The following is a 57,671-nucleotide window of genomic DNA, read 5'->3' on the forward strand; positions in this document are numbered from 1 at the left end:
ATTACTATGCGCAGGAACACCACGGCCACCGCGCGGCAGGCTGATCGCACCTGTAAAGGCATAGTTATACCGATTGACGCCCCGGCTTGACCGGGGCGTTTCGGTTTGAACGGCGCTGTGGTTGACGTGCAGGTGTCGGGGCCCCTAGCAAATGCCATCGCGTGCGGAACTGGCGGAGGAGCTGTTGTCTGTGCGGCTGGATCCGCTTCGAGGCCGAGGGAGACCCCGAAAGACCTCACACCTGCTCATGCGGCCTGTGCCGCCGGCACACCGGAGCGCTTACGGTTGCCTGGGTGGAATACCCGCGTGACCGCGTACGCTGGGTGGGGCCGGGCGGAGCGCCTTCCACCTTTCGTTCCTCGGATTATTCCAGCCGCGCGCTCTGCAGCCGGTGCGGCAGCTCGATTGGCGCGATCGACGACGAGCCCACCATTGCCCTCCTCATGGGCGGTTTCGACGCGATCGACGACAAGGCGCTCGCTCCTGAATACCATTCGTTTGAGGACGCGTTGCCGGAATGGTGGAGCGCTCATGGCGCCTGCCGAAACGCTGGGTCGAGCGCCGCGCCATCGCGTTAAGCGGTCTATCTTCAGACGCGGAGATCGGGATTTGGCGAAGCGCCCCTCGCCCCCCTCCCCGTCCACGGGGAGAAGGTAGCGGCAGCCGGATGAGGGGCAAGGCCCCGTCCTCAGCCGGCGGGACGTGTCACGCGAGCTTCGCGCACGCCTCAGCAATGTGCTTCAGCGCCTCTTTCAACTCCGCTTCCGAAGTCGCATAGGAGATGCGGAAGTACGGCGACAGGCCGAAGGCGGAACCGGGGACGACGGCGACGTGGGCTACTTCCAGAAGGTAGTCGGTGAAATCGGCGTCGGTTTCGATCGTCCTGCCTGCGGGCGTCTTCCTGCCGATCAGTCCGCCGCAACCGGCAAAAGTATAGAAGGCACCTTCGGGCGTACGGCAGTCGATGCCGGGGATTGCGTTCAGCGCTGCGACGACGAGATCGCGGCGGCGCTTGAAGCTTTCCTGGCGCTCCTTCAGGAAATCCTGCGGCCCATTGAGCGCTTCGACCGAGGCCGCCTGGCTGACGGATGAGGGGCACGACGTTGCCTGGCTCTGGATCACCGCCATCGCCTTGATCAGCGCCTTCGGACCGCCGGCATAGCCGATGCGCCAGCCGGTCATCGCGTAGGCCTTGGAGACGCCGTTGATGGTCAGGGCGCGGGCCTTCAGCTTCGGCTCAAGCGCCACCGGGGTGACGAAGCTGAAGCCGTCATAGACGATGTGCTCGTACATGTCGTCCACCATCAGCCAGACATGTGGGTAGCGCAGCAGCACATCGAGCAACGGGCGATAGTCCGCCTCGCCGTATGCGGCACCCGAAGGGTTAGACGGCGAGTTCAAAAGCACCCAGCGGGTCTTTTCCGTGATCGCCTGTTCGAGTTGTTCGGCCTTCAGGCGAAAACCGGCCGTGGCATCGCAGGGGATCAGCACCGGCACGCCGCCGCAGATCTCAACGATATCCGAATAGGAGGTCCAGTAGGGCGTCGGGATGATCACTTCGTCGCCGGGGTTGATGCTTGCCATGAAGGCGTTGAACAGGATCTGCTTGGCGCCTGTCCCGACCGTGACTTCGTCCAGCGCGTAGTCGACGCCGTTTTCGCGAAGAAACTTTGCCGCGATCGCCTTCTTCAGCTCCGGCGTGCCGTCAAGCGCGGTGTATTTCGTCTCGCCGCGATCGATCGCAGCCTTGGCCGCCTGCTTGACGTTGTCGGGCGTGTCGAAATCCGGCTCGCCCGCCCCGAGGATGATGACGGGCAGACCGTCACGCTTCATCGCCGCGGCGCGGGCGCCGATCTGCAGGATTTTGGAAACGCCGATCGAGGCGATCCGCGAGGCGGGCTTGAAGCCCGCCTCCTCAATCTTGGTCGCAATGGTCATAAGCTGCGCTTCCTCTATCCGTTCGCTTGCTCGATATCGCGCCTATTCGATATCGAAGGAGACGCCCTGTGCCAGCGGCAGGGCCTTCGAGTAGTTCACGGTGTTGGTCGCGCGGCGCATGTAGGCGCGCCACGCGTCCGAACCGGATTCGCGGCCACCGCCGGTCTCCTTCTCGCCGCCGAACGCGCCGCCGATCTCAGCACCCGAGGTGCCGATGTTGACATTGGCGATGCCGCAGTCGGAGCCGTCGGCAGACAGGAAGCGCTCGGCCTCCTGCATGTTGAGGGTGAAGATCGAGGACGACAGTCCGGCTGCGACGGCGTTGTGGTCTTCCAGGGCCTGGTCGAAGTCGGAATACTTCATGACATAGAGGATCGGCGCGAAGGTCTCTTCGAGAACCGGGCCGGCCTGGCTCGGCATTTCGACGATTGCCGGCTTGACGTAGTAGGCGGTGTCCTTTCCGGCTTCTGCCACGCGGTTGCCGCCGACGACCTTGCCACCCTCGGCCTTGGCAGCTTCCAGCGCCTTCTGCATGTTGTCGAATGCCTGCTTGTCGACCAGCGGGCCGACGAGGGCCGTGGTCTCGAGCGGGTTGCCGACGGAGACGCTCTCATACGCCTTCTTCAGGCGCGGCACGAGCTGGTCGTAGACGCTGTCATGGACGAAGAGGCGGCGCAGCGTGGTGCAGCGCTGGCCGGCGGTGCCCATGGCGCCGAAGGCGATGGCGCGGAGCGCCATGTCGAGATCTGCCGACGGGCAGACGATGCCAGCATTGTTGCCGCCGAGCTCGAGGATCGAGCGGGCGAAGCGCTTGGCAAGCCGCGGGCCGACTTCCTTGCCCATGCGGGTGGAGCCGGTGGCCGAGACAAGCGCCACCTTCGGGTTGTCGACGAGTGCCTCGCCGATGGCGCGGTCGCCGATCAGGACCTGGCTCAGGTTCTTCGGCGCATCGCCGAAGCGGGCGATGGCGCGCTCCAGGATGGCCTGGCTGGCAAGCGCGGTCAGCGGCGTCTTCTCCGACGGCTTCCAGACGACCGGATTGCCGCAGACGAGCGCGAGCGCCGCGTTCCACGACCAGACGGCCACGGGGAAGTTGAAGGCCGAGATGATGCCGACGACGCCGAGCGGATGCCAGGTTTCCATCATGCGGTGGCCGGGGCGTTCGGTTGCGATCGTCAGGCCGTAGAGCTGGCGGGAGAGACCGACGGCGAAATCGCAGATATCGATCATTTCCTGAACTTCGCCGAGGCCTTCGGAGGGAATCTTGCCGGCCTCGATCGAGACGAGGCGGCCGAGATCGGCCTTGGCGGCGCGCAGTTCCTCACCGAGAAGCCGGACGAGTTCGCCGCGCTTGGGAGATGGAACGAGGCGCCAGGCCTTGAAGGCTTCGTGGGCGGCCTCGATCGCCTTGTCGGCATCGGCGGCCGAATGGGTCTTCAGCTTGGCGATCTCATCGCCGGATACCGGGCTGAATGAGGCCATGTCGCCGCCCTGCCAGGCAGAGGCGGGTACGCCGAGCTTGTCGAGCAACTTGGCGGTTTCCTGTTTCACGTCGACCTTGGTCATCGTCCTGTTCTCCGTTGTAAGTGTAGTTTGCAGGCGGTCCGCAGACCGCCCGTGTTCCTAGAAGGTGACGCAGCCGAGGGGAGCCGGTGATGTGATCGCCTTCAGCCCCTTGGCCAGCCGCCGGATCTCGTCCGGCGTGTAGCGGTCGTAGAAAACCTGGTTCTTGCGGCCGATCGCATGTTCCGCGCTGTAGCTGCCGCCGAAGTCCTCTACGGCCACCTTGAAGACCCATTCCCGCAACGCGCTTTCAAAGCCTTCATCGGCAAGGCGCGGATCGTCAGCGGGGACGACGAGATTGAAGTGTACGCCGCCGTCGCCGATATGGCCGAAGTCGCAGATCGTCACATCGGCAAAATGCGCCGGCATCTCGGCCTTCATGTGGTCGAGGAAGCGCATGATGTCGCCGCGGCGGAATGAAAGATCGAAGGCGATCAATCGCCCGCTATGCTTCACGCCCTCCGACAGTGCATGACGCAGCGCCCACATCTCGTGGGGCGGACCGACAAACGCGTCGGCAAGCGGCGCGTCCTCGCGCTCCCAGATCGCGGCCAGCACCTCCTCCAGCACCGCGTCCAGCAGTTGCTCCCCCTCGCGCGGCGGCGAGGTGCGGGAGATTTCCGCCAGGATGACGAAATCCGGGACGATGCCGCCCTGAAAAGGATTTCGCAGCGAGGGGGCGTGGGCAAGCGCGGCTTCGACCGCATTTTTCGACATGCCTTCGAAGGCGGAGAGGTAGCTGCCGAGGGCGTCTTCCATCGCCACCAGCAAATCGGGAACGCGATCGGCCGCATCCGGCACGAGGAAGGCGGTGGCGGTCTGGCGCGGCAGGGGCTCAAGGTTCAGCACGCATTCGGTGACGATGCCGAAGGCGCCGGAGGTGCCGATGAACAGCTGTTTCCAGTCGACGCCGGTATTGTTCTTGCGCAGCCCGGAGCCGAGATCAAGCACCGTGCCGTCTTCGTCGGCGAGCACGACCGTAAGCCCCAGCGTGTTGCGGCGCACGTCGCCATAACGCAGGAAACGCGAGCCGCCAGTGTTCGTGGCGATCATCCCCCCCAGGCGCGGGTCCGCGCCGAGGTCGATCGGAAAGAACAGGCCGGCCTGTTCCAGGCGCTGGTTGACGTCCGAAAGGCGCAAGCCCGCGCCGGCGGCCAATGTCCTGTTCACCCGGTCCAGTGCGAAGGGGGCGGTGAGGCGGTCGAGGCTGAGGATGCCTTCCTGGCCCGAACTGTCGGGCGTGGAGCCGGAGACGAGGCCGGTATTGCCGGACTGCGGCACGAGCGCAATGCCGTTTTTCACGCAGTAGGACACGACGGCGGAGGTCTCCTGCGTCGAGGCGGGGCGCGCGACGAAGGCGGCGCGACCCTTGTCGTAGCGCGCCCCGGCCTCGTAGGCTGCCATGTCGGAAGGCTCGGTGAGAAGACCCTTCTCGCCGAGGAGCGCCCTGAGCGTCTCGATATGGTTTGCGTCGATCATCGGCCGACCGTTACTCCGCGGCGTCCGCCATGCCGGCAGCGCCAAGGCACACTTCAATAGAGGCCTTTTCAATGCCGGCATAGTGGGCGAACTCGTCAAGCACGCCGGCGCCGAGGTCGCGCTCGAACATCACCTGGTTGGGGCTTGCGACAAATTCCTGCGCCGCCTCGTCGCCGAGATTGGACTGGAAGATGCCGGCAGCGGAAACGGGCAGGAAGTCCTCGTAGACGATCGGGTCGAACTGCACGTGGCCGGCTGCGATCAGCGCCTCGATGTCGTCTCCGGCGATCCTGCCGGCGCGGCCCTTCTCGGTGAGCGAATAGGTGAAATAGCCAAGGCCCGCCTTGCGAATCTCGTTCCAGTCGTCCGGGAAGGCTTCAAAGACGCTCGCCAGCGCCGCTTCGTATTCTGCGGCATTGGATCCGTCGGCTGCGGGACGGGCGATGGCGCGCGTATCGTTCAGCAGCTTGTCGTAGAGCGCGCGACCCTTCGGCGTAAGCGCGATGCCGCGCTGCTCGATCTCACCGAAGCGCGCGGTGTGCGAGCCGGCCTTCCATTCGCCGCCCTCGCCGATGAACGACACCGGCTCTTCCAGCGCCTTGAACGACGTCTGGCGCAGCAGGATCGGACACTTGCGGGTCGGAGGGCCTTCGACGACCGCCTTGGGTGCAATTCCGGCGCCCGGCATCCGCGCCTGCACCTTGTCGATATCCAGCGTACGCGGGGTCAAATGGTTGATGTGCGGGCCCTTGAAGGATACGACGTCGGCGATCAGGCGATGAGCGTCGTGCAGGCGCTTGTACAGGTCGGCGCTGACGATTGCCCGGTCATGCCAGCGGAAAGTCTCCAGCACTTCGCCGACGAAGGCCTCCGCATCAACAGCGTCCAGCCCGCCGTCCTTTTCGGCCTTCTCGACCAGCTCGACGGCGCGGTCGGTAAAGATCCTCCGCCCCGCCAGGACTTCGGAGGCTTGCGCGCGCAGCGCTTCGTCGGCGATCAGGTCAAGCCGCAGCAGCGATGTGAAGACCCGGAAGGGATTTCGCTTCAGTGCCGCGTCGCCGACCGGGCGGAACGCGGTGGAGTGAACCGGAACGCCGGCGGTCGAGAGGTCATAGTAGCCGACCGGGTACATACCCATCACGTCAAAGACGCGACGCATCATCGAAAGCTCCGCCGGCGTGCCGAGGCGGATGGCCCCATGGCGTTCCTCGGAGATGCGCTCAAGCGAATCGGTCGCTTCAAGGCGGGCTTGCAGGTGCGGATCGGCCGCCAGCGTTTCCTCGTTGACGCGCGCGACCAGCGCCATCAGCGTGCCGTAGGCCGGGACTTCGTCGCGGTACATGGCCGACATGGAGGCGGAGAATGCCGAGCGGATGTCGTCGGCGGAGGTATGTATTCTTTCTTTCATGGCGGCCCGTCTCGTCTCGATATTACGCAGTTCCGGATGGAAAACAGCTTCACACTTTTCCTGGAATTGCTCTACAAGGGGCGAGGGCCCCGATCATTCTTAAAATGGATCATACCGGATCGGAACGCCGATTGATCGCGCATGTTTTGACTGGGTTGATGCGAGAGCCGAATGAAGTTGAGCCGCAGGCTGATCCCCGACGTGACCACGCTGCAGGCGTTCGAGTGTGCTGCGCGCCATGGCAGCTTCACGCAGGCGGCCAATGAGCTGAACCTCACCCAGAGCGCGGTCAGCCGGCAGATCAAGGACCTGGAAGAGCAGCTCGGCGTGCTTCTGTTCGAGCGCGTACGCCAGCGCGTCGTCCTTTCGGAAGACGGGCGCCGGTTCCTGCCCGAGGTGCGAAAGCTGCTGCACCAGACGGAAGAGACGATGCTGCGCGCCATGTCGGCGGCTCGCTCGGACCACAGCCTCACCATCGCCACGCTTCCGACCTTCGGCAGCCGCTGGCTGACCCCGCGCATCCCGGCGTTCCTTAAGAGATACCCGGGCACGGTGCTCAATGTCGCCTCGCGTTCGGCCCCCTTCGACTTCGACGAGGAGAGTTTCGACCTCGCCATCCATTATGGCCAGCCGGTCTGGGCGCGGGCCACCTGCTCCTATCTCTGCAGCGAGGTGATCCTGCCCGCGGCCAGCCCGGAGCTTCTGCAGCACTGGCGGCTGAGCGAGCCGAAGGATCTCGAGGCGGCGCCGCTGATGCATCTGGCCACGCGGCCGAAGCTTTGGGCCCAATGGTTCGAGATCAATGGCGGGGCGACCGAGACGGCCTACCGGGGCCATCGCTTCGACCAGTTCTCCATGGTGATCGAGGCGGCAGTGGCGGGCCTGGGCTTTGCGCTCCTGCCGCGCTACCTGATCGAGCAGGAACTGGCGACCGGCCGACTTGCCGTCGTCTTTGACCGGCCGATGCAGACCGACAACAGCTATTATCTCGTCGTGCCCGAAGGAAAGCTCGAAAACTCGCTGAGCCAGGCCTTTCGTGCCTGGATCGCGACCGAGGTCAATTGAGCGGCGCCAAGAGCCCCTGGATTCATTCGCAAGGTGAATGACCCGGTGCCGAAACAGCACTTTCCTCCTTGCCGGCAATGGGGGAATGTGCCGCCATCCCGAACTCGTCCATTGAAGAAGACAACCCATGCAGAACGATCCCCGCTCCCACGGCCTTTGGGAACTGACCGCGCCGCCCGCGCCGCCCACGCTGGCCCTCTCCGGTCCGGCCGAGGCGGATGTCGTGATCGTCGGCGGGGGGTTCACCGGCTTTTCGGCGGCGCTTCATCTCGCCGAGCGCGGGACAAAGGTGGTTCTGCTGGAGGGCAAGGAAATCGGCTTCGGCGGCTCGGGCCGCAATGTGGGGCTCGTCAATGCCGGCATGTGGACGATGCCCGACGATCTTCCCGGCGTCCTTGGCCAGCTCTACGGCGATCGCCTGCTCGATCTCCTCGGCAACGCCCCGAAGCTCGTGTTCGAGCTTGTGCAGAAGCATGCGATCGAATGCGAGATCAATCCCGTCGGAACGCTGCATTGTGCGATCGGCAAATCCGGCCTGGAAGAACTGCAGGCGCGGGCCGAGCAGTGGTCGCGCCGCGGCGCGCCGGTGACGCTGCTGGACGCGGCGGAGACGGCACGGCGGGTCGGCACCGACGCCTATACCGGAGCCCTCCTGGACAGGCGTGCGGGCACGATCCAGCCGCTCGCCTATGTCCGAGGGCTGGCGAAAGCTGCGATCGCGGCCGGCGCCCACGTTTATTCGTCAAGCCCCGTGACGGGAGCAGAGCGTTCCGGCAAGCGCTGGACGGTCAATACCGACAGGGGATCGGTGACCGCGGACTGGGTGATCGTAGCGACCAACGCCTATACGGTCGCGCCCTGGGCCGAGGTGCGTGCGGAGCTCGTCCATCTGCCTTACTTCAATTTCGCCACGAAACCGCTGTCGCCTGAATTGCAGAAGAAGATCCTGCCGGGACGGGAGGGTGCGTGGGATACGGCGGAGATCCTCTCCTCCTATCGCTACGACAAGCTCGGCCGACTCGTTTTCGGCAGCGTCGGCGCGCTGCGGGGCACCGGCATCGCGATCCACAAGGCCTGGGCGCGCCGGTCGCTGAAGAAGCTGTTTCCCGAGATCGGCGAGGTCGAGTTCGAGGCCGAATGGTACGGCAAGATAGGCATGACCGTCGACAACCTGCCGCGCTTCCATCGCCTTGCCCAGAATGTGATCGGGTTTTCCGGCTATAACGGCCGCGGCATCGCGCCAGGGACGGTGTTCGGCAAAGTGCTGGCCCGCCACATTGCCGGCGAGATCGTGGAGGGCGACCTGCCACTGCCGGTCACCGAGCCGATTGCACAATCCTTCCGCCCCATTCGTGAAGGCTATTACGAGGTCGGTGCGCAACTGGCGCATCTGGTCCAGGCGCGGGTCTGAGCGCACTGTAAGAAGGTTCGAAAGGAAGGCCCGCGCTTGGGAGGAAGCGCGGGCCTTCTTGTTTGCTTGCGGTGTGCTTGCTCAGCGCGTCGGCAGGCGCGGCAGGAAGATGGTCAGGATGCCGAGCAGCGGCATGTAGGAGCAGACGCGGTAGACGAAGTCGATGCCATGGGTGTCGGCGAAGACGCCAAGCGCTGCCGCGCCAAGGCCGCCCGCGCCGAAGGCGAAGCCGAAGAAGACGCCGGCGATCAGCCCGACCCGACCCGGCACCAGCTCCTGCGCGAAGACGACGATGGCCGAAAAGGCGGAGGAGAAGATCAGCCCGATCAGCACCGTCAGCACGCCCGTCCAGAAGAGGTTGGCATAGGGCATGATGAGCGCGAAGGGGATGACGCCGAGAATGGAGAACCAGATGACGAAGCGCGCACCGAAGCGGTCGCCGATCGGTCCGCCGAGGAAGACGCCGGCTGCGGATGCGCCGAGGAAGAGGAAGAGCATCAGCTGGGCTTCCTGCACCGTCAGACCGAAGCGTCCGATCGTGTAAAAAGTGAAATAGCTTCCGATCGAGGACAGGTAGACGTTCTTCGTCGTCGTCAGCAGGACGAGCACGGTGAGCGCCCAGGCGACGCGGCCCCTTGGCAGCGGAAGTTCACGGCTGACGGGCGGGCGGCTTGCCAAGCGCAGGCGCTCTTCGGCGTACCACCGGCCGACCCAGGTCAGAATGACCATGCCGAGCATGGCCGCGACGGAGAACCATGCAACGCTCGTCTGGCCGAAGGGCAGCACGATGAACGCCGCAAGCAGCGGGCCGAGCGCCGTTCCGGCGTTGCCGCCGACCTGGAACATGGATTGAGCAAGGCCGTGGCGGCCGCCGGAGGCGGAGCGGGCAATGCGCGAGGATTCCGGATGGAACACCGCCGAGCCGAAGCCGATCAGGCAGGCGCCGAGCACGAGCACGGGGAAGGAGTGCGCATAGGCGAGGAAGAACAGCCCGAAAAACGTGCTGCCCATGCCGAGCGGCAGCGAGAAGGGTATCGGCCAGCGATCCGTCACCATGCCCACCACCGGCTGCAGCAGCGACGCTGTCACCTGGAACGCCATGGTCAGCAGGCCGATCTGGACGAAGTCGAGCGAATAGTTGTCCTTCAGCAGCGGATAGAGGGACGTCAGCAGCGACTGCATGATGTCGTTCAGCATGTGGCAGATGCTGACGGCGACGATGATGGAGAAACTGGTTCGCGCGACATGAGCCTGCGCGACGGGTACGGCCGTCGACATGGAATCCTCGGTCCTCATTCAGATTTGGTTATTGTGTTTCCTCAAGCCTCCCATAGCGTGATTGCGCACGGCCTGCTTTTGTGCTCTGGTCCAATTCTTTCGAGAGTGGGCCAAAACATGCAGAAGCTCGACCCGAAATTGCTGTCGACCCTGAATGACGACCATTTGCGCAATCTTTCGTGGATGGAGCAGTCCAATGCCGACGTGCTCGTTCACAGCAACGAGATTCCGCATGGGTATGTTGTGCCGGTGCACAGCCACCGGCGCACGCAGTTCCTGTGCGTCTTTGCCGGTGTGGTGCTCGTCGCCACAGCGCGGGGGCGTTGGATGATCCCGCCGGGACACGCGCTGCTGATCCCGCGCGGTCTGGAGCATTCGGTGGAAATGTACAGCGATGTGAGCATGCGCTCGGTCTACATTCTCTCTTCACACGGCCGGGCAGAGGCCACGGTTCCTGTCGTGCTGGAGGTCAGCGCGCTTGCTCATCATCTTCTGGCCGACGCCATCAGGCTGAAGGATGAGGAGGGGGATGGCCGCCGCGAGGATCTGGTGATGGCGCTGCTTCTGGACGAGATCGAAAGGCTCACCGAGCAGCCTCTGGGCCTGCCCTTTCCCGCCAGCGGGCGGCTTGCGGCGCTTTGCCGGGATTTCATCGAGCGCCCGGTGCCGGGGGCGAAGATCGACGACTGGGCCAAGCGGCTCAACATGAGCCGGCGCTCGTTCACCCGGCTCTTCCGGGAGGAGACCGGCGTCAGCTTCGCCACCTGGCGACAGCAGGCCTGCATTTTCGCCTGCATGCCGCGCCTTGCGAACGGCGAAGCGGTGACGACGGTGGCGATCGACGCCGGCTATGAGAGCGTCCCAGCCTTCATCACCATGTTCAAGCGGATGCTCGGTGCATCCCCGCGGACCTATTTTACCGCCCGTCAGGCAGCTGTCTGAGCCCGTCGTCTCAAAAAGACAGGCCGACGACGCCCACAGGGCACTGTTCTTGGTCGACCTTTGAGATTAGGAAGAAGCTGCGGGACCCAGATCGGGCCGCAACCGGGAGCGCTGGCCGCACGGGGAGTGAGCGTGTCGAGAACAATTCTGATCATCGGGATAGGCGCAGGCAATCCCGAACACATGACCGTTCAAGCGATCAACGCGCTGAACCGCTCCGACGTGCTTCTCATCCCGACCAAGGGCGAGGAGAAGGCCTTCCTTGCCGACATGCGCCGCGATATCTGCGAACGCTACCTGACGAACGAAGCCACCCGCATCCATGAGTATGCCGTGCCGAAGCGCCGCACCGATGGCAGCTATGACGGCGGCGTCAACGACTGGCACCACGCTATCGCCAGGATCTACGAGGAGACGATCCTCGAGCGATCCGGGCCGGACGACACGATCGGGCTGCTTGTCTGGGGCGATCCGATGCTCTACGACAGCACGATCCGCATCGTCGAGCACGTCCGCGCCGCCGGGCGCGTCGCTTTCGAGCTGGAGGTCATCCCGGGCATCACCAGCATCCAGGCGCTCTGCGCCAGCCGCAAGATCGCGCTCAACCGCATCGGCCTGCCGGTGCAGATCACGACGGGGCGGCGGCTGTCCGAAGGCTGGCCGGAGGGGACGGGCGATGTCGTCGTCATGCTCGACGGCGTCGAGGCGTTCCGCACGGTGCAGGATCGCGACGCCGAAATCCATTGGGGCGCCTATCTCGGCACGCCGCTGGAGGTGACGATTTCAGGCCGTCTCGACGAGGTGGCCGAGACGATTTCAGAAACCCGCAGCCGTGCACGGCAGCAAAACGGCTGGATCATGGACGCCTATCTGATCCGCCGCCGCGACGGACCGGAGACGGAGGGCGAGACGTGAGCGCCGGCCTGCAGCGGACCGGAAACGCGCCGGCGGTACCTCAGGTCGCTGCGGCGTCCCCGCGGCGCGGCGCCTGCCCCTCGCTCGCAGCCCCCATGCAGACGGGCGATGGACTGCTGGTGCGGCTGCGGCCGAAGCGTCCCGGCCTGCCGCCGTCGGACTGGGTCCTGCTCGCACAACTTGCCGCAGAACATGGAAACGGCCTGTTGGAAGTTACTGCGCGCGGCAACCTTCAGATCCGCGGACTGCGAGGCGAGACTGTGCCGCGCCTTGCCGCAGCACTTGCAGAAGCGGGGATCGATTTCCATCGCGGCGTCGCGGTCGAGACCCCTGCGCTATCCGGCCTCGACCCGCAAGAGATCGCCGATGCGACGCCGCTTGCGGCTGCAATACGGGATGCGCTCGGCGGGCCGCTCTCCATGCTTCGGTTGGCGCCGAAGCTCTCGATCGTCATCGATGGCGGCGGGCGGTTAAACCTTGCCGACATGGTGGCGGACATCCGGCTGGATGCGCTGCGTGGCGGAGAGAGCCTGTTCTGGCGGATTTCCGTCGGCGGTGATGCCGACGCCGCACGCGCCGTTGCGACCGTCGCGGATGCAGATGCGCTTGCTGCACTCTCGATCATCCTGAAGGCGCTTGATGGAGCCGGTCCCGCTGCACGCGGGCGCAATCTTGACGTCGACGGGTTGAAGGAAGCGCTTGCCTCGATGGCAACCGAGGAAAGTTCGGGAACGCTGTCTGCATGTCCACTGTTGCCGATTGGTCGCCACGAAATCGGCATGCGCGGCGTGCTTGGCATCGGCCTTCCCTATGGCGCAGCCGACGCCGCCTCGCTTCAAGTCCTCATGCGGGGGCTTTCCGGCCTCGGGGCGACGGAGATCCGGCTATCGCCGCATCGGGCGCTGCTGGCGCTCGGCCTTTCCGCAGGCAAAGTGGAGGCAGCGACCGTACTGGCAGAGGAATTGGGGTTCTGGACCCGGGCCGACACGCCCGGAAATGCGATTGCCGTCTGTGCCGGTTCCGCCGGCTGCGCGTCGGGAAGCTTCGACACCAGGGCCGTCGCAGACCTGCTGACGGCGTCCGCGACGGACCTGCTGGACGGGTCGATGACCATCCACATTTCCGGTTGCCCGAAGGGGTGCGCGCATCCCCGTGCTGCCGGCCTGGCGCTCTGCGGCCGGCCGGAGGGCATCGGTCTCGTTCTCGGAGGACTTGCCGGGGACGCAGCGCTGGCGACGCTTTCGCCGCGGGCCATTTGCGACGTCATGGAAAATCTCGCGGCAAAGGTCCGCGAACGGAAATTGAAGGGGGAGACGGCGCATCGAACGATCGACCGGCTGGGAGCCGGAACGATTCTCGAAGCCGTCCAGCAGGGCAGGCAATGACAGACTACGACTACATCAAGGATGGCAACGCCATCTATGAACGTTCCTTCGCGATCATCCGCGCCGAGGCGGATCTGGCCCGCTTCTCCGAGGAAGAGGCGGATGTCGCCGTGCGCATGATCCATGCCTGCGGGCTGGTGGAGGCAGCAGAGCATATCGAGTTTTCGCCCGGCTTCGTTTCTGCCGGGCGGGTGGCGCTGCGGTCGGGTGCGCCGATCTTCTGCGACGCCGAGATGGTGGCGCGCGGGGTGACGGCCGCACGGCTGCCGGCGGAAAACGAGGTCATCTGCACGTTGCGTGATCCGCGCACGCCTCAGCTTGCAAGCGAGATCGGCAATTCGCGCTCGGCGGCGGCGATCCGGCTCTGGCTCGAGCGGATGGCGGGTTCGGTCGTGGCCATCGGCAACGCGCCGACGGCCCTGTTCTACCTGCTGGAACTCCTGCGCGACGGTGCGCCGAAGCCGGCTGCCATCCTCGGCATGCCCGTCGGCTTCGTCGGTGCGGCGGAATCCAAGGACGCGCTGGCGGAAAACGCCTACGGCGTCCCGTTTGCGATCGTTCGCGGCCGGATGGGCGGCAGCGCCATGACGGCCGCCGCACTCAATTCTCTGGCGAGGGCGGGCCTATGAGCAACATTCGGCGAGGACGTCTCTTCGGTGTGGGAACGGGACCGGGCGATCCGGAGCTTTTGACGCTGAAGGCGGTACGCGCGATCGGCGAGGCCGACGTGCTCGCCTTTTTCGCCAAGTCGGGCCGCACGGGCAACGGCCGGGCGATCGTGGAAGGCCTGTTGAAGCCGGGCATGGTCGAACTGCCGCTGTACTATCCTGTCACCACCGAGATCCACAAGGATCACGACGACTACAAGAGCCAGATCACGTCGTTCTACGACGCCTCGGCAGCTGCGGTCGCGGCACATCTGGAAGCAGGCCGCACTGTTGCCATCCTCTCGGAGGGCGACCCGATGTTCTACGGCTCCTATATGCACCTGCATGTCCGGCTTGCGGACCGCTTTCCGACGGAGGTCATCCCCGGCATCACGGCGATGTCCGGTTGCTGGTCGCTCTCCGGGCTGCCGATCGTGCAGGGCGACGACGTGCTGTCGGTGCTTCCCGGAACGATGGTCGAGGAGGAGATGTCGCGCCGGCTGGCCGACACGCAGGCCGCAGTCATCATGAAGGTCGGGCGCAACCTGCCGAAGATCCGCCGGGCGCTGTCGGCGGCGGGCCGGCTCGTCGAGGCCATCTATGTCGAGCGCGGCACCATGCCGGAAAGCCGGGCCGTCCGTCTCTCCGAGAAGCTCGACGACACCGCGCCCTATTTCTCGCTGGTGCTCGTTCCCGGCTGGAGCGGCAGGCAATGAGCGGCAGGCTCCATGTGATTGGCACCGGCCCCGGAAATCCGGACCAGATGACGCCGGAAGCTTTGCGCGCGGTTGCCGATTCGGCCGAGTTCTTCGGCTACTTTCCCTATATCGACCGCCTTTCGCTGCGGCCGGACCAGAAGAAGGTCGCCTCCGACAATCGCGAGGAGCTCGATCGGGCGCAGGCGGCGCTGAAGCGCGCGGCCGAGGGCGTGAACGTGTGTGTCGTCTCCGGCGGCGATCCTGGGGTCTTTGCCATGGCCGCCGCGGTCTGCGAGGCGATCGATGCAGGCCCTGCCGAATGGCGCGGGATCGACCTCGTGGTCGTGCCCGGCGTGACCGCGATGCTTGCCGTCGCCGCCCGGATCGGCGCGCCGCTCGGCCATGACTTCTGCGCGATCTCGCTGTCAGACAACCTCAAGCCCTGGTCGGTGATCGAGAAGCGGTTGCGTCTCGTGGCCGAGGCTGGGCTGGTGATGGCCTTCTACAACCCGATCAGCAAGGCGCGGCCCTGGCAACTCGGCAAGGCGTTCGAAATCCTGCGCGAGGTCCTGCCGGCACGCACCCCGGTCGTCTTCGGTCGCGCTGCCGGCCGGCCGGACGAGCGCATGCTGGTCATGCCGCTCGGCGAGGCGGACGCGGAGCGGGCGGACATGGCGACATGCGTCATCATCGGTTCGCCGCAGACGCGGGTGATCGCCCGCGAGGGGCGCCACGACCTTGTCTATACGCCGCGCTTCCTGCCTGCGGAGGCAACATGATCGACCAGCGCCAGTGCCGCATCCACCGTTTCCGCCACAGGGACATCATTGCTTCCGGTTCGTTCCACCATGACGACCGGCAGGCCGAGCGCGCGTGCTGCGGCGATTTTGGCGTAGGTGGCTTCGCCGCCACTGTTCTTGGAAACGATTGCGTCGATGCGGTGATGGCGCAGGAGGTCGATTTCGTCCTCGACGGCAAAGGGGCCGCGGGCGAGGATGTAGGTGGCGTCCGGCACCGTCAGCGGCGGATCGACGGGATCGACGCTGCGAACGAAATAGCTGTGATGGGCGGCTGTATTGAAGTGATGGGCTTCCTGCCGGCCGATCGCGAGAAAGATGCGGCTCGGTTCGGCGCCGAGAGCTGCCACGGCATCTGTGAGCGTGGGCACGCGCGTCCAGCGGTCGCCCTCGACCGGTCGCCAGCCGGCGCGCTGCAAGCGGATGAGCGGCGTGTCCGACATCACCGCCGCACGCTCCGCATTGGCGGAAATCCGGCGGGCGAAGGGGTGGGTCGCGTCGACCAGGAGATCGATGCGGTTGAGGCGAAGATAATCGCGCAGGCCCTGAACCCCGCCGAACCCGCCCGTTCGGGTCGGAGCCGGCTGGGGCGCGGGATCGAGCGTGCGGCCGGCGAGCGACAGCGTCACCTGAAGCGCGTCGCGTGGCGCCAGTCGCTCTGCCAGTTCGCGCGCTTCCGCCGTACCGCCCAGAATGAGGATGCGCATCTTGTCCACGCCTGATCCGTCCGCCCTTTCCGCCGCCTCCGCGCCCTGGCTCACCATCGTCGGGATCGGCGAGGATGGTCTAGCCGGTCTTTCCGACACCGCCAAGGCGGCAATTGCGCGGGCCGAGATCGTCTTCGGCGGCGCACGGCATCTGGAGCTTGCGGCGGAAGCGATCGCCGGCGAAGGCAGGACATGGCTGAGCCCGTTCGAGCGCTCCGTCGAAGCGGTGCTTTCCGCCCGGGGGCGGCCGGTCGCGGTGCTCGCCTCGGGCGATCCGTTCTTCTTCGGCGTCGGCGTGACGCTGTCACGGAAAATCCAGCGCACCGAAATGACGGTGCTGCCGGCTCCCTCGGCCTTCAGTCTTGCGGCGTCGCGCATGGGCTGGGCGCTGCAGGACACCGCCTGCCTTTCGCTGCATGGCCGGCCGGTCGATCTGATCCGTCCGCACCTGCATCCGGGCATGCGCATCCTGGCGCTGACGTCGGACAGCCACGGTCCGCATGCGCTTGCGGCGCTGCTTTCCGAAGCCGGCTTCGGCGGATCGCGGCTGACGGTGCTGGAAGCGCTAGGCGGCCCGCGGGAGCGGGTCAGTTCGCACCTTGCGCAACGTCCTGAGTTCGGCGAAATCGACATGCTGAACGTCTGCGCCGTCGAAGTCGAAGCCGCTGCGGGCGCGCGCGTCCTGCCTTATACGGCCGGTCTGGACGATGGGCTTTTCGAGCACGACGGGCAGATCACCAAGCGCGAAGTGCGTGCGCTGACGCTGTCGGCGCTGGCGCCGCGGCACGGCGAGCTTTTGTGGGATATCGGTGCGGGTTCGGGGTCGATTGGGGTCGAATGGATGCTCGCCGATCCCTCGTTGCGCGCGATCGCGATCGAGGCTGTGCCTGAGCGGGCGGCACGCATCCGCAGCAACGCTGCCCGTTTCGGCGTCCCGGGCTTGTCGGTTACAGAGGGCACCGCGCCGACGGCATTGGTCGGTCTGCCAACTCCCGACGCGATCTTCATCGGTGGCGGCGGCAGCGAGGACGGGGTCTTCGACGCTGCGCTTGCGGCGTTGAAGCCGGGCGGGCGGCTGGTCGCAAATGCCGTGACGACCGAGATGGAGGCGGTGCTGCTAACCGCCCATGGCCGTCGCGGCGGTTCGCTGATCCGGATCGACATCGCGCGGGCAGCTCCGGTGGGACAGATGACAGGCTGGCGACCGGCGATGCCGGTGACCCAATGGAGCTGGGTGAAGCCGAAATGATGGGACCGAAGGCAGCCGAGGGCAGACCGGTACGGCGACATAGCCGCTTCGGTTCGGTTATTGGGCCCGCGATGCGCCAACATTGAGGAAAGAGACAGAATGACCGTTCATTTCATTGGCGCCGGACCGGGGGCCGCCGACCTGATAACCGTCCGTGGGCGCGACCTGATCGGCCGCTGCCCTGTCTGCCTTTACGCCGGATCGATCGTCTCGCCGGAACTTCTCCAGTATTGCCCGTCGGGCGCGCGCATCGTCGATACGGCGCCGATGTCGCTGGACGAGATCGAGGCGGAATATGTCCGCGCCGCGGACGCGGGCGAGGACGTGGCGCGGCTGCATTCCGGCGATCTTTCGGTGTGGAGTGCGGTAGCCGAGCAGATCCGCCGGCTGGAGAAGCACGGCATCGCCTATACGCTGACGCCGGGTGTGCCGTCCTTCGCGGCGGCCGCAGCCGCGCTGAAGCGCGAGCTGACGATCCCGGCCGTGGCGCAGAGCCTCGTGCTCACCCGTGTCTCCGGCCGTGCTTCCCCTATGCCGAACCGCGAGACGCTGCAGGGCTTCGGCGCCACGGGCGCCACACTTGCGATCCATCTTGCGATCCACGCGCTAGAGCAGGTCGTTGCCGAACTTGTGCCGCTCTACGGCGAAGAGTGCCCCGTGGCGATCGTCGTCAAGGCATCCTGGCCGGACGAGCGCGTCGTGCGCGGCACGCTTGCCGACATCGTCGCCAAGGTCGCAGAGGAGCCGATCGAACGAACGGCGCTGATCTTCGTCGGACCGACCCTTGCGGCAGAGGATTTCCGTGAGAGCTCGCTCTACGACCCGGCCTACCAGCGGCGGTTCCGGGGACGGGGGGAGTAGGCCGGCTGGCCGCTCTCAGCCGGTCAAGGCAAGGAAGCGGTCGATCATGGCATTGACCTGGCCGGGCACTTCCAGCTGACAGAAGTGACCCGAGCCGACCGTCTGACCGACCATCAGGGCCGGGACGAGTTCCTTCAGTCGCGCGATGTCGCTACGAGGGGAGGGTTCGTTGGCGGCGATGTAGAGACTCGGCGTTGAGACCGGGACGTGGGCGATCGTTGGGTCGAAATCCCCAAGTCCGAGATAAGCCGACACCATCACGTGCTGTGGCGCCGCCGTCATCGCCTTGAGGATCTGCTCGCGGCGGTCTGCATCGTCTGTTGCGAGGAAGAAGGCGGAGGTCATCAGCTCGCGCAGTTCGTCGCGGTAGTCGGGCCCCCTCAGGCGTTCGGCGATCGGGCCGATCATCTTTTGGGCCGCGGCGGGCCGCGCGACGGCCGAATCGATCATGACGATGGCGCCGGGCAGGTCCGGTCGGCGGGCGGCGATGTCGTAGGCGACGATACCGCCCATGCTGTGGCCGAGGAGAACGGGGCGTTTCAGCCCCAGTTCCGCACAGATCCAGATCACGTCGTCGGAAAAGGCGGAGATCGGGTAAGGCTGTTGCGGTGCGTCGCTGCGTCCGTGTCCCCGAAGATCAAGCGACAATATGGCGTGGCCGGCGCGGGCGAGATGCGCGCGCTGCGGGGCGAGGAAGCTGTGATCACAGCACCAGCCGTGCAGGAGGACGACGGGCGGGGCGCCGCCGTCGTCCCATTCGTAGTAGAGCGCGACGCCGTCACGGTGCAGATAGGGCATGTGGCGAGTTTCAGCGGAGCGGGGCGTATTGTCAAATCAGGTGGCCGGCCAAGCCACCCGCAGCCGCGCACGATGCCGACCCGATATCCGGGCCCGGTATCGTCGGAGACGTCGGTCGTTGGCTGCGACCGCGCTGCCTACTCTGCCGCCTCGGCAATCGGCGCCGGCACGTAGTTCAGGACCGGCCCGAGCCAGCGCTCGACTTCGCTCACCGCCATGCCCTTGCGGGCTGCGTAGTCCTCGACCTGGTCTCGCTCCACTTTGGCGACACCGAAATAGTAGCTTTCGGGGCAGGCGACATAGAGGCCCGAAACAGAGGAGCCAGGCCACATGGCCATGCTTTCCGTCAGGCTGACGCCAATCTCCCTTTCAGCATCGAGCAGACGGAAGAGCGTCGTTTTTTCCGTGTGATCGGGCTGGGCGGGGTAGCCGGGTGCTGGGCGGATGCCGGCGTAGGGCTCGCCGATCAGATCGGTCGGGCCAAACGTCTCGTCCGGTGCATAGCCCCAGAGCTCCTTGCGGACATACTCATGCATCCGCTCGGCAAAGGCCTCGGCAAATCGATCGGCCAGCGCCTTTACGAGGATCGAGTTGTAGTCGTCGTTCGCCCGTTCGAAGCGCTCCGCAATGGCAATCTCGCCAATGCCGGCAGTGACGACGAAGCCGCCGACATAGTCCTGCTTGCCGCTGTTCGCCGGGGCAACGAAATCGGAAAGCGCCACGTTCGGCCGGCCGTCGCGCTTGGAGAGCTGCTGGCGCAGCGTGAAGAAGGTGGCGAGTTCCTTGGCTTGCGTCTCGTCGGTGAAGAGGCGGATGTCGTCACCGACGGCATTCGCCGGCCAGAAGCCGACGACGGCTTTCGGGGTGAACCACTTTTCCGCGATGATCTTGTCGAGCATCGCCTGTGCATCGGCAAAAAGCTGGCGGGCGGCCGGCCCCTGCTTCTCGTCGTCGAGGATCCTGGGGTAGACACCCTTCAGCTCCCAGGTCTGGAAGAAGGGCGTCCAGTCGATGTACCGGGCAAGCTCGGCCAGGTCCCAGTCCTGCCAGACGCGGGTGCCGAGGAAGGAGGGCGTCTTCGGACGGTAGGCGGCCCAGTCGGCCCTGAAGGCATTTTCGCGTGCCCTTGCGAGCGGCAGACGCTGCTTTTCCGCCTCGCTGCGGGCATGGGCGTCGGCCACCTTGCGGTATTCCGCCTTCAGCGTCTCGACATAGGCCGGCTTCATGTCGGCGGACAGCAGGCTGCCGACGACGCCGACGGCGCGGCTGGCGTCGGTGACGTAGACCGCCTGGCCGCGGTCGTAGCGCGGGTGGATCTTCACCGCCGTGTGCACGCGGCTCGTCGTCGCGCCGCCGATGAGCAGCGGGATATCGAAGCCTTCGCGCTCCATCTCGGCTGCGACGTGCACCATCTCGTCGAGCGAGGGCGTGATGAGGCCGGACAGGCCGATGATGTCGACCTTCTCGGCCTTCGCCGTCTCGAGGATCTTGGTCGCCGGCACCATGACCCCGAGATCGATGATCTCGTAGTTGTTGCAGGCGAGCACGACGCCGACGATGTTCTTGCCGATGTCGTGCACGTCGCCCTTGACGGTCGCCATCAGGATCTTGCCGGCGCTCTGTCGTTCGCCGCTGCCGCCGTTTGCCAGCTTCTCCGCCTCCATGTAGGGCAGGAGCACGGCGACGGCCTGCTTCATCACGCGGGCGGATTTGACTACCTGCGGCAGGAACATCTTGCCGGCGCCGAAGAGGTCGCCGACGACGTTCATGCCGGCCATCAGCGGGCCTTCGATGACGTGCAGCGGCCGTTCGGCGTTCTGTCGCGCCTCCTCCGTATCGGCCTCGACGAATTCGGTGATGCCGTTGACGAGGGCGTGCGCCAGGCGCTTCTCCACCGGCCATTCGCGCCAGGCGAGGTCGCGCTCCTTCGCTTCCTTTCCGGCCGCGCCCTTGAAGCGCTCGGCGATCTCAAGCAGACGCTCCGTCGCAGTGCCGCCGCCCTTGGGCACGCGGTTCAGCACCACATCCTCGCAGGCCTCGCGCAGGTCCGGCTCGATGGTGTCGTAGACGGCCAACTGTCCGGCATTGACGATGCCCATGTCCATGCCCGCCTGGATGGCGTGGTAGAGGAAGACGGCGTGCATCGCCTCGCGGACCGGCTCGTTGCCCCGGAAGGAGAAGGAGAGATTGGAGACGCCGCCGGAGATGTGGACATGCGGGAGGGTTTCGACGATCTCGGCCGTCGCCTCGATGAAGTCGACGCCGTAGTTGTCGTGCTCCTCGATGCCGGTGGCGACCGCAAAGATGTTCGGATCAAAGACGATGTCTTCCGGCGGCAGGCCGGCCACTTCCGTCAAGAGATTGTAGGCGCGGGTGCAGATCTCCACCTTGCGCGCCTTCGTGTCGGCCTGGCCTTTCTCGTCGAAGGCCATGACCACGACGGCGGCGCCGTAGGCCCGCACGAGCTTGGCATGGAGAAGGAAGGCTTCCTCGCCTTCCTTCAACGAGATCGAGTTGACCAGCGGCTTGCCCTGCACGCATTTGAGGCCCGCCTCGATCACCTCCCATTTGGAGCTGTCGATCATGACAGGCACGCGGGCGATGTCGGGTTCGGCGGCGATCAGGTTGAGGTATTCCACCATCGCCTTGGCCGAATCGATCAGGCCCTCGTCCATGTTGATGTCGATCACCTGCGCGCCGTTCGCCACCTGGTCGCGGGCGACGTCGAGGGCGGCCGCATAGTCGCCGGCGGTGATCAGCTTGCGGAACTTCGCCGAGCCGGTGACGTTGGTGCGCTCGCCGACATTCACGAAGGGAATCGTGTCGGTCAGCGTGAAGGGCTCAAGGCCGGAGAGGCGCATGTGCCGCTGGATGCTGGGGATTTCGCGCGGCCTGTGGCGCGCCGCAGCCTCGGCGATGGCCCGGATATGCGCCGGCGTCGAGCCGCAGCAGCCGCCGACGATATTGACGAGGCCGTCGCGCATGAAGCCCTCAATCTGGGCCGCCATTTCCTCCGGCGTCTCGTCATACTTGCCAAAGGCGTTCGGCAGGCCGGCATTCGGATAGGCGCAGACGAAGGTGTCGGCGACGGAGGAGATCTCGTCCAGATGGGCGCGCATGGCGTTGGCGCCGAGCGCGCAATTCAGCCCGATCGAGAAGGGCTGCGCGTGGCGGACCGAGTTCCAGAAGGCCTCCGGCGTCTGGCCGGAAAGCGTCCGGCCCGACAGGTCGGTGATCGTGCCGGAGATCATGACGGGCAGTTCGATGCCCTTTTCCTCGAAGACCTCGCGGGTGGCGAAGATCGCGGCCTTGGCGTTCAGCGTATCGAAGATCGTCTCGATCAGGATGATGTCGGCGCCGCCGTCGATCAGGCCGCGGACCTGCTCCGCATAGGCAATGCGCAGGACGTCGAAGGTGACGGCGCGGTAGCCGGGATTGTTGACGTCCGGCGAGATCGAGGCCGTGCGGTTGGTCGGGCCGAGCGCGCCGGCGACGAAGCGGCGCCTGCCGTCCTTTTCCTGCGCCCGCAGGCCGGCGCGGCGGGCGAGGCGCGCGCCGTCGCGGTTGAGTTCGTAGACCATCGCTTCCATGCCGTAGTCGGCCTGGGCGATGGTGGTGGAGGAGAAGGTGTTGGTCTCGAGAATATCCGCGCCGGCGAGCGCGTAGCGATAGTGGATGTCCTCGATCGCGGCGGGCTGTGTCAGCGTCAGCAGGTCGTTGTTGCCCTGCTGGTGGCAGGCGCAGTCGCCGAAACGGCTGCCGCGGAAGTCGTCTTCGACCAACCCGAGCGTCTGGATTTCCGTGCCCATCGCGCCGTCGAGAACGAGAATGCGCTCGCGCGCGGCTTCGCGCAGCGCATCTGCGATGTCCTTGCCGTTGCGGGGTGGAAGTTCAGGACCGAAAAGGTCGTCGAGGTCGGTCGATGCCATGGCAAAGCCCTCCGATGCAGCATGTCTGCATCGGAGATCACATAAAGATATGTTTATGTCAATATGCGTTTATGCGATTATGGCTAGTGCGGTCTGCCTCTCCGCCCGGCGAGCTGTTCGAAAAACGACCGCAGCCGGACGATATCCGGATCCCGATCCTTGTAGGGCGCGAGTTTTGTCAGTTCCTTCATGGCTTCGGCAGCGAGATCGGCACCACGCGGCTGCCACAGCAGCCAGGAAATGAAGACGGATTCGGGCCTGCTGGACCCGGACGGATTTGGTTCGACGGTGGCAAGCATTGATGTCCCCAATCTTTGAATTGGGGGATGACCGGACGCACGCAGGCTGATTGTCGCATCATGCGAAGCCGCGCACCCTTGGGACACCCCGCCCATGGACGTTAGGTATTCATCAGGGCAGGTCTCCTGGCTTGCGGGTCGTTGCGGCTGTCTGGCCTTCCCGGCACGGTCGATGTGCCAGTGGCTTGGGCGACAGCAGCTCGTCGCTTACAGTTGCGGGGGCAGCGCCGGCATGGATGCGTCTGAAGGCATCGCACCGGCTTCCCTCTTAGCTCCCGGACCGCAATCGATCCGAAAGAACCCTGATGGCCGAAACTGCCCCGGAGCGGGGAGGCGTGTCAACGCGGCAGAAGAGGATTTCGACCAGAAAGTTGGTCGTCCGGGAACCGGAGATGCTGCATGTGCGTTCAGGCCCGGTTCACCCCCGTTCGCGTAGGGCGAAGGCCGATTTTCATAGTTTACCAATTCACGGAGCAGAGCGGCCCTTGTCTTCCAGTCTTGTTGCAACTGCCTGTCAATGCGGCTAAAAATGCCGTTTTCATGCACCACGCGGCAACGATGCACATGAGCGTGTCGCCTGAGCCATCGCGCGCCTTGTCGAAGGCGCAACCTCTCGCATGTCCGCCCGGAGGAGGGGCCGATGACGCGGAGGAAGACGCATGAAGTCGTCTTGGCGCAATGGCGGCGCACCGATGAACTCGCCCGCCTAATGCAGGCCGGCCCGTGCCGGATCCCTAATTCTTGCTCGAACCCAGAAAAAGCTGATGTCTCTTCACAACCGACCACAGACTTCGTCGCGCGAGGCGGAATCCAAGCAGATCGACTACAACGATTCGATCCGGGATACGTATTTTACACTCGAGGAACTGAGCGCTTGCGGTGAGGAACTGGCGCGCAACGGCGCGAATACGCTGCCGGGCTATGCTCCGTTCGACTTCCGCGCGCGCCACCGGGAGAACGAGAAGGAGATCTTCCGCGTCTTCCAGACGACGGCGCGCGACGTCGAGGCTGGCATGACGATCACGCCGGCGGCCGAATGGCTGCTCGACAATTATTATGTGGTCGAGGAAGCCGTCCAGGAAGTCCGCCGCGATTTTCCGCGCCGCTTCTATCGGCAGCTGCCGACGATGAAGATCGGCGATACCGAGATCCCCCGGACGCTGGCGCTCGGCTGGCTCTACGTCGCCCACACTCAGAGCAGCGTGTCGCGCGAGAGCCTCACCGCGATCGTGGAAGGCTTCCAGAAAGTGGAGGCTTTCAAGATCGGTGAACTCTGGGCGATGCCGTCCATCATCCGTTTCATCCTGATCGAGAACCTGCGCCGCATTTCCAGTCGCGTCGAGCGGTCGCGTTCGATGCGCCGCAAGGCCAACGAGATCGCCGACGAACTCATTCGGCAGAACGATCCGGAAAAAAGCGTCGTCATCCTGCGGGAGGTCGAAAACCTCGTCGCCGACAACACCTTTGTCGCCCAGTTGCTCTACCGCCTGCGTGACGGTCTTCAGGCATCCGGTGCCGCGATCCAGTGGCTGGAGCGCCAGATCGAGGCGCGCGGCACCGATCTGGAAGAGGTGCTCGTCGCCGAGCAGAACCGGCTTTCTTCCGGCAACGTCACGATGAGCAACCTGATCAAGGGACTGCGGTCGATCGACGATACCGAGTGGCCGGTCTGGGTGGAAAGCGTCAGCCGGCTGGACGCGGCGCTGCGCGAGGGGTCGGACTATACCGACCTCGATTTCGGCTCGCGCAATGCCTATCGCGACACGATCGAGAAGATGGCGCGCCGTTCCGGCAAGACGGAATTGGAGGTCACGCAGATCGCGCTCGCCATGACCGCAGAGGACATGGCTGCCGGCAACGTCGAGGGCGCCCACGAGGCCAATGTGGGCAGCTATCTCGTCGGCAAGAAGCGCAAGCTTCTCGAAGAGCGAATCAGCTTCCGTCCCTCCATCCTGCAGCGCATCGTCCGCTTCGGCCGTTCGCTCGACTGGTTTGCGATCGCCGGGCCTGCGATCCTGCTGACGCTGATGGCGATGGTAGGGGTCTACTATTTCCTTGACCAGATGGATATTCCGGACGGCGCCTGGCTGATCATGCTGATCCTGTTCGCGCTGCCGGCCTCGGAAGGCGCGCTCGGGCTCTACAACACGCTCGTCACCCTTTGCGTGAAGCCGACCCGGCTGGTCGGCTACGAGTTCCGCGAGGGCATTCCGGAGGAAGCCCGCACACTCGTCGCCGTCCCCTGCCTGATCTCCAAGCGCGACCATGTCGATGAACTGGTGCGCAACCTTGAGGTTCACTACCTCGCAAACCCGCGGGGCGAGATCTATTTCGCCCTCGTCAGCGATTGGGTCGACAGCAAGGTCGAGGAGACGCCGGAAGATCTGGAGGTGCTGGAATACGCCAAGCGCGAGATCGCGCTGCTATCGGCCCGCTATGCCTATGACGGCCGCACCCGCTTCTATCTCCTGCATCGCCGTCGGCTGTTCAATCCGCAGGAAGGCGTGTGGATGGGCTGGGAGCGCAAGCGCGGCAAGCTTCACGAACTGAACCTTCTCCTGCGCGGTGACGGCGACACGAGCTTCCTGCCGGGCGCCAATACGGTGCCCGACAATGTCCAGTATGTGCTGACGCTGGATTCCGACACCAGGCTGATGCGCGATGCGGCGACCAAGCTCGTCGGCAAGCTGTTCCACCCGATCAACAGGCCGCAGATCGACCCCAAGACCCAGCGGGTCGTGGCCGGCTACAGCATCCTGCAGCCGCGCGTCACGCCGTCGCTGACGACCGGCGACGACGCTTCGACCTTCCAGCGCATCTTTTCGGCCAACCGCGGCGTCGATCCCTATGTCTTCACCGTTTCGGACGTCTATCAGGACCTTGCCGACGAGGGCACCTTTACCGGCAAGGGTCTCTACCACGTCGATGCCTTCGAAGCGGCCCTGAAGGGGCGCATCGAGGAAAACACGGTCCTTTCGCACGACCTCCTCGAAGGATCGTATGCGCGCTGTGCTCTGGTCACAGACGTGGAGTTCATCGAGGATTTCCCGATCCGCTACGAGGTCGAGACGTCGCGCCAGCATCGCTGGGCGCGCGGCGATTGGCAGCTCCTGCCCTATATCTTCAAGCCGTCCAGCGGCGTTTCCATGCTCGGCCGCTGGAAGATGTACGACAATCTTCGCCGCTGCCTGATCCCCATCTGCTGGCTCGTAGCCTCGGTCATGGGCTGGTACTACATGGAGCCGCGCCAGGCGTTGATCTGGCAGCTGGTGCTGATCTTCCTCTTGTTCGTCGCACCCACGCTGTCGCTCTTCACCGGGGCGATCCCGCGCCGCAGCGACATCGTTGCGCGGGCACATCTGCAGACGATCCTTTCCGACATCCGTGCCGCGAACGCCCAGGTCGCGCTTCGCATCGTCTTCATCGCGCACCAGGCGGCGCTCATGGCGGACGCGACGGTGCGTTCGCTCTACCGCATGTTCTTCAGCCGCAAGCATATGCTGGAATGGCGGACGGCCGCGCAGGTTCACAGTTCTGCCGGCGGCGGCATCGGCTCCTATTACATCGACATGTGGCAGGCGCCTGCGCTTGCCGTCGCCGCGGTCGCGCTTGCCCTGTTCTCCAAGACGGGCGTCCCTTTCATCGCGCTTCCCTTCGTGGCCATCTGGATCCTGTCGCCGGCGATCGCGTGGTATGTGAGCCAGTCGGCGGAAACCGAGGACCGGCTGATGGTTCCGGATGACGTCGTGGTTGAGCTTCGCAAGTACGCCCGCCGCACCTGGCGCTACTTCGAGGAATTCGTCACCGCCGAGCAGCACTTCCTGCCGCCGGACAATTTCCAGGAAACGCCGCATCCCGTTTTGGCTGAGCGAACCTCGCCGACGAATATCGGCGTCTATCTGCTGTCGGTGATTTCGGCACGCGATTTCGGCTGGATCGGCTTCGAGGAAACCGTGCGCCGGCTCGAGGAAACAGTTTCCACGATCGACAGCATGCCGAAGTTCCGTGGGCACCTCTACAACTGGTACCGCACGAACACGCTCGAGACGCTGGGACCGCGTTATGTCTCGGCGGTCGACAGCGGCAATCTCGCCGGCCACCTGATCGCCGTGTCCTCGATGTGCCGCGAATGGGCGGAAGCGCCCTCGGCGCACCTGCACGGCAATCTCGACGGCATCGGCGACGCGGCCTCGATCCTCTCCGAGACGCTGGCCGAACTGCCCGACGACCGCAAGACGGTGCGGCCGCTGCGCCGCCTGATCGAGGAGCGGATCTCCGGGTTCCACAATGCGCTGGCCGCGGTCAAGCGCGAGCACGAGTTTGCCTCGATCCGCGTGATCAACCTTGCGGTGCTCGCGCGCGACGTCAACAAGCTGATCGCCAACCTCGACCACGAGATCAAGAGCCCGCAGAGCGGCGAAGTGGTCAAATGGGCCAATGCCCTGGTCGCCAACTGCGAGGCACACATCGCTGACAGCGTGTTCGATCTCGGCAGTATCGAGGCCCTGCGCCAGCGGCTGATCGTCCTGCGCGACCGCACCCGCGACATCGCGTTCTCGATGGATTTCGGCTTCCTGTTCCGTCCCGAGCGCCGGCTGCTGTCGATCGGCTACCGCGTCGAGACGAACGAACTGGACGAGGCGTGCTACGACCTGCTGGCCTCGGAAGCGCGCCTGACCAGCCTCTTCGCCATCGCCAAGGGCGATCTGCCCACGGAACACTGGTACAAGCTCGGCCGCCCGGTCGTTCCGATCGGCGCGCGCGGCGCGCTGGTCTCCTGGTCGGGCTCGATGTTCGAGTACCTGATGCCGCCGCTCGTCATGCAGGAGCCACAGGGCGGCATCCTGAACCAGACCAACAATCTCATTGTCCGGGAGCAGCAGAACCACGGCAAGCGGCTCGGCACGCCTTGGGGCATCTCCGAGGCGGCGTTCAATGCCCGCGACCACGAGATGAACTACCAGTACACCAACTTCGGCGTGCCGACGCTGGGGCTGAAGCGTGGCCTCGGTCAGAATGCGGTGATCGCGCCCTATGCCTCGCTGCTGGCCACGCAGTACGATCCGAAGGCGTCGCTGGAAAACCTCAACGAGCTGCGCGCTCTCGGCGCTCTCGGCGTCTATGGCTTCCACGATGCGGTCGACTTCACGCCCACCCGCGTGCCGGAGGGCAAGCGTTGCGCGGTGGTACGCAACTACATGGCGCATCACCACGGCATGTCGATCGCGGCCGTCGCCAACGTGGCGTTCAATGGCGCGCTGAGGGCCCGGTTCCATTCGGATCCGGTGATCGAGGCTGCAGAACTCCTGTTGCAGGAGAAGGCGCCGCGTGACATCCCGATCATCAATACCAAGCGGGAGCCGGAAACGGTCGGCAGCACGCAGGCCGATCTGCTGCGCCCGGAAGTACGGGTCATAGAAGATCCGATGAGCGAGGATCGCGAGGCGGTCTTCCTGACTAACGGCCACTATTCGGTGATGCTGACTGCGACGGGCTCGGGCTACTCGCACTGGAACGGCCAGTCGGTGACGCGCTTCAAGCCGGACCCGGTGGAGGACCGTTGGGGTACTTTCATCTTCCTGCGCGACACCGCCACAAACGACTGGTGGTCGGTGACCGCAGAGCCGAAACGGGCGGACGGCGAAGAAACCAAGACGCAGTTCAGCGACGACAAGGCGGAGTATTTCAAGACGGTCGGCACGCTCTCGAGCGAGGTCGAGTGCATCGTGGCGACCGAGCACGACGCCGAGGGGCGCCGGCTGACCCTGCTGAACACGGGCCCCGAGGATCGCTTCATCGAAGTCACCTCCTACATGGAGCCCGTGGTCACGACCGACGATACCGACAACGCGCATCCGCTCTTTGCGCGCATGTTCGTCAAGACGGAAATCGGTCGCCGTGGCGACGTGGTCCGCGTCGAGCGCAACAAGCGCACGCCGAGCGAGCCCGACATGTGCGTCGCTCACCTGATCGTCGACAATGCCGGTTCGCGCCGAACGGAGATCGAGACCGATCGACGCAACTTCATCGGCCGCGGCCGCAGCCTTTCGACGGCGGCTGCCTTCGACCCGGGCGTGCAGCTGTCCGGCACCGACGGCTTTACGCTCGATCCGATCGTGGCGCTGCGCCGCGTGGTGCGCGTCCCCGCCGGCAAGAAGGTCAAGGTGATCTTCTGGACCGTCGCGGCGCCGAACCGCGAGGAACTCGACCGCGCGATCGACCGCTACAGGCATCCGGACGCGTTCAACCACGAGCTCATTCACGCCTGGACGCGCTCGCAGGTGCACTTGCGTCACATCGGCGTCAGTTCGCAGGAGGCCGCAAGCTTCCAGGCGCTCGGCCGCTATCTCATCTATCCCGACATGCACCTGCGGGCGGATGCGGCGACCGTGCAGGCGGGGCTTGCCTCGCAGTCGGCGCTGTGGCCGCTCGCGATCTCCGGCGACTTCCCGATCTACGTCCTTCGCATCAACGACGAGGTGGATCTCGAAATCGCCCGCGAGGCCCTGCGTGCGCAGGAATACCTGCGCCATCGCGGCGTGCTGGCCGATCTCGTCATCCTCAACGAAAAGGCCTCGTCCTACGCGCAAGACATGCAGCACACGCTCGAGCAGATGTGCGAGAACCTGCGCATGCGCGGCCAGTCGGACGGCATGCGCCAGCACATATTCGCTGTGCGGCGCGATCTGATGGAGGTGTCGACCTGGCAGACGCTGCTGGCCACCGCGCGCGCCGTCTTCCACGCCCGCAACGGCCGGCTTGCCGACCAGATCGAGCGCGCCGTCTCGATCTTCGCCACGCCGTCGACATCGGAGCAGCCGGAGGTGCACCATGCGGCGCCGATCCCGGCTGCCGCACGCAAGAGCGAGCCGGTGGCGCTCGACGGCAGCGAGCTCGCCTTCTGGAACGGCTATGGCGGCTTCAACGTTGAACGCCGCGAATACGTCATCAAGCTCCGGGGCGGCGAGGGAACGCCGCATCCGTGGATCAACGTGATTTCCAACGAGCGTTTCGGCTTTCATGTGGCCGCCGAGGGCGGCGCCTATACCTGGAGCAAGAACTCGCGCGACTATCAGATCACCCATTGGACGAACGACCCGGTGATCAACCGGCCCGGCGAAGCCTTCTATGTCAAGGATCGCGAGAGCGGGGCGGTGTTTGCACCGTTCGCAGGGCTGTCGCGCGATCCGTCGGTGCTTTTCGAGGCCTGGCATGGCCTCGGCTACTCGGCGTTCCGTACGGCCTCCGGCGGCCTGGAACTCGATCTTGTACAGACGGTGGATTCCGAGCGACCGGTCAAGTATTCGCGCCTGATCGTGCGCAATACCGGATCTGCCGAACGAAACCTGTCGGCATACGGCTACGTCGAGTGGGTCCTCGGCAACGCACCGGCGAAGACTGCGCCCTTCGTGCTCTGCAGCCAGGACGAGGAGACGGGCGCGATCCTTGCGACCAACCCCTACAGCCTCGACTTCTCCGGTCGTACCGCCTTCTTCGCCGCCAACCACAAGCTGGATGGCGTGACGACGAACCGCCGCGAGTTCATCGGCCGGGAAGGCGACATCGTCATGCCGGCGATCCTTGCCAGCGGCGCGAAGCTATCGGGCACGATGGAGAGCAATGGCGCGCCCTGCGCGGCACTCGTGTCGGACTTCACGCTGGCTGCCGGCGAGGCGCGGGAGTTCCTCTTCGTGCTGGGCGACGGCGATGATGCGGATGCGGCCAAGGCGCTCGTGAAGCAGGTCCAGTCCGTCGTATTCGACGACGAGCTTGCGAAGGTGCGCAATTTCTGGCGCGATTTCACCGGCACGCTGCAGGTCGATACGCCGGATCCGGCCCTCAACCTGATGATCAACACGTGGCTGCCCTATCAGAGCCTCGGCTGCCGTGTCATGGCGCGGTCGGCATTCTACCAGGCAAGCGGCGCCTTTGGCTTCCGCGACCAGTTGCAGGACACGCTCGCCTTCCTGACGCATCGTCCGGAACTTGCGCGCAAGCAGATCCTGAATGCGGCGTCGCGCCAGTTCCACGAAGGTGACGTGCAGCATTGGTGGCTGCCGGATTCCGGCGCGGGCGTGCGCACGATGATCTCCGACGACGTCGTCTGGCTCGCCTATGCGGTGACGCAATATTGCGGGTCGACGGGAGAACTCGCAATCCTGGACGAGAAGCTGACCTTCATCGAAGGCCCGCCGCTTGCAGAAGGCCAGCACGATGCGTTCTTCAAGCCCGGCCGATCGGTCGACGCCATCGCTCTCTACGAACACTGCGCCCGTGCACTGGACCTCGCGATTCAGCGCACCGGCGAGAACGGGCTGCCGCTGATGCTCGGCGGCGACTGGAACGACGGCATGAACCGCGTCGGCGAAGCCGGGCGGGGAACGAGCGTCTGGCTCGGCTGGTTCCTGGCTGGCACCCTGCGGGCGTTTGCGCCGATTGCGCGCAAACGCGGCGACAACCACCGTGCCGATGCCTGGCTTGCCCATCTCGAGCGGCTCAAGGCGGCGCTGGAGAGCGCAGGCTGGGATGGCGCCTACTATCGCCGGGGGTACTTCGACGACGGCAGCCCGCTCGGCGCGAACGGCGCCAGCGAATGCAGGATCGATTCGATCGCGCAGTCGTGGAGCGTGATGTCGGGCGAGGGCGACAAGGAGCGTGCGCGGCTCGCCATGGATGCAGTCCTTGCCGAGCTCACCGACGAGGAGGACGGCATCATCAAGCTGTTCACGCCGCCCTTCATCGACGGCGCCCAGGATCCCGGCTACATCAAGGCTTATCCGCCGGGCGTGCGCGAGAACGGCGGGCAGTATACTCATGCGGCGACCTGGGTCGTCATGGCGCTTGCCATGCAGGGCAGGGCCGATGATGCCTGGAAGTGCCTCGGTCTGCTCAACCCGATCAACCACGGTGCAACGCGCGAGGCGATCGAGACCTATCGCGTGGAACCCTATGTCGTTGCGGCCGACGTCTACGGCGAGGGCAATCGCAAGGGGAGAGGCGGCTGGACCTGGTATACGGGATCTGCCGGCTGGCTCTACCGCGCTGCGGTCGAGGGTATCCTGGGCATCCGCAAGGAGGCGGGCCGCCTGAAGGTCGATCCGGTGATGCCGAGCGGCTGGGAAGGCTTCTCGGCGGTTGTGACCTTGGATGGGGTTGCACACTCGATCCGCGCAAATCGGTCGGGCAACGGGGAAATTGTCGTGAACATTGATGAAACTGTCATAAAGGTTCCGCAAGAAGAGTATTCGCTCTAACTCGGATTCGGACATTGGGGCATTTCGGTTCCGGCACATGAGGCGGGGCCGCGATGCCCCGTTTCATGTCCAGCGTTCGGGAAGACATGCATTGACCTGGAAGACTGAAACGGCACCGGCTGCGACTGTCCCTGCAGCAAAGAGCCCACGGGATACGCGAATTGATGTTCTGCGCGCCCTTGCGTTGATCACGATCTTCATCAACCACGTTCCCGGCAATTTTCTCGAGCATCTGACGCTCAAGAACTTCGGCTTTTCCGATTCGGCGGAAGCCTTCGTGCTCATTTCCGGGGTTTCCGTGGGGCTGGCCTACCGAACCCGCTTCGCGGTCGGCCAGAGAATTGCCGCGAGCGCAAAAATCCTGCGGCGTGCGTTCACGCTGTATGTGGCGCATGTGATGACGAGCGTCGTCACCTTCGCGATCTTCGCCGGGGGCGCCCTGTGGTTCGCACGCCCCGATCTCCTCTCGGAGATCAACCTGCGTGCCGTCGTCGACCGCACCGAGCAGGGTCTCCCGAGCATGGTGCTGCTCGGACACCAGTTCGGCTACAACAACATCCTGTCCATGTATGCGGTGCTGATGCTGATGCTTCCGGGCATGCTCTGGCTAAATGCACGCAACCCCATCGCACTGCTGGGTGCTTCAGGCATTCTCTGGCTGGCGGCGGGCATATGGAACATTGCGCCGTCGAACTTCCTCGATGACGGCTACTGGTTCCTTAGTCCGTTCTCCTGGCAGTTCCTGTTTGCGATCGGCATCGTCGCCTCGTCCAAAGCCGCAACGACGTCCTGGCCACCGAAGAGCGCGGTCCTGACGGGGCTCTGCTGGGCCTATCTCGCCATATCGCTGGTCTGGGTGGTCCTTTCCCTCTGGTCGATCGATACGTCGCTGGGGCTGCCGGTGGTACTGACTGGCTTCGACAAGACCTTCCTGTCGGCGCCGCGGCTGCTGCACGTGCTGGCGTTCGCCTATCTGATTGTGACCATTCCGGGGATTTCCCGCCTGTTCGTCCTGCCGTCCTCTCATCCGCTGACGGCGGTCGGACGCCATGGCCTGGCGATCTTCATCTTCGGCACCATCCTTGCCATGATCGGCCAGGTGCTGATGTTCGTGACCGGCAAGAACCCCTGGTTCGGCACACTCTACGTGGCCTGCGGCATCGGGGTTCTGTTGGCCTATGCGCGCTACCTCGACTGGTTTGCCGGGCTCGGGCGGACAGGCGCACCCAAGGTGGAAAAGCAGGCGGCCTGAAGAGTGCTTGCCGATCCGTCGGCACATGCGGTTGAGACCGGTCTGGCCTGGTCGCGGGCGACGCCCGGATAACCGGCCTGCCTAGTGAGAGACCCAAGGTCATCGATAACGGGTGTCCGGGCAGCATGCCTTAAACGAAAAACGCCGCGCTGGGATGCTCCGCGCGGCGTTTCTTGCTTGATGGTTGCCGTTGTGTCAGGCGGCGGTTGTGTGGCTCTTGCGGACATCCTCGTCGGTCAGGATGCCGCTTGCACGGAGCAGCGCGGCAAAGCGGCCGTTGCTCTGGCTGAGTTCGTGGAACGTGCCCATCTCGGCGATACGGCCATGGTCGAGGAAGAGCACCTTGTCCGCCTCGCGCACCGTCGAAAGGCGGTGGGCGATGATGAAGGTCGTGCGGTTCTTGCGCAGATTGTCGATCGCAGCCTTCACGCGTGCCTCGGTCTCGACGTCGAGCGCGCTGGTCGCCTCGTCGAGGACGAGGATCGGCGCGTCCTTTAGGATGGCGCGGGCGATGGCGATACGCTGGCGCTCACCGCCCGACAGCCGGTTGCCCCGTTCGCCGACATGGGTGTCGTAGCCATTCTGGCGCGACCGGATGAAGTCATCAGCGGCCGCAGCCTCGGCCGCGCTCATGATCTCGTCCAGCGTGGCGCCGTCGCGACCCAGGCGAATGTTGTCGCCGATCGAGCGGTTCAGCAGGCCGGCATCCTGGAAAACGGTGGCGATGGAGCGACGCAGCGATTTGCGCGTCACGGTGGAGATGTCGACGCCGTCGATCAGTATCTGGCCCCGGCTCGGCTCGTACACGCGCTGCAGCAGGTTCACCAGCGTGGTCTTGCCGGCACCGGTCGGGCCGACGATCGCGACGGTCTCGCCGGCCTCCGCCGTGAACGAGACGTCACGAACGCCTTGCGTGGCGTTGGCGAAGTCGAAGCTGACGTCGCGGAATTCGACCTTGCCGCGCACGTCGGTCAATTCGGCGGCATCGCTCGGCTCTTCACGGTCCTTGACGGCGTCTTCGAGCGTGAAGAAATCCTCAAGCTTGGCGCGCGCCTCGAAAATCTGCGTAGCGAACGCCTTCATCTGGTCGAGGCGGCCGATCAGCAGCCCGGCAAAGCCGATGAAGGCGATGACGTCGCCGACCCGCAGTTCGCCGCGCTGGACGAGAACGGTGCCGATCACCAGGATGGTCATCATCGAGATCGTCGAGGCGATGCGGTTCAGTGCGCTGGCCAGCGCCCACCAGTCGAGGACCGGATACTGCGCGTTGATTAACTGCTGGGCGAACTGCTTCAGCTGACGGGTCTCGGCCTCGATGCGATTGTAGCTGTGCACGACCGAAACGTTGCTGATCGAGTCGGAGACGTGGGAAAAGACGGTGTGATAATGCCCCTCCACCGATGCCTGGCCATCGCGGGTCTTGTTCATCACCACCTTGCCGATGATGACATAGGCGATACCCAGAACCAGCAGCACGATGGAAAGACGATAGTCCATCGCAAAGGCGGTCGGCACGAGAAGCACCAAGGCGATCGCCGTCGCCAGATGCGTGCGCATGAATTCGAGCCAGAGGCCGAACAGCGTTTCGCAGGCGCGCAGCAGCGTGTGCAACGCATTGGAGGTGCCGCGCTGGCTGTGCCAGGAGAGCGGCATCGAAATGATCCGGCCGAAGGCTTCGGTGATCAGGCTGGCGCGGCGGCCGTGCGCCAGCCGGTCGGCCTCGCGGGCGACCAGGACGAAGGCGACGGTGTTGAACACGCCGAAGCCGGCCCACATCAGCAGCATGGGGGTGACGGAGCTGCTGGACGAGATGGCATCGATGATTTTCCCGAAAAGGATCGGCTCCGCAATCGTGATGACGGCGAGGACGACGTTTGCGACGACGATCGACGAGACGCGCATTCGGTAGACCGAAAGGTAGCTCAACGCCCGCGCATAAACCTGGAACAACGACACTTCAAAACCCTTTCGCGGTCCTGCATTGTGCGCCGCATCAATGTCATTCGTCTGACGCGGGCAACGCGGTAAAGTTCCGCCCCGTGGGCGACGTAAGGCCGCAGCGGGGCGTTTCCAGCGATGAGGGAATGCTATTCACCTGTCGATGAATGGACGCTGAACAGTCCGTTGCCAAATCGGCTCAAATTGCTAAACGGAACTGTGACGCGTGTTTTGTTCACGACGCGCGCGTTGCGCGCAATGATATTTTCAAGCTATTACGTATAGAGGGGCCGCGTGTTCGGTCGATTTTATAATGAACATCAACCTGCTCGCCCAGTTTACGGGGTTGCTCGACGAATTATCCGAGCGTGACGAGATCGTTGCGGAATTCGAACGATTGCTCGATCTTTACGGCTTTCAGCATTACGGGGTCGTGCGACAGCCAAAGCCCCATGAGGATCCGCTGAGCCTGGTTCTCGTCGGCCGGTGGCCGGACGGGTGGCCGGAAAACTACATCCGCAAGAGATACATCGTCATTGATCCGACCATCGTCTACCTGAACCACGCCCAGGCGGGATTTCGCTGGCGGGACTCATTCACGGCCATGCGCTCCAACCCCCATCGCAAGCGTATGGAGCGCATGATGGTGGAGGCACGCCAGCATGGTCTCGAAGACGGCTATATCTTTCCGGTTCACGGCAGGCGTGGGCTTTTGGGGGTCATGACGGTCGGAGGCAAGGTCGTGGACCTTCATCCCGCCGAGATGGGGCTGTTCGAGAACGTCGCCAAGAAGCTCTTCTGGAAGCTGCTCGGCATTCAGGAGCCGCAGATATCGGAGGCGCTCGCAGCCGAGGTGAACCTGCATCTGACGCGTCGAGAGATGGAGGCGCTGAGCTATCTGGCGGACGGTATGACCTCGCACGAGATCGCGCGCAAGCTGTCGATCTCCAACCACACCGTCGACTGGTACATGAACGGCATACAGGCGAAACTGAAGGCGAAGAACCGCCATCACGCGGTCTCGCTGTCGTTTCGACTGGGGCTGATCTCCTGACGGCGCAATTCGCGCAAAAGCGCCGTTTGAGGAAATTGAACTTCCTATTTTGACTCGCTAAAGTCTCTTCGCGGGTGCAGCATTCCCGCGTTCAAGTCCATGAGGAGTTCGACTTGCCCATTTCCAAAATCCTTGTCGCCAACCGTTCCGAAATTGCGATCCGCGTGTTCCGCGCGGCCAACGAGTTGGGTCTCAAAACGGTTGCGATATGGGCTGAAGAGGACAAGCTGGCGCTGCATCGCTTCAAGGCGGACGAGAGCTATCAGGTCGGCCGGGGGCCGCATCTGCAAAAGGATCTCGGGCCAATCGAAAGCTATCTGTCGATCGATGAAGTGATCCGCGTGGCCAAGCTTTCGGGCGCGGACGCCATCCACCCGGGGTATGGCCTGCTGTCGGAGAGCCCGGAATTTGCCGAGGCCTGCGCTGTCGCCGGCATCACCTTCATCGGTCCAAAGCCGGAGACGATGCGCCAGCTCGGCAACAAGGTGGCGGCGCGCAACCTCGCAATCTCGATCGGCGTGCCGGTCGTGCCGGCGACAGATCCGCTGCCGGACGACATGGCAGAAGTGGCGCGGATGGCCGAGCAGATCGGCTATCCGGTGATGCTGAAGGCGTCCTGGGGCGGCGGCGGGCGCGGCATGCGCGCGATCCGCGATCCGAAGGATCTTGCCCGCGAGGTGACGGAAGCCAAGCGCGAGGCGAAGGCCGCCTTCGGCAAGGACGAGGTCTATCTGGAAAAGCTGGTCGAGCGCGCCCGCCACGTCGAAAGCCAGATCCTCGGCGACACGCATGGCAATGCGGTGCATCTGTTCGAACGCGACTGCTCGATCCAGCGTCGCAACCAGAAGGTGGTCGAGCGCGCGCCGGCGCCCTACCTCACCGAGGCGCAGCGCCAGGAACTGGCCGACTACTCGCTGAAGATCGCCCGGGCAACGAACTATGTCGGTGCGGGCACCGTCGAGTATCTGATGGATGCCGACACCGGCAAGTTCTACTTCATCGAGGTCAATCCGCGCATCCAGGTCGAGCACACGGTCACCGAGGAGGTGACCGGCATCGACATCGTCAAGGCGCAGATCCATATCCTCGACGGCTTTGCGATCGGCACGCCGGAATCGGGCGTGCCAGCACAGGCGGACATCCGTCTCAACGGGCACGCGCTGCAGTGCCGCATCACGACCGAGGATCCCGAGCAGAACTTCATCCCCGACTACGGGCGGATTACCGCCTATCGCGGCGCGACCGGCTTCGGCATCCGCCTCGATGGCGGCACGGCCTATTCGGGTGCGGTGATCACGCGCTTCTACGATCCGCTTTTGGAGAAGGTGACCGCCTGGGCGCCGACGCCGGAGGAGGCGATCCGTCGGATGGACCGGGCGCTGCGGGAGTTCCGCATCCGCGGGGTTGCGACCAACCTGACCTTCCTGGAAGCGATCATCGGGCATGAAAAGTTCCACGACAACAGCTACACGACCCGCTTCATCGATTCCACGCCGGAACTCTTTGCCCAGGTCAAGCGCCAGGACCGTGCGACCAAGCTCCTGACCTATCTTGCCGACGTCACGGTCAACGGTCATCCGGAGGCGAAGGGCCGGCCGAAGCCGTCCGACGACATCGCTCCGCCGGTCGTGCCCTATTCTGAAGGACCGATTGCGGCGGGTACAAAGCAGAAGCTCGACCAACTCGGGCCGCAGAAGTTTGCCGAATGGATTCGCGGACAGAAGCAGGTGCTGCTCACCGACACGACCATGCGCGACGGGCACCAGTCGTTGCTGGCGACGCGCATGCGCACATACGATATCGCCCGCATCGCCGAGACCTATGCCCGCACCTTGCCGCAGCTGTTCTCGCTGGAATGCTGGGGCGGGGCGACGTTCGACGTGTCGATGCGCTTCCTGACCGAGGATCCCTGGGAACGGCTCGCCATGATCCGCGAGGGCGCGCCGAACCTGCTCCTGCAGATGTTGCTGCGCGGCGCCAACGGCGTTGGGTACAAGAACTACCCGGACAATGTGGTGAAGTACTTCGTCCGCCAGGCGGCAAGGGGCGGCATCGACGTGTTCCGCGTGTTTGACTGCCTGAACTGGGTGGAGAACATGCGCGTGTCGATGGACGCGGTGGCAGAGGAGAACAGGATCTGCGAGGCGGCGATCTGCTACACCGGCGACATCCTCAACGCCGCCCGCCCGAAATACGACCTGAAGTATTATGCCGCGCTTGCTTCCGAGCTGGAAGGGGCCGGGGCGCACATGATCGCGGTCAAGGACATGGCAGGTCTTCTCAAGCCGGCCGCTGCCCGCGTACTGTTCAAGGCGCTGCGCGAGGCGACAGACCTGCCGATCCACTTCCACACCCATGACACCTCGGGCATTGCGGCTGCTACCGTGCTCGCCGCGGTCGAGAGCGGCGTCGATGTCGTCGATGCGGCGATGGACGCGCTGTCCGGCAACACCTCGCAGCCCTGCCTCGGGTCGATCGTCGAGGCGCTGCGCGGTTCGGATCGCGATCCCGGGCTCGACCCGGAATGGATCCGCCGCATCTCGTTCTACTGGGAGGCGGTTCGCCACCAGTACGCCGCCTTCGAGAGCGATCTCAAGGGGCCGGCATCGGAAGTCTACCTGCACGAGATGCCGGGCGGCCAGTTCACAAACCTCAAGGAGCAGGCGCGCTCGCTGGGGCTGGAGACGCGCTGGCATGAGGTGGCGCAGGCCTATGCTGACGCCAACCGCATGTTCGGCGACATCGTCAAGGTGACGCCGTCGTCGAAGGTCGTCGGCGACATGGCGCTGATGATGGTGAGCCAGGACCTGACCGTCGCCGACGTCGAGAACCCGGATAAGGACGTGTCCTTCCCTGAATCGGTCGTTTCGATGCTCAGGGGCGACCTCGGCCAGCCTCCGGGCGGATGGCCGAAGGCGCTGCAGGAGAAGGTGCTCAAGGGCGAGGCGTCCTATACCGCAGTACCGGGCTCGCTGCTGCCGCCGGCCGATCTCGAGGCCGAGCGCAAGGCGATCGAGACAAAGCTGGATCGCAAGGTCGACGATTTCGAATTCGCCTCCTACCTGATGTATCCCAAGGTCTTCACTGACTATGCGCAGGCTCACGAGACCTACGGGCCTGTCAGCGTGCTGCCGACACATGCCTATTTCTACGGGATCGCCCCGGGCGAGGAACTGTTCGCCGACATCGAAAAGGGCAAGACGCTGGTCGTGCTCAACCAGGCGCAGAGCGAGGCCGACGACAAGGGCATGGTCAAGGTGTTCTTCGAACTGAACGGCCAGCCGCGCCCCATCAAGGTGCCGGACCGCAACCGCGGGGCTTCCAGCGCCATCCGCCGCAAGGCGGAGGCCGGCAACGCCGCCCATCTCGGTGCGCCGATGCCCGGCGTCGTCTCGACCGTTGCGGTCGCTGCGGGACAGGCGGTCAAGGCCGGCGACGTTCTGCTCTCCATCGAAGCGATGAAGATGGAGACGGCCCTGCATGCCGAGAAGGACGGTACGATCGCCGAGGTGCTGGTGCGCGCCGGCGACCAGATCGACGCTAAGGACCTGCTCATCGTTTTTGGCTGATGGCAGCATCTTCGCCGGCCGATCGAGGCTGCGCCCCGAAATGGAAAATCCCTCCTAATGAGGGATTTTTGCCGCATTGGCTCCGGCTGCGAGGCTCGCTCGCGGCGTTGGGACCGTTTTTCGATCGCGAGCAGCCGGCCTGGCCCTCGCCGATGCCTTTTGGTTGATTCTGTGGTAGCTGCGACAATGCCCTATGCCATTCGTACCGCCGAAGCCGGCGATGTTCCCGCCATTGCCGGTATCTACCGGGAGTCCGTTCTGCACGGCGTCGCCTCCTACGAGATCGAGCCGCCAACGCTTGCGGAGATGCACGATCGCTTTTCGGCGATCTCGTCGGCCGGATACCCTTACATTGCTGCCGTCGACAGGGGCGGGATAGTGCTGGGCTATGCCTATGCGTCCGCATTCCGCACCCGTCCGGCCTATCGCTGGCTGGTGGAGGACTCGATCTACCTGGCGCCCGAGGCGCGGGGCCGCGGCATCGGCGGGGCGTTGCTCTCCGAACTGATCACACGCTGCACTGTCCTCGGTTTCCGGCAGATGGTGGCGGTCATCGGCGGGGCGCACCCTGCTTCGGTGGCGGTTCACCGCGCGGCGGGTTTCGAGCATGGCGGGCTGATGAAGGCGACCGGTTTCAAGCACGGCCGCTGGCTCGATACCGTGATCATGCAGCGGGCGCTTGGCGAGGGAGCCAGCACCGATCCGGTGCCTGACGTTCCCTTGGCGCCTGCCAAAAGCTGAGGGCATGGACGTCCGGCGCAACGCTCGGCAATCGCCCCCCGCAATTGCGAAACTTGGCAAGCGGGCGTGAAGGCCTTATCCATCCGCAGCAAGCCGCCGTTACGGCCTTTGGATGGAAACGATGACGATCGACGTGCAACTGAGTTTCGTGAAGGTGGCCGAGGATTGCGGCATCGTGCGCGACGCGCCGCTGCCGCCGGCGTTCAGGGACAAGGCCTACAACGCCCTCTACGACTTCGAGACGCTGTTTTACGACGTCTACCGCTGCGGGGAGTACACCGTCCTTCAGGGGCCGCCGCTGTTCAACCTCCAGGACCATCTGGCGGCGACGGAGTTTTACGCCGATTTCACCAGAAGCGGCGGGTCTTTCATGGACAGGTCGTCAGGGGTGGAGTTTTGGCTGAAGGGCGATCGGCGCGATATCATGATCGACGGTCGCCTCGGCCGGCTGACGGCGAGGGTGCAGCCGGATCTCGGTCATGTCTTTCGCAAGAAGCGCGTTCTCTTCACCCTGTCCAAGGACAACGACGTGCAGTGGATCAAGGACTGGGTGCAGTTCCATGTCCGCATTCACGGTGCTGATGCCGTGCTGCTCTACGACAATGCGTCCACCGCCTACGGCGCGCAGGAACTGGAAGCAGAGCTCCAGCGGACCTTTCCCGGCGTCACCGTCTGTGTCGTCAACTGGAACTTCAAGTTCGGCCCGCGTGTGTGGCGCAGGCGCGATGCGAGCGGCAACGAGGTGCGAATCAGCTCGAAGTTCTGTCAGGCGGGCGCCCTGCAGCACGCCCGGTTCCGCTTTCTGCAAAAGGCCAGGAGTGTTCTTAACTGCGATATCGACGAACTGGTGTTGCCGTCGCGGGCCGGCGGGTCGGTCTTCAAGGCGGCGGAAACGTCGCTGCTCGGCGCCGTTCATTTTCGCGGCCGGTGGATTGGCGATGCCGGCGCCGGTCGTGGCCAGGAGGTCCCGCGCCACGGGGATTTCGCCCGCTACGATGCCGGGGACAAGGTCGGATGCCCGCAGAAATGGGCCGTCGTGCCGTGGCGATGCACCAGGGCGATGACGTGGTCTGCCCACCGGGTCAAGGGGCTGGAAAACTACTTCACCCGTTCAAATCGATTCGCCTACGGCCATTTCAGTGAAATCACCACGAACTGGAAATACAACAGGACCGCGCGCAAGGCGCCGGCCGATATCTCCCGCTATCAGGTGGACGATGCGCTCCTGCAAGCGATGCGAACGGCCGGTCTTCGGGGCGCGCTTCTCCCGGCGTGAACCGCCGGCCGAGATCGTTACGTTTCGACCAGCTTCAGGACCTTGTCGAAGACCTTCAGCACCTGCTGCAATTCACGGCCCCGCTTGAGGATCAGGCCGTGGGTGTTGACGACGCTGTAGGCGCCCTGCCTGGTGGCGAGCTTGGGGTTCTTCTCGACGCGGTAGAGCGGCATTTCGCCCGAGCGCTTGAAAATCGAGAACACTGCCTTTTCGGGGCTATGGTCGATCGCGTAGTCACGCCACTCGCCTTCCCCGACCATCCGTCCGTAGATCCTCAGGATCAGGTCCAGTTCCTTGCGGTGGAATGTGACCGGAAGCGGGTCCTTGTTGCTGCGATAGTCCCGGAGATCGACGACCACGTTCGACCTCTGGGCGGCAGCTTCTCCCGGCGGCAAATCCGGCTGGTCTGTCATCGATTCTCCGCACTTCGTCGATGTCATTTCGATGACAGTGTGCCCTAGCTGGGCGGAAATGCAAGCATGGAGACCGGCCGTCAGAGGGCGCGGCGACGGCGGTTCGCGGCAAGCGGTTCAATTTTCCAGTGGAATTTTTTCGCTGGCGGACGAAGCGGTTCGCGTCGCGATTTCGTGCATATCGGGCACTGTGTGCGGTTTCGAAACAGGCCGAGCGTACCGTTGTTAACCACTACGGCACGGCAAAAAGCGAACTTGCCCCATTTCAGACAAATCCGCGCCCCATTTTTCAGAGAAAGTTTCTTCGCTGTCCCGCAGCCGACCGCTTTGCATGTGCGGGAAATCGGTCGGCCTTAGGGGATTTGCGTCGAAGCTTTTCCTGTATTCCGTTGCCGGATGCTTCGTCAAGGTCCGGTCCGGCGTGTCTTCGAACCCTCAAGCCCCAGCCCCTCGAAGATCCCGGTCCGGACCCCTCCATCCTTGACAATCACTTTCGGTTCGCTGTCTGCGGCAGCTTCGGCGTCATGACGGTCGCCCCCAAAATGGCGCCCGGCGTGTCTGCCGCCTTCATCCGCTGCAGGAGGATTGCGCATCCACCCGTTCCCTTCTGGTGCAGGATGCTTGCGGGCAGTACCAGGGTCGTCTCCTTGCCTTCCCACATGCCGATCGTCTCCATGTCGGTGACGGCGTGCCAGTAGGAAACCCTCCGTCCGCGATTTTCGCCTTCCTTGATCTCCACCGACTGCGGGTCGTTGAAGTAGGCGACCATCACATTGGCCTTGCCGTGGCCGCTGCCGATCCGGATGCGGATTTCGTCCTGAACGATGTCTGCGGATACGTCCACCGATAGCCCCCGCCCTTGCGTGCTCAGGGTCTCGATCTGGTCGCGGATCTGGCCCAGTTCACCGCCGTTGACGTGTTCGCGCCCGTTGATCACCGCCTGAGGCGTGTAGACGCTGCTGCGGCCGAACATGCGCGCATAGGAATACTGGCGCTCCGTGTTCTCCTTGCTGGAGAGCGTGTCGGCCCAGCCGAGATAGTTCCAGTAGTCGACGTGATAGGCCAGGGCGACGACGTCGCCGTCGCGGATCAATGTTTCCAGCGCCTGGTCTGCCTTGGGACAGGACGAGCATCCCTGGCTGGTGAACAGTTCGACGATGCCCTTCGGCTGCTTCGGTTCCTGTGCCAGCGCGCCGGTGGCCGACGGCAGGGCCGCCAGCAAGCTCGTAACACAACCTATGATCAGCAGTCGGGGCATGTGTTGTTCCGGGAAATTCAGGCGAAGTGCCTGTTGTCGGCAATCGTCATACCCGCTCGGACAGTCAACAGGAAGTCACGATGGAGTGAGACTCAAGGTCTCGGAAGTATGGCCCAAAAAGAAATGCCGGGGCAACTGCCCCGGCATCTCATCGCCCAGTCATCCTGTCGAAATCAGGCTGCGAGATCGCGCAAGACCGTCTGCAGGATGCCGCCATTGTTCATGTAGGTGACCTCGTCGAGCGTATCGATGCGGCAGAGGAGCGGAACCTCCCTCACCGTGCCGTCGGAGTAGGTGATCTTGGCGATCTTCTTCTCGCGCGGCTTGATTTCGCCCTCAAGGCCGTCGATCTCGACGAGCTCGTCGCCCTTGAGGTCGAGGCTCGCCCAGGTCGTGCCTTCCTCGAAGACGAAGGGCACGACGCCCATGCCGACGAGGTTGGACCGGTGGATGCGCTCGAAGGACTGGGCGATCACGGCCTTGACGCCGAGCAGGTTGGTGCCCTTGGCCGCCCAGTCGCGCGAGGAGCCGTTGCCGTATTCGACGCCGGCGAAGATGACGAGCGGAACGCCCTCGGCCTTGTATTTCATGGCCGCGTCGTAGATCGACATCTCTTCCTTGGACGGATAATGGATGGTGTAGCCACCTTCCTTGCCGTTCGGGCCGAGCATGTGGTTGCGGATGCGGATGTTGGCAAAGGTGCCGCGCATCATCACCTCATGGTTGCCGCGACGGGTGCCGTACTGGTTGAAGTCAGCGACCTGCACGCCATTGTCGAGCAGGTAGGCCCCGGCCGGGGAAGCGGCCTTGATGGAGCCCGCCGGCGAGATGTGATCGGTGGTGATCTTGTCGCCGAAGAGGCCGAGGACGCGTGCGCCCTTGATGTTCTTCAGGCCGGTGCCCTTCTTGCCCATGCCGACGAAGTAGGGCGGGTTCTGCACGTAGGTCGACTTGTCGTCCCAGGCATAGGTCTGGCCCGCCGGTACCTGCACCGCCTGCCAGTTGGCGTCGCCCTTGAACACGTCTGCGTATTTCGACGCGTAGAGCTCGCGGGTCACGTACTTCAGGATGAATTCCTGGATCTCGTGCGACGTCGGCCAGATGTCCTTGAGGTAGACCGGCTTGCCGTCCTTGTCCTCGCCGATCGGCTCCTTGGTCAGGTCCTTCTGGACCGTGCCGGCCAGCGCGTAGGCGACGACCAGCGGCGGGGAGGCCAGGTAGTTCGCCTGGACGTCCGGGGAGATGCGGCCTTCGAAGTTGCGGTTGCCCGACAGGACGCCGGCCGTGATCAGGCCCTTGTCGTTGATCGTCTTGGAGATCGGCGCCGGCAGCGGACCGGAGTTGCCGATGCAGGTCGTGCAGCCGAAGCCGACGAGGTTGAAGCCGAGCGCGTCGAGGTCCTTCTGCAGGCCGGACTTGGCAAGGTACTCGCCGACCACCTGCGATCCGGGCGCCAGCGAGGTCTTGACCCACGGCTTGGTCTTCAGGCCCTTGGCGACGGCGTTGCGGGCGAGGAGGCCGGCAGCGATCAGGACGCTGGGGTTAGAGGTGTTCGTGCACGAGGTGATCGCAGCAATCGCGACGTCGCCATGGCCGAGATCGAAGTCCGTGCCTTCGACCGCGTAGCGGTTTTCAAGCTGGCCCGGCTTCTTGTAGTCGTTTTCGAGCGCGGTCGCGAAGTTCGGTGCGATCGTCTCGAGCGGCAGGCGGCCTTCGGGGCGCTTCGGGCCGGCCATCGAGGGCACGACGTCGCCGAGGTCGAGTTCGAGCGTGTCGGTGAAGACGAGGTCTGAGCCGTCGCCCTCACGCCACATGCCCTGCGCCTTGGAATAGGCTTCGACGAGCGCGATGCGGCTCTCTTCGCGCCCGGACATGGTGAGGTAGTTGACGGTCTCGCCGTCGACCGGGAAGAAGCCGCAGGTGGCGCCGTATTCCGGGCCCATGTTGCCGATGGTGGCGCGGTCGGCGAGCGTCATGTTGTCGAGGCCGGGGCCGAAGAATTCGACGAACTTGGAAACCACGCCCCACTTGCGCAGCATCTGCACGACGGTGAGCACGAGGTCGGTGGCGGTGACGCCTTCCTTCAGCTTGCCGGTCAGCTTGAAGCCGATGACCTCAGGCAAGAGCATGGAGACCGGCTGGCCCAGCATGGCGGCTTCCGCCTCGATGCCGCCCACGCCCCAGCCGAGAACGCCAAGGCCGTTGATCATCGTGGTGTGGCTGTCGGTGCCAACGCAGGTGTCGGGATAGGCGATCGTCTCGCCGTCCTCTTCCTTGGTCCAGACGGTCTGGCCGAGATATTCGAGGTTGACCTGGTGGCAGATGCCGGTGCCGGGGGGAACGACGCGGAAGTTCTTGAACGCCTGCTGTCCCCACTTGAGGAAGCGGTAGCGCTCGCCGTTGCGCTCGTATTCGAGCTCGACGTTGCGGGCAAAGGCGGTCGCGGTGCCGAATTCGTCGACGATGACGGAGTGGTCGATGACGAGGTCGACGGGGACGAGCGGGTTGATCTTCTCCGGATCACCGCCCAGCGCCTTGATGCCGTCACGCATGGCGGCGAGGTCGACGACGGCGGGAACACCGGTGAAGTCCTGCATCAGCACGCGTGCCGGACGGTAGGCGATCTCGCTCTCGACGAGGCCCTTGTTCGTCAGCCAGGCGGCGACGCTTTCGATGTCCTTCTTCGTGACCGAGCGGCCATCCTCGTTGCGCAGCAGGTTCTCCAGCAGAACCTTCATCGAATAGGGAAGCTTCGAGACGCCGGCGAGGCCGTTGGCTTCGGCCTTGGGGAGGCTGTAGTAAACGTAGTCGACATCGCCGACCTTGAGCGTCGAGCGACAGTTGAAGCTGTCTAGGGATTTGGACACTTTGTACCCCGTTCCGTCTGGTCGCCAAAAGCTGACGTACGAACGCCCGTGCGCCTGGGAAGCGCGAAATGGGATGCGGGTGCGGCCATTTCCGCTGTCCGTACGCGGAAATCATTCCGGGTTCGGCGCTTGGATGAAAATCACGCCGACCGCTGGCGTGTTGCCGGCCTTATAGATAATTTCTAAGGAACGATCCAGAGCGCCGATGTATGGATCGGGAGAATTTTTTTGCAGTGCGACCAAGGTCGTAAAGGGAAAGTGAAAGCCGATGCGCCTCGTTGCCGAGGGCCTGAGTGCGAGACGGGGCGAAGACCTGATCTTCCGGGATGTGTCGTTTGACATCGGCGTCGGCGAGACGCTGGTTGTGAAGGGGCCGAACGGGTCCGGCAAGTCGACCCTGCTGCGGGTGGTCGCCGGCCTGCTGCCGCGCGAATCCGGCAAGATCATGCTTGCCGGCGGCGAGGGGCAAGGCTTCGACACCGTTGCCGGCGCCTGCCACTATCTCGGCCATCGCAACGCGATGAAACGGGAGCTGACGGTCGAGGAGAACCTGCGCTTCTGGAAGGACTTCCTCGGTGATTCGGACGGCGGCGCCGGCGTCGCGATCGATGAGGCGGCAGACGCCGTCGGCCTCGGCAGCATCCTGCACCTGCCCTTCGGTTACCTCTCCGCCGGCCAGCAGCGGCGCATGGCCATGGCGAAGCTGCTCGTCGCCTGGCGGCCGGTGTGGATCCTCGACGAGCCGACCGCGGCGCTGGACGCCGCAGCCGAGGCAATGTTCGCGGGGCTGGTCAAGGGGCATCTCTCGCGCGGCGGGCTGGCCCTGGCCGCGACGCACCAGCCGCTGGGGCTGGGGGCGGTAAACGAGCTGCACATGAAGGGCTTTGCCGTGGATTCCGCGGAGGCCTGGGCGTGAGGACTGTCTTATTTGGCGCATCGGCCGGCAAAAGGAATTTGACCCTGACCGCGACCCGCGTCCCGAAGGGGGGGAGAGGGGGTAGCGAATACGCCGCCGGCAGTCGCTTTTTTCGCCGCTGGCGGGGAAAATGTGCCGGCGGTCGGATAAAGGGCCGGTGCGGCTCAGTGCGGATTCGCGAAAGGACGCGGGCATGACCGCGCTCCTCTTCCGTGACCTCAAGCTTGCCGTGCGCGCCGGGGGCGGCGCGATGATCGGGGTCTTGTTCTTCATGACCGTGGTGGCCGTCATCCCCTTCGGCGTCGGGCCGGATCTCAACCTGCTCGCCCGCATCGGCCCGGCGATCCTGTGGATCGGGGCACTGCTCGCCGCCCTTCTCGGCCTCGACCGGCTGTTCCAGGCGGAGCGCGAGGACGGGTCTCTCGACCTGCTCCTGATGCAGGAGACGCCGCTGGTGCTGACGGTGCTGGTGAAGTGCCTGGCGCACTGGCTCGCGACCGGCCTGCCGCTGGTGCTCGCCTCTCCGCTTCTGTCGCTCTTCATGAACATGGACGCGGCGGCGATCGGGGCGACTATGCTGACGCTGCTTGTGGGAACGCCGGCGATCACGTTCATCGGGGCTGCGGGGGCGGCGATCGCCGTCGCCCTGCCGCGCGGCGGGCTGCTTGTTTCGATCCTCGTGCTGCCGCTGGCGATCCCGGTGCTGATCTTCGGCGTCAGCGCCGTCTATGCCGCCGTTCAGGAGCCGGCGCCGTTCTTGCCGCCGTTTCTGTTTTTGACCGCGCTGACGCTGGTCTTCGCCGTCATCGGGCCGGTGGCTGCGGCCGCGGCGCTTCGCGCGTCGACGGATTGACGCAAATGTGATTGATTCCGGTCAATTGAAGCCTGGCGGGTAACGCGGTAAACAAGGCCCATGAGCGAACAGAGCCTGGCCATCCGCAAGTTTTCCGACCTCGCCAACCCGACGCGGTTTCTGGCGCTGAGCGGCGCCGTCTGGCCGTGGATGGCGGCGGCGACCGCGCTGTTTTTCGCCGTCGGCCTCTATCTCTGTTTTGCCACCGTCGGCGATTACCAGCAGGGCGAGACGGTCAGAATCATGTATGTGCACGTACCGGCCGCCTGGCTGTCGATGATGTGCTATTCGGTGATGGCGCTCTCCGCACTCGGCACGCTCGTCTGGCGGCATCCGCTGGCCGACGTCTCGGCCAAGACCGCAGCACCGATCGGCGCCTGTTTCACCTTCATCGCACTTGTCACCGGTTCGCTCTGGGGCAAGCCGATGTGGGGCACATGGTGGGTGTGGGACGCGCGGCTGACGTCGGTCTTCGTGCTGTTTTTGATGTATCTCGGGCTGATTGCGCTGAACCGCGCCGTCGACGACCCGGCGCGCGCGGCCAAGGTCGGCGCCATCCTGATCCTCGTCGGCTTCGTCAACATCCCGATCATCAAGTTCTCGGTCGACTGGTGGAACACGCTGCACCAGCCGGCGAGCGTGATCCGGCTCGACGGCCCGGCGATCGATCCTGAATTCCTGCGGCCCCTGCTGGTGATGGCAATCGCCTTCACGCTGCTTTTCTTCACGCTGCACATTGTGGCGATGCGCAACGAGATCCTGCGCCGCCGCGTCTCCACGCTAAGGCGTCTTGCGGCGCGCTCCGCCGGTCGGGGAACGTCCGGGCCGGTTCCGGCCGGCGTGGGGGAGGGGCATCCATGACCCATCTCGCCTATGTCGCAGCCGCCTACGCGGCGGCCTTCCTGACCGTTGCGGGCCTTGTTCTCTGGGTCTGGCTTGACGGACGCGCGCGTCGCCGGGAATTGGCCATTCTGGAAGCTGCCGGCATCCGCAGGCGCTCGGCCGGAGAGGCCAAATGAGCGTGCCTGCTCAGGAAAAGCCGGCCGGTTCGCGCATGAGGCTGCTTCTGGCGCTTCTGCCGCTCGTGATTTTTGCCACCCTGGCGGCGATCTTCTTCTTCCAGCTGCGTTCGGGGCGGGACGCGTCCGAAATTCCCTCCGCGCTCATCGGCACGCCTGCGCCGTTCCGCGACCTGGAGCCGCTTGCCGGTGCCATGCGCGACGGCGTGCCGGTGCCGGCGCTGACGGCGGAGACTGCAAAGGGCAAGCTCACCCTCGTCAACTTCTGGGCATCCTGGTGTGTGCCCTGCCGGCAGGAACACCCCGCGATCATGGCGCTGGCGCAGGATCCGCGGCTGACGGTCCTCGGCGTCAACTACAAGGACGGCAACGAGAATGCGCTGCGCTTCCTTGGCGAACTCGGTAATCCCTTCGCGGCGATCGGGCTCGATCCGAACGGCAAGATGGCAATCGACTTTGGCGTCTACGGGATCCCCGAATCCTATCTCGTCGGGGCCGACGGCACGATCCTCTACAAGAAGGTCGGCCCGTTCGACGAGGACAGCATTCGAAACGGGCTGATGCCGGCGATCGAAAAGGCGCAGGGGCGGCCGGCACCCGCGGGCTGAGACTTTTCCAGCCCCGTTCTCGTTCTGCTGTTATGCCCGGCGCCAGCCGGCAAGCCCCGGCGCTGCATGCCAGATCGCCTGTACGGCAAAGCCCATGAACAGCAGGCCGGACATGCGTACGATCGCAAGCTCATGGCGCTTGTAGAAGCGGCGGACGATCGATGCGCCGATGATCGCGATCAGGATGATGTCGGCGATCAGGAAGCCGAAGAAGGACACGGCCAGCAGCATCGGCAACGCCGAAAAATCCAGCGCGTTCGAGGAACTGGCGAGCAGGGCGGTGAACGTCGCCAGCGCGACGGGATAGCCCTTGGGGTTTGTCAGGCCGAAGATCAGCCCGCGCCGCAGCGGCCGCTCCACGGCCAGCAGCGGCTGGTCCGTGCCGCGCGGCTTCGCCCGCAGCGCCGTCCATCCGATCCAGGCAAGATAGAGGCCGCAAAACAAGCCCAGCACGTCGAAGACCAGGGTGCCGACGGTCTTTGCGCCGACGATCGCCACAAGTGCAAGCGTCGACCAGACGAGATCGCCGGCGAGATGGCCTCCCATGAACATGGCGCCCGCCTTCCTGCCCTGACCGGCCCCGATGCCGAGCAGCGCCAGGAAGGCCGGCCCGGGAATGAGCACGTAGAAGAGAGCGGCCAGAAAGGCGCCGAAGAGCATGGATCCGGTCATGCGAAACTCCGCGAGGAAAGAGCCGATCTGATCCTGCAATCGATCGTCCGTCAAGCGAGAAGGCGTTCGTGCCGATGTGCCAGCCCCGGTTCATCCCCGCTCCAATCAGACTTTGCCGGACACCGGCTCCAGCCTCGCTCGATGGACGCGGGTTGCTTTGCGACGGGTGAGGTCTGTAAGACGAAACGCACGGGTCCGAGATTTTCGGGAACGCCAGGGAAGTTCGATGACGCCTATGAAGATGACCGAGCGCCGCACCACCCTGATCGGCGCGCTCTTGACTGCGCTCGGTCCGGTCTCGATGGCGCTGTATACGCCGGCCATGCCGACGCTCGTGCATGCGTTCGACACGAGCGACGCCACGATCAAGATGACGCTGTCGCTCTATTTCGGCGGTTTTGCCTTCGCCCAACTCGTTGCCGGCCCTCTCGCCGACGCCTTCGGCAGGCGCGCGGCGACAATCCTGTTCCTGGGCATCTACCTCGCCGGCAGCGTGATCGCCGCCTTTGCCCCGAGCGTCGAGTGGCTGCTGGCGGGCCGGCTGGTTCAGGGCATCGGGGCATCCGTCGGCGTGACGGTGTCCCGGGCGATCGTGCGCGACCAGTTCGTAGGCCACGAGGCCGCCCGCATCATGAACATGATCGGCATCATGCTGGCGGTCGCGCCGGCCACGGCGCCGACGCTTGGCGGCCTTGCGCTCGCCGCGTTCGGCTGGAACTCGGTCTTCTTCCTCATGGTCGGCTTCGGCATCGCCGCCTGCCTGGTCGCCATCCTGTTGCTGCATGAGACCGTCGTTCCCGAGCCCCGCCGGGCCGCCCCCGGGCCGCTCATGCGGGCCTATCTCGAGCTTGCGCGCGACACCCGGTTTGTTTCAGCCGCCTTCGTCATGGGCGGCGCCATCGGCGCGCTCTATGCGCAGGCGACCATGCTGCCCTTTATCCTGATCGGCGAGGCGGGGCTGACCCCGACGCAGTTCGGCTTGAGCATGATCATGCAATCGGGGTCCTATTTCCTCGGTTCCGTCGCGCTCCGACACTTCTCGCGCCGGCGCGAGGGATTGGCGGCGGTCAAGGTCGGGCTGGTCTTCATCGGGCTCGGCGCGGTGATGATGACGGGATCGTCCTTCTTCCTGCATCCGAGCTTCTGGACGATCATGGTGCCGGTCGCGATCTATACGATCGGTATCGCCTTCGTAGGGCCGCAGATGACCACGGCCGGTATGTTTCCCTTCCCGCATATCGCCGGCTCAGCCTCCGCCCTGATGGGCTTCATCCAGATGGGTTTCGGCCTGCTCGGCGGCATCACAGCGGCTGCGATCGGCATGCCCGTGATAGCCTTTGGCGTCGTCGTGCCCTTCATGGGGGCGGTCGCCATCCTGTCCTTTCTGTGTTTCGTCGGGGCAGCGGAGCGCGCCGGCCCGGATCGCTAGCGCAGAAAAAACCCGCCGAAGCTGTCTCCGGCGGGTCCATGTTCTGCTCCTGGGCGTGACAGGCGCGAAAGCGCGTCAGGCCTTGCGGTTTCTGGCTGCCAACGTGCGCAGTCTCAGCGCATTCAGCTTGATGAAGCCGGCCGCATCCTTCTGGTCGTAGGCGCCCTGGTCGTCCTCGAAGGTGACGAGCTTGTCGGAATAGAGCGACTTTTCCGATTCGCGGCCGATGACCATGACATTGCCCTTGTAGAGCTTCAGCGTCACTTCGCCTTCGACATGCTCCTGGCTCTTGTCGATCAGTGCCTGCAGCATCTCCCGCTCCGGGGAGAACCAGAAGCCGTAGTAGATCAGCTCCGCATAGCGCGGCATCAGCTCGTCCTTGAGATGCGCGGCACCACGGTCGAGCGTGATCGATTCGATCGCCCGATGCGCGGCCAGCAGGATCGTGCCGCCGGGGGTCTCGTAGACGCCGCGCGACTTCATGCCGACGAAGCGGTTTTCCACGAGGTCGAGACGACCGATGCCGTTGTCGCGGCCGTAATTGTTGAGGGTCGCCAGCAGCGTTGCCGGCGACATGCGCACGCCGTTGATCGACACCGCATCGCCACGCTCGAAGCCGACCTTGATGACGGTCGCCTGGTCGGGGGCGCTTTCCGGCGAAATCGTGCGCATGTGCACGTATTCAGGCGCCTCGACGGCCGGGTCTTCCAGAACCTTGCCCTCGGAGGAGGAGTGCAGCAGGTTGGCGTCGACGGAGAACGGCGCTTCGCCCTTCTTGTCCTTGGCGACCGGGATCTGGTGCTGTTCGGCGAATTCGAGCAGATGCGTGCGGCTCTTGAAAGCCCAGTCGCGCCACGGCGCGATGATCTTGATGTCAGGGTTCAGCGCATAGGCCGAAAGCTCGAAGCGAACCTGATCATTGCCCTTGCCGGTCGCGCCATGGGCGATTGCGTCGGCGCCGGTCTTCTTGGCGATCTCGATCAGGTGCTTGGAGATTAGCGGACGGGCAATCGAGGTGCCGAGCAGGTAGACGCCTTCGTAGACGGCATTGGCGCGGAACATCGGGAAGACGAAATCGCGTACGAATTCCTCGCGCACGTCCTCGATGAAGATCTCCTTGATGCCGAGCATCTCCGCCTTCTTGCGGGCAGGTTCAAGCTCCTCGCCCTGGCCGAGGTCGGCGGTAAAGGTGACGACTTCAGCACCGAGCTCGGTCTGCAGCCACTTCAGGATGATGGAGGTGTCCAGGCCGCCCGAATAGGCGAGGACGACTTTCTTGACGTCTTTGGGAAGTGCCATGTCAATGTGATCCGTACGCATGGGCGGCCGCAAGCCGCCTGTTCTTCGAGAAATTCGGGGCACTCTTAGCGAGTTTTGCGGCCGGCGCAAGGTTTGGCCGCGGCGCCGCAGAGCCTATTGCGCCTCAGGCGAGGTCGAGGCCCATCTGCCAGAAATCCGCCTCCAGCCGGGTCGCATCGCGAAAGACGCCTGAGAGAGTGTCGATGCGTGCATCATCCACCCGCGAAAGCCTGTTGTCGAGCCAATCGATCTCGGCTTTGACGAGGGTCTGGTATTCCGCCCCAGCATACATCTCGATCCAGCCGCGGTAGGGATTGCCCTCAAGCCGCGTGAAGGGTTGCTCCATGATCCACCGGGCGATGTCGCCATAGCCGACGATGCAGGGGGCAAGCGCGACATGCAGATCCAGCAGGTCGCCGCTCATTCCGGCGTCGAGCACGTAGCGGGTATAGGCCAGGGTCGCGCGCGACTCCGGCAATGTCTCCAGCTCTTTTTCCCCGATACCCCAGCTCGCGCAGAAGGCGACGTGAAGCCCGATCTCGACATCGACAATGGCCCTGAGGCTCGCGAGCCCCTGTCGGATCTCGGACAGGTTCCGGCTCTTGTAGACGGCAAGCCCCCAGGCTCGGGCGAACTGGATGAGGAACAGGTAGTCCTGCTTCAGGTAATGACGGAAGGCTTCCTCGCGAAGCGTGCCGTCGGCGAGAGCGCGTACGAACGCATGTTCGCAATAGGACTTCCATTCGGCAGTGTTGCGGGCCTTGAGGGTTTCGAAGTTTGCCAAAGGGGGTCTCCATTTTTCTCGCGACCAAGGCAGCAAAAAGCGGCCATTGGCCGACGATGGCAAGGGAGGTATAAGCAAGTCATGCATCCTTGGGAACCGATCATGGAATATCTGCCCTCGCTGGCGACGTTCATCGCCTTCACCGCCGCAAGCCTGCTTCTGGCGGCAACGCCGGGACCCGACATGACGCTTTCGATCAGCCGGGCTCTGTCGCAGGGTCGCGGGCCGGCGCTCTGGGTGGTGTTCGGCACCAGCATGGGCATTATCGTGCACACGCTGCTCGTCGCCTTCGGCATCTCGGCGCTGATTACCGCATCGCCGACCGCGTTCGCGATCCTCAAGACCGGCGGCGCGGGCTATCTGCTCTGGCTCGCGATCCAGGCGATCCGCTACGGTTCCAGCTTTTCGGACACGCAGGGCGAGGCCGTCGCAACGCCGAGGGCATCCGCGCTTGCCAACATCTCCACCGGCTTCTGGGTCAATCTGCTGAATCCGAAGGTCATTATCTTCTTCATGACCTTCCTGCCGCAGTTCGTCTCGGCCGGCGACCCCGATGTCACCGGGAAGCTGATCGTGCTGGGGCTGCTGTTCATCGCGATCGGCATGCCGGTCAACACGATCGTCGTGCTGGCGGCCGACAAGCTCTCCGCATGGCTGCGCAACAACAAGGGCGTGCTGCGCGGGCTCGACTATACGTTTGCCGGCGTCTTTTCGATCTTCGCCGTCAAGATCTTCCTGACCCAGTCGCGCTGACCGAAGAGCGACATCAGGAAAAGCGTCGGCGCTTTTCCTGACCGTTCCGTCTCAGCCGATCAGCAATGCGTCGTCGTCCAGCGTCTGGCCGCGCATCTTGCGGAACATCGCGATCAGGTCCTCCACCTGCAGGTTCTTGCGGTTATCGCCTGCAACGTCGAGGACGATCTCGCCGCCGTGCAGCATGACGGTGCGGTGACCGTAGTCGAGCGCCTGGCGCATCGAGTGAGTGACCATCAGCGTCGTCAGCTTGCGCTCCGACACGATCTTCTGCGTCAGGGTCATGATGAATTCGGCCATGCCCGGATCAAGCGCCGCGGTATGTTCGTCGAGCAGCAGCACGTCGGAGCCGGCAAGCGTCGCCATCACCAGCGAAACCGCCTGGCGCTGGCCACCCGAAAGCAGGTCCATGCGGTCGCGCATGCGGTTTTCAAGCCCGAGGTTCAGCTCGGCGATCCGCTCGCGGAAATGTTCCCGGCGGCTCGTCCCGAGTGCCGGCGCAAGGCCGCGCCGTTCGCCGCGCCGTGCGGCGAGCGCCAGGTTTTCCTCGATCGACAGCGCCCCGCAGCTACCCGTCAGCGGGTCCTGGAACACGCGGGCGACCCGTCCGGCGCGCGCGGCCGTCCCCTGTCGTGTCACGTCCGCCGTCCCAATTTTTACCTGCCCCTCCGTCGCGATCACGTCGCCGGCGAGGACGCCGAGCAGCGTCGACTTGCCCGCGCCGTTCGAGCCGATGACGGTGACGAAGGAGCCCTCGTCGATCGTCAGGTCCACGCCGTTGAGCGCCTGCTTTTCCAGCGGCGTGCCGCGGCCGAAGACTACCTTGATTTTGGAGAGCGAGATCACGATGCGGCTCCTCCGCGGCGAAGACGCGGCAGAACCAGCGCCACGGTGACGAGGACCGCCGTCACGAGGTTAAGGTCGGACGCCTGCAGGCCGAGCACGTCGGAGGAAAGCGCAAGCTGGATGGCAATGCGGTAGAGGATCGAGCCGAGAACGCAACCGATCAGTGCCATCAGGATGCCGCGTGCGCCAAACAGCGTCTCGCCGATGATGACGGCAGCAAGGCCGACCACGATCGTGCCGACGCCGGACGTCACGTCGGCAAATCCATTGGTCTGGGCGAAGAGTGCGCCGCCCAGCGCGACCAGCGCGTTCGAAAGCGCGATGCCAAGGTAGATCTGCCGGTCGGTGTTGACGCCCTGCGCCCGCGCCATCCGCGCATTGGCGCCGGTCGCCCGCATCGAAAGCCCCGCGTCGCTCTCGAGGAAGCGCCAGACGAGGAAGACGGCGACGATCACCAGCACGCCGACGAAGAGCGGGCGCACATAGAAATCGCGCAGGCCATGGCCGAAGAACGGGCTCAGCATCGTGTCCGCATTGATCAGCGCGACGTTAGGCTTGCCCATCACGCGCAGGTTGACGGAGAACAGCGCGATCATCGTCAGGATCGAGGCCAGCAGGTTCAGGATCCGGAAGCGAACGTTCAGCATCGCCGTGACGAGGCCGGCGCCTGCACCGGCGACCATCGCCACCGCCGCTGCCAGCCACGGATTGACGCCTGCGATGATCAGCACCGCCGTCACCGCGGCACCCAGCGGGAACGATCCGTCTACGGTCAGGTCGGGGAAATCCAGCACACGGAAGGCGAGGTAGACGCCGATCGCGACGAAGGCATAGACCAGCCCCAGTTCGACGGCACCCCAGAAGGCAATCATGCTCACTGCAACGGTTCTCTCTTCTTGTCCCTCCCGCGAGGACGCGGGACGGGCACTCAACGTATCAACCGCCGTCGGTCTGCCCGGCGGCGGTTGATAACGTCCAAAGCGCCTGGTTCAGCGCGCTAACTCATTCGATGACGTGCGTTGCACGTCCAACGACGGCCTCCGGCAGCGACACGCCCATCTTGGCTGCTGCGGCCTTGTTGACGACCAGATCGGTCCCGGCTGCGACCTTGACCGCGATGTCTCCCGGGTTCTCGCCCTTGAGGATGCGGACCACGATCTCGCCGGTCTGCTTGCCGACGTCCTTGTAGTTGAAGCCGAGTGCGGCGATCGCACCGCGCGACACCGAATCCGTGTCGGCCGTGAACAGCGGCAGCTTGGCTTCTTCGGCAACGGCGACGGCACCTTCCAGCGCCGAAATGATGGTGTTGTCCGTCGGAATGTAGATCGCGTCGGCGCGGCCGACCAGTGCACGGGCGGCACCCTGGACTTCGGCGGACTTCGTGGCTGCGGATTCGACGACCGTCAGGCCGGCCTTCTCCGCTTCGCTCTTCAGCACTGCGAGCAGGGAAACCGAGTTCGCTTCGCCGGAATTGTAGAGATAGCCGATCGTCTTGGCATTC

Annotated in this window: 44 protein-coding genes and 1 riboswitch (2 of these 45 cut by a window edge); of the genes, 25 read left to right on the forward strand and 19 right to left on the reverse strand. The window is 64.6% G+C overall.

Annotated features, from left to right (window positions below; genetic code table 11):
• Positions 1-44, forward strand: partial view of a saccharopine dehydrogenase family protein gene (locus tag CRO48_RS07860; protein WP_097137892.1) — the 3' portion only. It extends 1,060 nt beyond the left edge of the window; only the last 44 of its 1,104 coding nucleotides appear in the window; the start codon falls outside the window, past its left edge; it ends in the stop codon at positions 42-44.
• Between the two features lie 117 nt (positions 45-161).
• Positions 162-578: a GFA family protein gene (locus CRO48_RS07865; protein WP_097137893.1), complete on the forward strand. Its 417-nt coding sequence runs from the start codon at positions 162-164 to the stop codon at positions 576-578.
• 127 nt (positions 579-705) lie between these two features.
• On the opposite strand, the gene CRO48_RS07870 is transcribed toward CRO48_RS07865, so the two are convergent.
• Genes CRO48_RS07870 through hglS form a run of 4 tightly spaced genes read right to left on the reverse strand, consistent with a single transcriptional unit; the run spans position 706 to position 6,388 of the window.
• Positions 706-1,938, reverse strand: a complete 1,233-nt coding sequence (locus CRO48_RS07870) for a pyridoxal phosphate-dependent aminotransferase (RefSeq protein WP_097137896.1) — start codon at positions 1,936-1,938, stop codon at positions 706-708.
• A 42-nt stretch (positions 1,939-1,980) separates the two neighbouring features.
• Positions 1,981-3,504 (reverse strand): L-piperidine-6-carboxylate dehydrogenase, encoded by a 1,524-nt coding sequence (amaB, locus tag CRO48_RS07875; protein WP_097137898.1) that lies wholly within the window; start codon positions 3,502-3,504, stop codon positions 1,981-1,983.
• Positions 3,505-3,561: 57 nt separating this feature from the next.
• On the reverse strand, positions 3,562-4,980 hold the full coding sequence (locus tag CRO48_RS07880) for an FAD-binding oxidoreductase (RefSeq protein WP_097137900.1): 1,419 nt from the start codon (positions 4,978-4,980) through the stop codon (positions 3,562-3,564).
• 10 nt (positions 4,981-4,990) lie between these two features.
• On the reverse strand, positions 4,991-6,388 hold the full coding sequence (hglS, locus tag CRO48_RS07885) for a 2-oxoadipate dioxygenase/decarboxylase HglS (RefSeq protein WP_097137901.1): 1,398 nt from the start codon (positions 6,386-6,388) through the stop codon (positions 4,991-4,993).
• A 171-nt stretch (positions 6,389-6,559) separates the two neighbouring features.
• Here hglS and CRO48_RS07890 point away from each other — a divergent pair, with 171 nt between their 5' ends.
• Together CRO48_RS07890 and CRO48_RS07895 are read left to right on the forward strand one after the other, a co-directional pair.
• Positions 6,560-7,453, forward strand: a complete 894-nt coding sequence (locus tag CRO48_RS07890; RefSeq protein WP_097137903.1) for a LysR family transcriptional regulator — start codon at positions 6,560-6,562, stop codon at positions 7,451-7,453.
• Positions 7,454-7,580: 127 nt separating this feature from the next.
• The gene (locus tag CRO48_RS07895; RefSeq protein ID WP_097137905.1) at positions 7,581-8,864 is read left to right on the forward strand and encodes an NAD(P)/FAD-dependent oxidoreductase; all 1,284 of its coding nucleotides are present in this window, start codon (positions 7,581-7,583) and stop codon (positions 8,862-8,864) included.
• 81 nt (positions 8,865-8,945) lie between these two features.
• Here the strand turns inward: CRO48_RS07895 and CRO48_RS07900 are convergent, their stop codons facing one another.
• Complete coding sequence (locus CRO48_RS07900; protein ID WP_097138064.1) at positions 8,946-10,142, reverse strand: MFS transporter; 1,197 nt, start codon at positions 10,140-10,142, stop codon at positions 8,946-8,948.
• Positions 10,143-10,259: 117 nt separating this feature from the next.
• On the opposite strand from CRO48_RS07900, the gene CRO48_RS07905 reads away from it, so the two are divergent.
• The 6 genes from CRO48_RS07905 (at position 10,260) to CRO48_RS07930 (ending at position 15,508) form a co-directional block, all read left to right on the forward strand.
• Positions 10,260-11,084 (forward strand): AraC family transcriptional regulator, encoded by an 825-nt coding sequence (locus tag CRO48_RS07905; protein ID WP_097137907.1) that lies wholly within the window; start codon positions 10,260-10,262, stop codon positions 11,082-11,084.
• Positions 11,085-11,216: 132 nt separating this feature from the next.
• A complete protein-coding gene (cobF, locus tag CRO48_RS07910) occupies positions 11,217-11,999 on the forward strand; it encodes a precorrin-6A synthase (deacetylating) (protein ID WP_280952651.1) in 783 nt (260 codons plus the stop codon).
• Positions 11,996-13,384 carry a precorrin-3B synthase gene (gene cobG, locus CRO48_RS07915; protein ID WP_245423457.1) on the forward strand — a complete coding sequence of 463 codons (1,389 nt, stop codon included), beginning with the start codon at positions 11,996-11,998 and terminating at the stop codon, positions 13,382-13,384. The genes cobF and cobG overlap by 4 nt, the downstream gene beginning before the upstream one ends.
• A complete protein-coding gene (locus CRO48_RS07920; protein ID WP_097137911.1) occupies positions 13,381-14,013 on the forward strand; it encodes a precorrin-8X methylmutase in 633 nt (210 codons plus the stop codon). The genes cobG and CRO48_RS07920 overlap by 4 nt, the downstream gene beginning before the upstream one ends.
• Entirely contained in the window at positions 14,010-14,747 is a 738-nt protein-coding gene (locus tag CRO48_RS07925; protein ID WP_097137913.1) for a precorrin-2 C(20)-methyltransferase, read from the forward strand. Before CRO48_RS07920 ends, CRO48_RS07925 begins: the two co-directional genes overlap by 4 nt.
• Positions 14,744-15,508: a precorrin-3B C(17)-methyltransferase gene (locus CRO48_RS07930; protein ID WP_097137915.1), complete on the forward strand. Its 765-nt coding sequence runs from the start codon at positions 14,744-14,746 to the stop codon at positions 15,506-15,508. Before CRO48_RS07925 ends, CRO48_RS07930 begins: the two co-directional genes overlap by 4 nt.
• Here CRO48_RS07930 and CRO48_RS07935 read toward each other — a convergent pair.
• Positions 15,472-16,242 (reverse strand): cobalt-precorrin-6A reductase, encoded by a 771-nt coding sequence (locus CRO48_RS07935; protein ID WP_176526686.1) that lies wholly within the window; start codon positions 16,240-16,242, stop codon positions 15,472-15,474. The genes CRO48_RS07930 and CRO48_RS07935 overlap by 37 nt on opposite strands.
• Between CRO48_RS07935 and cbiE the strand changes: the two genes are divergently transcribed.
• Positions 16,226-17,482, forward strand: coding sequence for a precorrin-6y C5,15-methyltransferase (decarboxylating) subunit CbiE (cbiE, locus tag CRO48_RS07940; RefSeq protein WP_097137917.1), 1,257 nt, complete (start codon positions 16,226-16,228; stop codon positions 17,480-17,482). The genes CRO48_RS07935 and cbiE overlap by 17 nt on opposite strands.
• Before the next feature lie 99 nt (positions 17,483-17,581).
• A complete protein-coding gene (gene cobM, locus CRO48_RS07945) occupies positions 17,582-18,343 on the forward strand; it encodes a precorrin-4 C(11)-methyltransferase (RefSeq protein WP_097137919.1) in 762 nt (253 codons plus the stop codon).
• Positions 18,344-18,358: 15 nt separating this feature from the next.
• On the opposite strand, the gene CRO48_RS07950 is transcribed toward cobM, so the two are convergent.
• The 3 genes from CRO48_RS07950 to CRO48_RS07960 all read right to left on the reverse strand — a co-directional run bounded on the left by CRO48_RS07950 (position 18,359) and on the right by CRO48_RS07960 (position 23,369).
• Positions 18,359-19,141 carry an alpha/beta fold hydrolase gene (locus CRO48_RS07950; RefSeq protein WP_097137920.1) on the reverse strand — a complete coding sequence of 261 codons (783 nt, stop codon included), beginning with the start codon at positions 19,139-19,141 and terminating at the stop codon, positions 18,359-18,361.
• A gap of 137 nt (positions 19,142-19,278) precedes the next feature.
• On the reverse strand, positions 19,279-23,070 hold the full coding sequence (gene metH, locus CRO48_RS07955) for a methionine synthase (protein ID WP_097137922.1): 3,792 nt from the start codon (positions 23,068-23,070) through the stop codon (positions 19,279-19,281).
• Between the two features lie 83 nt (positions 23,071-23,153).
• Entirely contained in the window at positions 23,154-23,369 is a 216-nt protein-coding gene (locus tag CRO48_RS07960; protein WP_097137924.1) for a hypothetical protein, read from the reverse strand.
• Positions 23,370-23,468: 99 nt separating this feature from the next.
• Positions 23,469-23,689, reverse strand: a riboswitch (cobalamin riboswitch).
• A gap of 444 nt (positions 23,690-24,133) precedes the next feature.
• Here CRO48_RS07960 and CRO48_RS07965 point away from each other — a divergent pair.
• Positions 24,134-32,623: a GH36-type glycosyl hydrolase domain-containing protein gene (locus tag CRO48_RS07965; protein WP_097137926.1), complete on the forward strand. Its 8,490-nt coding sequence runs from the start codon at positions 24,134-24,136 to the stop codon at positions 32,621-32,623.
• Between the two features lie 91 nt (positions 32,624-32,714).
• Positions 32,715-33,875, forward strand: a complete 1,161-nt coding sequence (locus CRO48_RS07970) for an OpgC family protein (protein WP_245423458.1) — start codon at positions 32,715-32,717, stop codon at positions 33,873-33,875.
• Between the two features lie 195 nt (positions 33,876-34,070).
• Here CRO48_RS07970 and CRO48_RS07975 read toward each other — a convergent pair whose 3' ends face one another.
• Positions 34,071-35,831: a glucan ABC transporter ATP-binding protein/ permease gene (locus CRO48_RS07975; protein ID WP_097137930.1), complete on the reverse strand. Its 1,761-nt coding sequence runs from the start codon at positions 35,829-35,831 to the stop codon at positions 34,071-34,073.
• Positions 35,832-36,126: 295 nt separating this feature from the next.
• Between CRO48_RS07975 and CRO48_RS07980 the strand changes: the two genes are divergently transcribed.
• The 4 genes from CRO48_RS07980 to CRO48_RS07995 all read left to right on the forward strand — a co-directional run bounded on the left by CRO48_RS07980 (position 36,127) and on the right by CRO48_RS07995 (position 42,453).
• Positions 36,127-36,867 carry a LuxR family transcriptional regulator gene (locus CRO48_RS07980; protein ID WP_097137932.1) on the forward strand — a complete coding sequence of 247 codons (741 nt, stop codon included), beginning with the start codon at positions 36,127-36,129 and terminating at the stop codon, positions 36,865-36,867.
• Positions 36,868-36,980: 113 nt separating this feature from the next.
• On the forward strand, positions 36,981-40,436 hold the full coding sequence (gene pyc, locus CRO48_RS07985; protein WP_097137934.1) for a pyruvate carboxylase: 3,456 nt from the start codon (positions 36,981-36,983) through the stop codon (positions 40,434-40,436).
• Positions 40,437-40,622: 186 nt separating this feature from the next.
• Positions 40,623-41,177, forward strand: a complete 555-nt coding sequence (locus CRO48_RS07990; RefSeq protein ID WP_097137935.1) for a GNAT family N-acetyltransferase — start codon at positions 40,623-40,625, stop codon at positions 41,175-41,177.
• 121 nt (positions 41,178-41,298) lie between these two features.
• Complete coding sequence (locus tag CRO48_RS07995; RefSeq protein WP_097137937.1) at positions 41,299-42,453, forward strand: glycosyltransferase family 92 protein; 1,155 nt, start codon at positions 41,299-41,301, stop codon at positions 42,451-42,453.
• Positions 42,454-42,470: 17 nt separating this feature from the next.
• On the opposite strand, the gene CRO48_RS08000 is transcribed toward CRO48_RS07995, so the two are convergent.
• The 3 genes from CRO48_RS08000 to acnA all read right to left on the reverse strand — a co-directional run bounded on the left by CRO48_RS08000 (position 42,471) and on the right by acnA (position 46,991).
• On the reverse strand, positions 42,471-42,866 hold the full coding sequence (locus tag CRO48_RS08000; protein WP_097137939.1) for a DUF2794 domain-containing protein: 396 nt from the start codon (positions 42,864-42,866) through the stop codon (positions 42,471-42,473).
• Positions 42,867-43,353: 487 nt separating this feature from the next.
• The gene (locus CRO48_RS08005) at positions 43,354-44,124 is read right to left on the reverse strand and encodes a DUF1223 domain-containing protein (protein ID WP_097137940.1); all 771 of its coding nucleotides are present in this window, start codon (positions 44,122-44,124) and stop codon (positions 43,354-43,356) included.
• A 173-nt stretch (positions 44,125-44,297) separates the two neighbouring features.
• A complete protein-coding gene (acnA, locus tag CRO48_RS08010; protein ID WP_097137942.1) occupies positions 44,298-46,991 on the reverse strand; it encodes an aconitate hydratase AcnA in 2,694 nt (897 codons plus the stop codon).
• 268 nt (positions 46,992-47,259) lie between these two features.
• Between acnA and ccmA the strand changes: the two genes are divergently transcribed.
• The 5 genes from ccmA (at position 47,260) to CRO48_RS08035 (ending at position 50,387) form a co-directional block, all read left to right on the forward strand.
• Entirely contained in the window at positions 47,260-47,907 is a 648-nt protein-coding gene (gene ccmA, locus CRO48_RS08015) for a heme ABC exporter ATP-binding protein CcmA (RefSeq protein WP_097137944.1), read from the forward strand.
• 193 nt (positions 47,908-48,100) lie between these two features.
• Positions 48,101-48,760, forward strand: coding sequence for a heme exporter protein CcmB (gene ccmB, locus CRO48_RS08020; protein ID WP_097138071.1), 660 nt, complete (start codon positions 48,101-48,103; stop codon positions 48,758-48,760).
• A 60-nt stretch (positions 48,761-48,820) separates the two neighbouring features.
• Positions 48,821-49,621: a heme ABC transporter permease gene (locus CRO48_RS08025; RefSeq protein ID WP_097137946.1), complete on the forward strand. Its 801-nt coding sequence runs from the start codon at positions 48,821-48,823 to the stop codon at positions 49,619-49,621.
• A complete protein-coding gene (ccmD, locus tag CRO48_RS08030) occupies positions 49,618-49,779 on the forward strand; it encodes a heme exporter protein CcmD (protein ID WP_097137948.1) in 162 nt (53 codons plus the stop codon). Before CRO48_RS08025 ends, ccmD begins: the two co-directional genes overlap by 4 nt.
• On the forward strand, positions 49,776-50,387 hold the full coding sequence (locus CRO48_RS08035; RefSeq protein ID WP_097137949.1) for a DsbE family thiol:disulfide interchange protein: 612 nt from the start codon (positions 49,776-49,778) through the stop codon (positions 50,385-50,387). The genes ccmD and CRO48_RS08035 overlap by 4 nt, the downstream gene beginning before the upstream one ends.
• Positions 50,388-50,417: 30 nt before the next feature.
• Here the strand turns inward: CRO48_RS08035 and CRO48_RS08040 are convergent, their stop codons facing one another.
• Complete coding sequence (locus CRO48_RS08040) at positions 50,418-51,059, reverse strand: LysE family translocator (protein ID WP_097138073.1); 642 nt, start codon at positions 51,057-51,059, stop codon at positions 50,418-50,420.
• 226 nt (positions 51,060-51,285) lie between these two features.
• On the opposite strand from CRO48_RS08040, the gene CRO48_RS08045 reads away from it, so the two are divergent.
• On the forward strand, positions 51,286-52,488 hold the full coding sequence (locus CRO48_RS08045; protein ID WP_097137951.1) for a multidrug effflux MFS transporter: 1,203 nt from the start codon (positions 51,286-51,288) through the stop codon (positions 52,486-52,488).
• 75 nt (positions 52,489-52,563) lie between these two features.
• Here CRO48_RS08045 and CRO48_RS08050 read toward each other — a convergent pair whose 3' ends face one another.
• Positions 52,564-53,787 (reverse strand): argininosuccinate synthase, encoded by a 1,224-nt coding sequence (locus CRO48_RS08050; protein WP_097138075.1) that lies wholly within the window; start codon positions 53,785-53,787, stop codon positions 52,564-52,566.
• A 124-nt stretch (positions 53,788-53,911) separates the two neighbouring features.
• Complete coding sequence (gene tenA, locus CRO48_RS08055) at positions 53,912-54,571, reverse strand: thiaminase II (RefSeq protein WP_210201982.1); 660 nt, start codon at positions 54,569-54,571, stop codon at positions 53,912-53,914.
• Positions 54,572-54,673: 102 nt separating this feature from the next.
• Here tenA and CRO48_RS08060 point away from each other — a divergent pair, with 102 nt between their 5' ends.
• Positions 54,674-55,324, forward strand: a complete 651-nt coding sequence (locus tag CRO48_RS08060) for a LysE family translocator (protein ID WP_097138077.1) — start codon at positions 54,674-54,676, stop codon at positions 55,322-55,324.
• Between the two features lie 51 nt (positions 55,325-55,375).
• Here CRO48_RS08060 and CRO48_RS08065 read toward each other — a convergent pair whose 3' ends face one another.
• From CRO48_RS08065 to CRO48_RS08075, 3 genes are all read right to left on the reverse strand, one after another.
• Positions 55,376-56,170, reverse strand: coding sequence for an ABC transporter ATP-binding protein (locus tag CRO48_RS08065; RefSeq protein ID WP_097137956.1), 795 nt, complete (start codon positions 56,168-56,170; stop codon positions 55,376-55,378).
• Positions 56,167-57,048 (reverse strand): ABC transporter permease, encoded by an 882-nt coding sequence (locus CRO48_RS08070; RefSeq protein WP_097137957.1) that lies wholly within the window; start codon positions 57,046-57,048, stop codon positions 56,167-56,169. The genes CRO48_RS08065 and CRO48_RS08070 overlap by 4 nt, the downstream gene beginning before the upstream one ends.
• A 124-nt stretch (positions 57,049-57,172) precedes the next feature.
• On the reverse strand, positions 57,173-57,671 hold the 3' portion of the coding sequence (locus CRO48_RS08075; RefSeq protein WP_097137959.1) for an ABC transporter substrate-binding protein. Its footprint extends 455 nt past the window's final position; 499 of the gene's 954 nt are visible here — the last part of the coding sequence; its start codon lies beyond the right edge, outside the window; its stop codon occupies positions 57,173-57,175.

Origin of the sequence: Rhizobium subbaraonis (assembly GCF_900220975.1) — a bacterium.
Classification (GTDB): Bacteria; Pseudomonadota; Alphaproteobacteria; order Rhizobiales; family Rhizobiaceae; genus Mycoplana; species Mycoplana subbaraonis.

Coding starts and splice junctions, on each gene's coding strand:
- CRO48_RS07870 (WP_097137896.1), bottom strand. CDS start 1,938: ATGACCATTGCGACCAAGATTGAGGAGGCGGGCTTCAAGCCCGCCTCG.
- amaB (WP_097137898.1), bottom strand. CDS start 3,504: ATGACCAAGGTCGACGTGAAACAGGAAACCGCCAAGTTGCTCGACAAG.
- CRO48_RS07880 (WP_097137900.1), bottom strand. CDS start 4,980: ATGATCGACGCAAACCATATCGAGACGCTCAGGGCGCTCCTCGGCGAG.
- hglS (WP_097137901.1), bottom strand. CDS start 6,388: ATGAAAGAAAGAATACATACCTCCGCCGACGACATCCGCTCGGCATTC.
- CRO48_RS07890 (WP_097137903.1), top strand. CDS start 6,560: ATGAAGTTGAGCCGCAGGCTGATCCCCGACGTGACCACGCTGCAGGCG.
- CRO48_RS07895 (WP_097137905.1), top strand. CDS start 7,581: ATGCAGAACGATCCCCGCTCCCACGGCCTTTGGGAACTGACCGCGCCG.
- CRO48_RS07900 (WP_097138064.1), bottom strand. CDS start 10,142: ATGTCGACGGCCGTACCCGTCGCGCAGGCTCATGTCGCGCGAACCAGT.
- CRO48_RS07905 (WP_097137907.1), top strand. CDS start 10,260: ATGCAGAAGCTCGACCCGAAATTGCTGTCGACCCTGAATGACGACCAT.
- CRO48_RS07920 (WP_097137911.1), top strand. CDS start 13,381: ATGACAGACTACGACTACATCAAGGATGGCAACGCCATCTATGAACGT.
- CRO48_RS07925 (WP_097137913.1), top strand. CDS start 14,010: ATGAGCAACATTCGGCGAGGACGTCTCTTCGGTGTGGGAACGGGACCG.
- CRO48_RS07930 (WP_097137915.1), top strand. CDS start 14,744: ATGAGCGGCAGGCTCCATGTGATTGGCACCGGCCCCGGAAATCCGGAC.
- cbiE (WP_097137917.1), top strand. CDS start 16,226: ATGCGCATCTTGTCCACGCCTGATCCGTCCGCCCTTTCCGCCGCCTCC.
- cobM (WP_097137919.1), top strand. CDS start 17,582: ATGACCGTTCATTTCATTGGCGCCGGACCGGGGGCCGCCGACCTGATA.
- CRO48_RS07950 (WP_097137920.1), bottom strand. CDS start 19,141: ATGCCCTATCTGCACCGTGACGGCGTCGCGCTCTACTACGAATGGGAC.
- metH (WP_097137922.1), bottom strand. CDS start 23,070: ATGGCATCGACCGACCTCGACGACCTTTTCGGTCCTGAACTTCCACCC.
- CRO48_RS07960 (WP_097137924.1), bottom strand. CDS start 23,369: ATGCTTGCCACCGTCGAACCAAATCCGTCCGGGTCCAGCAGGCCCGAA.
- CRO48_RS07965 (WP_097137926.1), top strand. CDS start 24,134: ATGTCTCTTCACAACCGACCACAGACTTCGTCGCGCGAGGCGGAATCC.
- CRO48_RS07980 (WP_097137932.1), top strand. CDS start 36,127: ATGAACATCAACCTGCTCGCCCAGTTTACGGGGTTGCTCGACGAATTA.
- CRO48_RS07990 (WP_097137935.1), top strand. CDS start 40,623: ATGCCCTATGCCATTCGTACCGCCGAAGCCGGCGATGTTCCCGCCATT.
- CRO48_RS07995 (WP_097137937.1), top strand. CDS start 41,299: ATGACGATCGACGTGCAACTGAGTTTCGTGAAGGTGGCCGAGGATTGC.
- CRO48_RS08000 (WP_097137939.1), bottom strand. CDS start 42,866: ATGACAGACCAGCCGGATTTGCCGCCGGGAGAAGCTGCCGCCCAGAGG.
- CRO48_RS08005 (WP_097137940.1), bottom strand. CDS start 44,124: ATGCCCCGACTGCTGATCATAGGTTGTGTTACGAGCTTGCTGGCGGCC.
- ccmA (WP_097137944.1), top strand. CDS start 47,260: ATGCGCCTCGTTGCCGAGGGCCTGAGTGCGAGACGGGGCGAAGACCTG.
- ccmB (WP_097138071.1), top strand. CDS start 48,101: ATGACCGCGCTCCTCTTCCGTGACCTCAAGCTTGCCGTGCGCGCCGGG.
- CRO48_RS08025 (WP_097137946.1), top strand. CDS start 48,821: ATGAGCGAACAGAGCCTGGCCATCCGCAAGTTTTCCGACCTCGCCAAC.
- ccmD (WP_097137948.1), top strand. CDS start 49,618: ATGACCCATCTCGCCTATGTCGCAGCCGCCTACGCGGCGGCCTTCCTG.
- CRO48_RS08035 (WP_097137949.1), top strand. CDS start 49,776: ATGAGCGTGCCTGCTCAGGAAAAGCCGGCCGGTTCGCGCATGAGGCTG.
- CRO48_RS08040 (WP_097138073.1), bottom strand. CDS start 51,059: ATGACCGGATCCATGCTCTTCGGCGCCTTTCTGGCCGCTCTCTTCTAC.
- CRO48_RS08045 (WP_097137951.1), top strand. CDS start 51,286: ATGACGCCTATGAAGATGACCGAGCGCCGCACCACCCTGATCGGCGCG.
- CRO48_RS08050 (WP_097138075.1), bottom strand. CDS start 53,787: ATGGCACTTCCCAAAGACGTCAAGAAAGTCGTCCTCGCCTATTCGGGC.
- CRO48_RS08060 (WP_097138077.1), top strand. CDS start 54,674: ATGGAATATCTGCCCTCGCTGGCGACGTTCATCGCCTTCACCGCCGCA.